Here is a 57,671-nt window from a genome sequence, read left to right as displayed (position 1 = left end):
TCGCTTTGCCAGTTCTGAAAGGACTGGAACCAGAACTGCGTGCGGCCGAGGAATTCCCATACTGAGACTTCCGCCGCGCCGTGCAGACGCTGCTCCTCATTGAAGGCCGCCGTTCCACCCAGGGCATGCGAAATGAAAGACACCAGGAACAGCGCAAGAAACGCCAGGCTCAGCGAATACTCATAGAGCCGAAGTCGCCAGCCGCCTGCTTTCACCGGGCCGGGTGCGTCCTTGCGGCGGCTGAGCCGTGGATCGCGATCCACTTCTTCGGGCTTGTCGGGCGACTTCGATTCGGCCGAACCGCGCTGGTAGAGAAATACTGTAAATAGTACGTAACCGAACATCTGCAGGAACTCGCTCTCCCAGTTTTCGGCGGTCGCCTCCACGAAACTGCCGCTGCTCAAATAGTCGACCAGGGTCGGCGGCGCTGCGCCATGATCCCGCTGCTCGTCGACCTCGGCACGCCAGCCCGTGAATGCCTGCGCCGCCCAAAAGAGCAGAAAAAGCGCGAACAACACCAGGGAGAGCCCGTTATCGCGCCAGAGCCGTTTCATCCGGATCCTCCATCGTCGCCTGCCTGTTGAATTCTCGTAGGCCGAGCCAGGATCCACGCAAGCGGAAAAAAGACAGGCGGGACGCGGACATAGCGGCCCGCGGGACAGGGTTTGCGGCTTCCCGAACCCCTCTATAAGATGCGCGGCCTCCATGGAACCCGTCGTCAACATCGCCGCCTACAAGTTCCTGCCGCTCGAGGGCTTGAAGGCCCTGCGCACGCGCCTGCAGGACCTATGCAAAGAGGCGGAGCTCAAAGGCAGCATTCTGCTCAGCCCCGAAGGCATCAACCTGTTCGTCGCGGGCGGCGGGCCACAGATCGAAAGGCTGCTGGCCGAGCTGCGCAGTTGGCCGGGGCTGGCGGATCTGCAGCCGAAATTCAGCCAGACCGATCACCAGCCGTTCAATCGGATGCTGGTGCGGATCAAGCAAGAGATCATCGCCTTCGGCGTGCCGGGCATCGATCCGGCGCGGCGCACGTCGCCGAAACTCGCCGCCACGCAGTTGAAGCAATGGCTGGACGAAGGCCGCCCGCTCACGCTGCTCGATACCCGCAACGATTATGAGATCAAGCTGGGCACGTTCAAGAACGCGCTGCCCATCGGCATCGATCACTTCCGAGATTTCCCCGAAGCCGTCGCCAGGCTGCCGGAGGAACTGAAAGAGCAAACGGTGGTGATGTTCTGCACCGGCGGCATCCGCTGCGAGAAGGCCGGACCGTATATGGAACAAGCCGGCTTCAAGCACATCCTGCAGCTCGACGGCGGCATCCTGAAGTATTTCGAGGAGGTCGGCGGCGACTATTACGACGGCGAATGTTTCGTGTTCGATCAGCGGGTCGGCCTCGATCCGAAACTGGGCGAAACGCATTCGACGCAATGTTTCCATTGCCAGTCGCCGCTGACGCCGGCCGAGCAGGCCCATCCGCACTATGTGCCGGGCAAGTCCTGCCAGTATTGCTACAAGACACCGGCCGAGCAGATGGCGCTGAACATCGAGCGGCGCCATGAAGTCATCCGCAAGCTCACTCATCCCCTGCCCGGCAGCCAGCCCTACGATCACTTCAAACCGGTGAATGTGCCGGTCGATTGCGATGGCCAGACCATCGTCGAGGCGCTGCACCGAGTCGTCAGGCACATTCCCATCGAAGTCTGGGAACGCAAGTGTGCGGACGGCCTGGTGCTCACGGCGGATCATGCGCCCGTCGCCGCCACGCATCGAGTGAAGTCGGGAGAACGTTATCTTCACCGGCTCCCCGCGGTCATCGAGCCTGCGGTGAATATGGATGTGCGCATCCTTCATGAGGACGAAGCGATCGTCGTCGTGAACAAGCCCGCGCCGCTGCCCGTTCACTCCGGCGGCCGCTTCTATCGCAATACGCTGCAATGGCTGCTCTTCGACGTCTACGCGCCGCAGAAGCTGCGGCCGGCGCATCGGCTCGACGCCAACACCACCGGCATCCAGGTGCTGACTCGCACTCGCCACTTCGCTGGGCGCGTGCAGGATCAGTTCGCGCAGATGCAGGTCGAGAAGGTTTATCTGGTTCGCGTCAACGGCCATCCCGAAGCGGATGAGTTCACTTGCGAAATGCCGATCAGCAGAGAACCGGGCAAGCTTGGGTCGCGCAGTGTCGACCCGGCCGCGGGCCTGCCGGCGCATACCGATTTCCGTGTCCTGCGCCGTTTCAGCGATGGCACTGCGCTGCTCGAGGCTCGTCCTCGCACCGGGCGCACCAATCAAATTCGAATTCACATCGCCCATCTCGGCTGGCCGGTCTGCGGCGATCCGGCTTATCTCGCCGGCAGCGAAGTCGGCGAAACGCAGACGCTCAGCATCGACGCGCCGCCGCTGTGTCTGCACGCATTCGAGCTCACGTTCCGACACCCCGTGACCCGTCAGCCCATGACGTTCAGGGCGCCCCCACCCGCTTGGGCCGAAGATCAATTCTTCTGTAACGTCGGGTAGAACTGAACGAACGTCATATCCACCGCAGCGTTCGCTTTGTGACAAGCGAAGCACCTCGATTCCGGCATCGGTGTAGCGGTTGCATCCATGCCGACGTCGAAATAGGCCCAGCGATTCTTGAAGCGGGCGGAGTCTTTCACAGACACTTCGATGCCGTGCAGATCCGTCTGAAGATACCCTCGATTATTGGGCGGCCGCTGCGTCTCACTGCCGCGCAATTCCAAGACGAACATCGTGCCTTCGGGCCACGCGCGGTCGCGTAGGAACGCGTCGTACGCCGCCGGCTGAACGAAAACATTGTCGAACATGACATGGCCGGTCAGAGCGGCCGCCTGGGCAGCCGGACCGTAACTCATCCCCAGACCGGCGCTCACAAAACGCCAGTTCCGATAATCCACCGGCCGCTGCAATTTGCCGTCGGCGGAAAACTTCGCGCCCGCCAGTTTTGTCTTGGCCGGTTGCGTCGGCGCCGCCCGCAAAGCCATCGCCACGGGAACGGCAGCGCCTATGGCTAAAATCGCCAGCAGGACATGCATCGATCTGCGCATCGGACTATCCTTTGGAATCCAGGGGATGGGGACCGATCCATGCTGCAACGAGACGCTGGACGCGTATTGAAAAAACACAACATCGGCGGGCCCGGCAGCCTGATGGCCGCCGGCACTTTCTTCGGCGCCACGCGCCTGCAGCTTCGCTCGGGCGAATTCACGGTCAGCGCGGTCACTCATATGAATGCGCGCACGGTGCCGATGCATGCTCATGCGCACGCCTTCTTCTCGATGCTGATCAGCGGTCACTATCGAGAATGGTTTGGACAGGAACATTGGGACGCGCGCCCCCTCTCAATGGTCTTGCGCCCGGCGCAGGCCGAGCATCGCGACGAGATTGGCCCTGACGGCTCGGTGTTTCTTTGCGTGGATATCGCGCCAGCTTATTGGGAGGCGTTGACTGATTCAGGGCTCCGGTTACAGCGACGGGCCTTTGACGATCGCCCCATGTCTCGCGTTGCTTTGCGGCTGCTCAAGGAACTGTGCGAGAAGCGCGCGGGTTGGCAGAGCGTCGCGGAGTCGTTGGTAAACGAACTGGTGGCGGAGTACGCCGACGAATCACACCGCGTCGGACGACGCGATCCTCCGTTGTGGTTGCGGCGTGCTATCGAGATGCTTCACGACGAACCTGCACACCCATCGCTGCGCGCGGTTGCCGCCGATCTGGATCTGCACCCGGTGCATGTGTCGCGAGCGTTCAAGCAATACAAGGGCCTGTCGGTGTCTCAGTATTTGCGAGAGCTGCGGCTACAGCGCACAGCCCGTGAATTACTCGAGAGCCGCGAGCCGTTGGCTACAATTGCCCAAGACAACGGCTTTGCCGATCAGAGCCACATGACGCGCGACTTCATTCGCGCGACCCACTGGTCGCCGGCCAAACTCCGCTGTGAGTGTGAGCGGCTGCGATGAGCTCCCGGCTTATCGAACGATCCGGGTCAGATCTCGAATCGAACGACTGACGGCTTTGTCGCCGACAGCGGAGAGCTGCCCTGCCTGGTCGTCCCACTTCAATCGGGTCGTCCGTCCGATGCCTTTCTCATAGTCGTATGACACACCATCGTCGTCATAGAGCGTGAACTCCGCGTCCTTGCCGGGATAGACACGAATCTCCTTGAGCGCCTGCGCCGTCGCCGTACTCGGAATATCGACGCCCATCGGTACGATGGAGCCGGCGCGAACGAACAGCGGAATCACATCGACCGGTGCAGCGACAGTCACCGTCTGCCCGCCCGGCAGCTTCTCGTTGGTCCAGTAGTTGTACCAATCGCTGCCCGCAGGCAAGTACACCTCGCGGCTCTGCTGGCCTTGCTCTGTGACGGGCGCAACCAGGAACGCGGGGCCGAACATATACTGATCGCCGATACTGAAGACCTTCGGATCGTTGGGGAAATCCATGAACAGTGCGCGCATGAACGGCGCGCCCGTGTCGTAGGTTCGCTTGCCCAGCGAATACAAGTACGGCATCAGTGTGTAGCGCAGCTTCAAATACCGACTGATGATGGCCTCGGCCTCCTTGCCATACGACCAGACCTCGGCTTCTTTGCGCAGACCGTGGGCGCGCATGGTGGGCAGGAATGTTCCGTACTGATACCAGCGGACAGCCAGCTCCGGATAGTCATCGTAGTTGCCAATGACATTGCGCGCGTCAGATGGGTCGACGAGCGGCTTGTGCTCGGAGCGGTGACGCGGCGTGTGCCACTGCCAGCCGCCGATATCGTTGCCCCAGTAGGCGAGCCCCGTCGCGGTGAAGTTCAACCCTGTCGTCACCTGCTGCTTCAACGCTTCCCAGGTCGGATGGATATCGGACGACCAGAACAGATTGCCGTAGCGTTGCGATCCGAGGTACGCCGCACGCGCCAGGATCAAGTTACGCATGTTCGGGCGATCTCGCCGCGAGCCTTCGGCGACGCCTTGCGTATGAACCAGCGGATACAGATTGCGATATCGATCCCCCGACCCGATGCTGTAGAAGTAGCCATCCGGCACCAGGTCGGGCTCGGTCTCGTCCAGCCAAAACCAATCGAATCCTTGCGAAGCGATGTTGTCCCGAATCTTGCTCCAGAACCACTCGCGCGCCTCGGGATTGGTGCTGTCGAGCAAGGCGCCCGCGCGATCGTTGCGCACCGGCAGGCCATCGACCGGCCGGCCGTCGGCGTGTTTCAGCAAATAGCCCTTCGACGCCAGCAAATCGAAGTAGCGCGACTCGAGCTCGAAGCGCGGCCAGACGCTGATCATCGAGCGCACGCCTTGTCCGTTGAGCGTCCGGTTCATCGCCGCCGGCGAGGGAAAGTCGACCGGATTGATGTCGAGCTGGCCCATGCGGGTCCAGTAGAACCAGTCGACTACCATGATGTCGAGCGGATAGCCACGCTTGCGATAGCCGGCGGCCACGTCGAGCACTTGTTGCTGATTCTCGTAACGCGCCTTGCTCTGGATATAACCGAACGCCGCTTTCGGCGGCAGCGGCGTGACGCCTGTGAGCTTGCGATAGCCGGCGTAGATCTCGTCCACCGTCTCGCCCGCGATCACGAAGTACGAGACGCGCTCGCCGACTCTGGACTGCCAGCTGGTGCGCCCCTGCAATCCAGCCGAGATCGCGGTGCTGGAAGGATTGTCCCAGAGAATGCCGTAGCCTTTGTTCGTCACCAGGAACGGCACACAGACCGTCTCGCCGGCCGGCGCATCGTAGTTGTGCTTGCAGTCGATCGTGCGACCGCGGTGGTCGAGAATGCCTTCCTGATTCTGACCCAAGCCATAGTAGTGCTCGTCGGGGGGCGCGACGAAGCTCGCACCGACGCGGAATGTTTTCTCGCCGTTCACTGTGTGCGGCGACAGTTCCCAGCCGCTCATCTCAACGACGGTCTCGCCGCTCGGCTTGCGCACTGTGAGCGACACTGGCGGCAGCGACGGCGCGAAGTAACGTTGCATCTGATTCGGCGGCCCGGGATGAGGTTGCGCCTTCACCTCGACGGACAGCGCCGCTGATGAATAGATGTCGCCCGACGCTGCGACGTCATGCTTCCATCCCTTGGCGTCGGGATTGGCAACGAATCCATAGCCCGGGGGTGCGACCACCCGCTCCTTCTCCAGACTCAGCGTGACCCGCACCACATTCGGCGCATACGGCTCGATCGCGACAAAACTGCCGTTGCGATCGAGCAGCCCCAGAGGCTCGGCCGTGACAACGCCGCTCGAACACATCAGCGCCAGCGCGGCCAGCGCCGCGCGATTCTTTGGAATCATGCGATTGATCTCTCGATAGTCAGTCGTGGACATCGACGTTGCAATTGGATCAAGCAGCCTTGCAGTTACTTTCAATGAACTGCCGATGGCTGGGCAGGCGTGCAACGGCGGCATGTAGTTTACTTCGCAGGCTGTCGGCTTTCTGTTGTAACCCGGCGAGCGGCATGATGTCGGCCAGCGGATCCCATCGTTGCGGCTGAACGCCCTGGCCCAGCATGACTGCGACCCAGCTGGCGTCCGCGAACAGTTGCCCGTCATGCCGGGCGACTTTGCCTCGCGAACGAAACAGCTCGAGCCGGTGCGCCAGCGAGTCCGGAATCGACATGCGCCGGCAGTCGCGCCAGAACGGCTCGTCGCGACGGTTGGCCACGTAGTGCAGGATGATGAAGTCCCGGACCTGCTCGTACTCCGCGATGCTGAGCCGATTGAACTCCTCTTCCGCCGCGGGATCGCCCGATGTCGACAGCGGCATCAACGAAAGGAAACGGAATATCGCGGACTGCACCAGGTGCAGACTGGTCGATTCGAGCGGCTCCATGAAACCGCCCGCCAGCCCCAACGCCAGACAGTTGCCATTCCAGAACTTCTTGCGTCGTCCGGTAGTGAAGCGCAACAGACGCGGCTCGGCGAGAAGCTTGGCATCCAGATTGGCGAGCAGGAGCCGCGCGGCTTCATCGTCGCCGATGTAGTTCGAGCAATAGACATGCCCGTTGCCGGTTCGATGCTGAAGTGGAATACGCCATTGCCAGCCAGCTCGATGCGCCGTCGAACGAGTGTACGGCGCGAAGTCCTCATTGTTTCTCTCGCAAGGCACGGCAAGCGCGCGATTGCATGGCAGCCAGTGCGACCAGTCTTCGAAACCGGTACCCAGCGTGCGCTCGATCAGCAGCCCCTGAAAGCCGGAACAATCGAGAAAGAAATCGCCCGTGACGGTGCGGTCGTCGTGCAGACGCAGCCCCTTGATAGAGCCACGCTCGCCGTCACGGTCGACATGCACGATGCGTCCTTCATGCCGTACGACGCCCCGCTGTTCCGCGTAGTTGCGCAGAAAGCGAGCATAGAGCCCGGCGTCGAAATGATAGGCATACGTCAGCTGTGGCAAATCGTCCGGCATGGTCGGGAACGGCGGCAAGAACCGACCTTGCGCCGCTGCCACGGCTGTTGGCGAATAGTCATGGAGCGGATGCGGATGTCCGTGGGCATTCAGCCGCAACCAGAACTGATGAAACGAAACCCCATCGAGGTTCGCGCCGATCTCGCCGAACTGATGAAAGTATCGATGGCCGGCGTGACCCCAGTTCCTGAACTGAATCCCCAGCTTGAAGCTGGCCTGCGTGGCGCGGACGAACTCGCGCTCGTTGATCCCCAAGACCTTGTTGAAGAATTGCAGCGGTGGAATGGTCGCCTCGCCGACGCCGACCGTGCCGATCTCCTCCGACTCGATCAGGCTGATCGGATGCGCGCCCTTGAGCGCCTGCGCGAGGGCGGCGGCGGCCATCCAACCGGCCGAGCCGCCGCCGACGATCACGAAATGCATGTCAGAAGCTGGCTCTTACGAACACGTTGTAGCGCCGGTCCGCGCTCACCCAGTTGTGATAGGTGAGACCGGTGTTATCGACGAAGTTGTCGACCAGAATGCGGTATGGCGCATCGGTCAGGTTGACCGCCTGCAGACCCACCTTGAGCTTCTGCGACACGTTCCAGGTCACCGAGCCGTCGAGCTGTCCGTAGTCATCGGCCCAGGCCGGAATATTCAGATTGGCAGCCGCCATCGTGAGCACATACCGCTCGCGCCAGTTGTATGCCAGCCGCGCCTCGAAGCGCTGCGTGCTGTAGTACAGCTCGGCGTTGTAACTGGTCTTGCTCAAGCCTTCGAGCGGATAGCCGTCCAGCGCCGAGTTGTCGCGCTGGTTCTCATCGTACGGATTCGCCGCTATGTTGCGCGTGCCGCCGCTCTCTACATACGTGAACGCCGCCCGCGCTCCGAAGTTCTTGCCGAACCCGGGCAGGAAATCGAAGAAGCTGTTGTAAGCGACTTCGAAGCCCTGCACGTAGCCGCTGCCTTGATTCTCCGGCCGCAGCACCCGGACCGAGCGCGTCTGGCCGTTGTTGGTGTAATCCACCGTCGAGTTCAAGGAGGTTTCCATGAACCCTTCGAGCTGCTTGTAGAAAATCGCGCCGGTCAGCGAGTTGGTGGGATTGATATACCACTCCGCCGACACGTCGTATTGCCACGAGCGCATCGGCTCGAGATCGGGATTGCCCGCAAAGCCGTTGTACTGGTACACGCAAGTGCCGATCTTGGCCCCTTCCGGCAATTCGTTGCAGACGCCATTCGACATCAAACCGAGCTTCGCGGTGACGTTGATCGCCGGCAACAACAGCGGGAAGTCGGGTCGCGACAGCGAACGCGCCACGGCGAATCGCAGGAATACGTCGTCCCTCACTTTGTAGCGCAGGTTCAGGCTGGGCAGCACGTCGGTGTAAGTGTTCTCGTCGGTCGCCTCGTACGAAGCGCCGTTGGCAAACGCAGACTCATCGGGCGATCCGACCACGTCCGCGCCGCTGAACGTGAGCAACCCGGTGCCGAGATTTTCGGTTCGCACCACACGCACACCGACATTGCCGTCGAACTTGTTCTTCCCGAAATGCGCGGCCACGTAACCGGCCCAGGACTTTTGATTCTGGGTATTGACGCCCAGGCCATCGTTGCCGGGCGTGGTATCGGCAAAGTCGCCGTTCCACGGCGTCCAGTCGCAGCAATTCGTTCCAAACGTCTCGACGCTGTGGATCGTGCTTTCGAACGCCGCCCGTCCGCTGTACGCCGAGGAGTGCGGGAACACATAAGCGCTCGGCGCCTGCCCGCCGTGGAACCAATCCGAGAATCCCTGCTGGATATACGGCACGCTGGCATCGCCAAACCTCGTGTCGCCGCCGCCCCAGTTCTGCGCGACCGTTCCCCAGCGATAGCCCGTTTCGCGCGTCGTCGAGCTGTAGTTCTCGTGCCGAATGCCGAAGCGGATCCGATCCATCCAATCGCTGTTGTCGAAGGTGTACTCGCCATCGGCCCGATACGCCCAGGCATCGGCATCGTTCTTTTCGTAATGATCCATCGCCCAGCCGTAATAATGCTGGTCGGGATCGGTCATCACGCTGTTGGGCGCCATCCCGATGCGCGGTTCGTTGCTGCCATTCAGACGCAGGTCGAATGCCAACGCATCCGGATTGCCCTGGTCCACCGTGGGCGATCCCAGCGTCAGATCCATGATGTCCGCGTCCGCGAACACGCGTTGCACGTCGAGGTCGAAGCGCCAGCGCTCGCCCGGATGCCAGGTCAGATGCAAGGCCGCATCGTGATTCGTGCTTTCGCGCTCGTTGTAGCGAGCCGAGCCGGCAAAAAAACTATTGGCGATCCGCCCTCCCACCAGATAGCCGTTGGCGACCTGCAGATTGCTGCCGGTCAAAGCGTTGCCTTGCTCGCTCCACGACGCGTTCTCGTTCTGCTCGAAGGTCGCGTCCGCCATGAAATATTGCAGCGACACGTCCACTGTATCGCTCGGCCGCCATTGCAATGCCAATGAGCCGCCGAGACGCTCGCGATCGACGGTCAGCTCGCGCCAACCGATGCCACCGGGCGCGAACACTGTCTGACCTTCGTAACCAGGCAGGTTGGTGCGCGCATAGTACCTGTCGATGTGCAGCGTATGGGTCTGCGTAGTGAGCTGCGAGGCGCTGCTCGAAATGAGAAAGCCCATCTCGCCAATGCCGGTGTTCCAGCGATCGCTGTACAGGAACGAGCCTGATGGGCGCTCCTTGTTCGCAAGGTCGCCGACCGCGTATTCCGCCGACGCGGCCAGCACTCGATCCGGGCTGTCGAACGGCAAGCGGGTGCGCAGGTCCACGACGCCTGCCATGCCGCCTTCGATCAGCGCCGCCGAGGGATTCTTGTAGACATCGACTGCCGCCATCAGCTCGGGCGGAATATCCTCGAAGCCCAAGGCGCGGCTCTCTTTCGCGGAGAACGCCGAACGTCCGTTCAGTTCGCTGCGCACCCAGCTCAAACCACGAACCGTCACACCCGCGCCTTCGACGGCGATGCGGTCGGCATCGCGCGCTTCTGGAACCCGGCCGATCGCGAGGCCGGGAATTCGCTGTAGAACCTCGGTGACGCTGCGATCGGGCAGCGCGCCAATGTCCGAAGCGGTGATGGAATCGAGCAGCTCTTCGGCGTCGGCCTTGCGCGCCTGCGACGATTTGAGTTGCTCGCGAAGGCCGGTAACGACGACCTCCTCGACTTGCGACGAGGAGCCCGATGCATTCTGCGACTGCGCCGGAGCCGCCGATAACGCCATCGCTATCGCCAGGGCCGGTACCGTCGAAATCGCGTTGCGAAGATGTAACGCCCGGCGTACGGCGCTGGCGACGGACGATCCGTGCCCCGCCCGATGTGAACTCACCTCAGCCATAACAACGTATCCCCCATTGCTTGACCTGTCGTGCCATTCGCCGAGGGATTGCCATGCGCGACGCCGCGCTTATTTCACGCGTTCGTCACCGTCCCCCACTCGTCGTCCGAACCATGGCCGCAGCCTGGATCGGCAATGAAATATTGTTCACTAATGATCATACGCTTTAACTCGGACATATGTCTATCGCTAGACAAAGAATTGTCGAACGAACGTTGGCCCTGTATTCCTGGCGTTGTAATTTCTAGAACGCCAATCCAATACGGCTCCATGTCGTTCGCTCGACATTCCCGCCCGCACGGCTACCAGGCGTAGATGCTCGCCCAGGGATACGTGCCGCCAGTCACCGAGAAGTAGTAATAACCATCGGCCGAGCGGGTCAGCGGCAGCTGGCCGCAGGTTCTCGCCTGCCCGCCCACCGTCAACGTGCGCCCGTCGAAATTGGAACAGCCCCAGCCATTGACGGTCTGGTTGGTTCGATAACAAACCGCGCCGGTGGTGTTGAAGTTACCGGTGTTGTTAGTGAACGAGACGGGATTGGAACAGGTGCCGCCCGTGCCGCTGGTGTTGAAGGTCGCCGTGACGTTGCGAGCGGCAGTCATCGAGACCGTGCAGGCGCCGGTCCCCGTGCACGCTCCACTCCAGCCGCCGAAAGTCGAACCGCTCGCCGCGGTCGCCGTTAATGTCACGGACGTGCCGCTCGCGTAGTTCGCGGTGCAGGTGCTGCCGCAGTTGATCCCAGAAGGCGCCGACGTCACGGTGCCGCTGCCCGTGCCCATCCTGGTCACGCCGAGTGAAAACGTTGTCGCGGTGCTGTTGAAAGTCGCGGTGACTGAACGAGCCGCCGTCATGGCTACCGTGCATGTGCCGGTGCCCGAACACGCTCCACTCCAGCCTGCGAAAGACGAGCCGCTGGCGGCCGTCGCCGTCAACGTCACGGACGTGCCGTTGGAATAGCTGGCACTGCAAGTTCCACCGCAGTTGATTCCTGAAGGCGACGACGCGACTGTGCCACTACCGGCGCCCGCCTTCGTGACAGTCAGCGTGTAGTTGGTCGGAGTTCCGATGCCGGCGCCGCGCTTGATCGCATCCAGCACGCCCTGATCGACGACGCCGCCGCTGTTGCGATCGAAGATCGCGAAGCCGTTCGTCTGGCTCGGCTGCACGCCGTTATCCCAATAGTAAGTCTTGAGGCCGTTCGCGGCCGCGGCTCGGTTGACATACTCGAGGTAGTACTGCCGCGCCGGCAAGCTGAGGTTCGCGCGGGTAGCCACGCCATACTCGCCGATGATCACCGGGATGTTCTGATTGACCCATTTGTTTCTAACCTGGGAAAACAGGTCGTCGTGATAGGCCTCTTGCGCCCACGTGCACGCGCTCTGCGACGGATACGGCGCGCCCCAATACAAACAACTGCCGCTGGGGTTCAGCGTGAAGTCGTAGGGATCGTAGTGATGGATCTCGACGATCAGCCGGTTCGCGATCGTGTCGGTCGGCATCGTGAAATAGTTCAGCCCGTGCCAGGCGTTGGTGTTGTAGGTCTGCACGACCAGCGTGCGCGACGCGTTATTGCCACCGGTAGCACGCACGGCGTTTACAAAAGTCTGGTTGTACGACTGCTGGACGGTGATGTGCTCGGTGGTCGGCGTGCCGTAGTCGGCATGCACTTCGTTGGTTCCAGCGAACAACAGGCGTTCGTTGTAGTCGCGGAACGCGGTCGCGATCTGCGTCCAGTAGGCGCTTTGTTTCTGATTGACCGCGGTCTGATACGAGTACAGCGGATGTTCTTCGAGCCAGCCGCCATCCCAGTGAATGTTCAGGATGACGTACATGCCCTGGCCGTGCGCATAGTCGACGACTTGTTTGACGCGCGCCATCCACGCCGCATCGATCGTCATCGTCGACTGATTGGCGTGACAATCCCACGCCGCTGGAATGCGTATGGAATTGAAGCCCGCAGCCTTCACCGAGTTGATGAACGCCTGAGTGACCGCGGGATTGCCCCACGCCGTCTCGCCGCATTGAGCTTCGAGTGTGTTGCCCAGATTCCAACCGAGTTGAATCTGTGCGGCGACCTGCGTTGCCGTCGGCAAGGTCTGCGACCAGGCCGCGATCGGTGCGAGTAACAGCGCTGCCCAGAGAACCACGTTCCGTCGCAGCGGAGACCACTTGAATCCGTTCATGTGTACCCCCTGATGATGATGTCGTCCGCCGCGCGTTGTTGACCGCGCTACGGCGAGCGACGTTGCTCGTTCCGTCGACGGGCGCCACCGTGAACCCCATTGGCCATCGTTGTCAACAGGGTTTTCTGCGCTCGCGCGCTGTCTCCTGAGCCATTCCAAAGCCGTCGCGGGGACAGCGCCGCCAAGAATCGTTGTGCTTTTCTGGCGTTAGCGGCGACGCTCGGGACATTTCTGATACCGCTACCAGCCGACTGGAAATGGTGCTACCTTTCGGCGCCGAACCGATCTCGATCAGGGGAACCCATGAATCGTCCGCCGCTGCGTCTTCTCGCATGCTCCGTGCTCGTCGTGCTCGCCGCATGCTCCTCCAAAGAGCCCCCCGCCGCCGCTGGCGCCAGTGCGGATCAACAGCCGCCGGCCAAGGCCACCCGTCAATATCTGTCGCAACCGCTGGTGTCCGAGATCTACACCGCCGATCCGTCGGCGCACATCTGGGACGGCAAGATTTATGTTTATCCCAGTCACGACATCGACGGCACGACGCCCGAAGACGATCTGGGCGCCCACTTCGAGATGCGCGACTATCGCATCCTGAGCATGGACGAGATCGGCGGACCGGTCACGCTGCATCCGGTCGCTCTCGACGTGAGCCAGGTGCCCTGGGCCGACAAGCAGATGTGGGCGCCGGACGCCGCGCGCAAGAACGACACTTACTTCCTCTACTTCCCCGCCAAGGATAAACAGGGTGCATTCCGTATCGGCGTCGCGACGTCCAAGTCGCCGACCGGCCCGTTCGAGCCGCGCCCCGAGCCGATCAAAGGCAGCTTCTCCATCGATCCGGCAGTGTTCACCGACGCCGACGGCCGCACTTATATGTACTTCGGCGGCATCTGGGGCGGTCAGCTGCAGCGGAACACCACCGGCACCTATGACCCGAACGGCTCCAAGACCGATCTTCAGGCGGACGATCAGCCGGCGCTGAGTGCGAAGGTCGCGATGCTGACCGGCGACATGCTCGAGTTCGCCGAGAAGCCGCGCGACGTGGTGATCCTCGACGAGAACGACAAGCCGCTGCTGGGCGGCGATCACGACCGTCGCTTCTTCGAAGCCTCGTGGATGCACAAGTACAACGGCAAGTACTACTTCAGCTACTCGACCGGCGACACGCACTACATCGTCTATGCGATCGGCGACTCGCCCTACGGCCCGTTCAAGTACGCCGGCCGCATTCTCGAGCCGGTCGAAGGCTGGACCACGCATCATTCGATCGTCGAATCGGATGGCCGCTGGTGGTTGTTCTATGCCGATTCGCAGCTGTCGGGACAGACTCGTCTGCGCAACGTGAAAGTCACCGAGCTGTTCTACAACCCCGACGGCACGATCAAGACCATCGATCCGTTCGTGCACGAGTAGGACAAGGAAACCGCTACGGGCCTTTCCCCTACCCCGTAGCGGTTTTCCCGATCAGGCGTGCCCTGAAATCCGTTGCAGTTCCTCATGTCTGCACTGCGTGCAGTCGAAACAGCGAGGGCAACACTCAGCAACGGAAAAAACACGTCATGAGAACGAGTAATAGGGTTACCGACGCGGAATATGTGCTGCCCGATGGCGAAGTCATCATCACGCACACGGACCCGTCGAGCTATATCACCTATGCCAATCCGGCATTCCTGACGAGCAGCGAGTACTCGCTCGAAGAGTGCCTGGGCAAGCCGCAGAACCTCGTTCGCCATCCCGACATGCCGAAGGAAGCGTTCGCCGATCTCTGGCGAACCATTCGCGCCGGCAAATCGTGGACCGGCCTGGTGAAGAACCGGCGTAAGAACGGTGGCTTCTATTGGGTGCGCGCCAACGTCACGCCGATGGTCGACGGTCGCGGCCAGATCGTTGGCTACATGTCTGTCCGCGTCAAACCGACACGCGACGAGATTCATGAAGCGGAACGCGCTTATGCCGCGATCCGCGAAGGCCGTGCGGGCAGTCTCTGCATCCGCGAAGGTCGCGTGTTCGACTGCTCCTGGTTGGGCGCCCTGAAGCGGGCATTGAATCCCTCGCTGCGCACCGGCACCTGGGTGGTCGTCGGCTTTCTGAGTGCGATGCTGCTCACGATGGGCGTCGTCGGCGCAGCCACCGTCGGTTTCGGATGGATGACCAACCTGAGCTTGCTCGGCGCGGCCATCGCCCTCGCCAACATGTTCTACATTCAATCGAATGTGGTTCAGCCGCTGCTCAAACTGCAGCGTGCCACCTTCGATCTGCTCAGCGGCGATACGCACACGCAAATTCCGGCGAACGGCGTGTCGTGCATCGTCGCGGTCGCGAGGACGCTCGAGCAAGTGCGAGTCAAATTGGACGGCGTGTTGAAAGACAACATGGCTGCGGCCTCGAGCGTCCAATCCGGCGTCGTGCAGGTCGTGGAGTCCAATACCGAGCTTTCCAATCGCACTGGCGAACATGCGGCCAGCCTCGAAGAGACCGCCGCGTCGCTCGAAGAGTTGACCGCGACTGTCACGCGCAATCGCGACAGCGCGCATGAAGCAGTCTCGCTGGCGACGCAGTCCTCCGAGGTGACCACTCGCGGACGAGACGTGGTTGGACAGTTGCTCTCGACGATGACTGAAATCTCCGGCTCCTCCACGCGCATCGGAGAAATCGTCGGCATCATCGATGGCATCGCTTTCCAGACCAATCTGCTCGCGCTCAACGCCGCCGTCGAAGCGGCCCGCGCGGGCGACCAGGGCCGCGGCTTCGCGGTCGTCGCTCAGGAAGTGCGCAGCCTCGCGCAGCGCTCTGCTTCTGCCGCCAAGGAAGTGAAGGATCTGATCCAGGCGTCGGTGCAGACAGTCGGTCGCGGCGCCGATCTCGCGAGCCAGGCCGAGCAGGCCATGTCCAAAGTCGTCGACTCCGTGCAGCACGTCACCGGCGTGATCAAGGAGATCGAAGCGGCTACGCGCGAGCAAGCCGCCGGCATCGAGCAGATCAACAAGGCTGTCACGCAGATGGACAACATCACTCAGCAGGACGCGCACATGGCGCAGCAGCTCATCGAGACGGCGCAGACGCTCCGTGAGCAATCGACGCAGATGCTGTCTGCAATCTCTGCCTTCTCGATGCAGCAGGCGCACGCCCATGCGTCCGCCCCCGCCCGAGCGTCGTCGACGCGCCGTGAACAGCACTTCGTCGATGAGAGACAAGTTCGACGCGTAGCGTAAGCGCGACGCCATGTAAAAAACATCAACGCCGCCGCCCTTCCCGGCGCGCGGCGCATTCGATATCGTGACGGCGTCATCCCCTTCCTTGGATGTCGCCCTCGGGCGACGAGCCCGACGCCGCTCACGATGGAGATACCGACGACGGTTTCAGAGACACAGCCCGGCGAAATCGAGTCCGCGCGCAGACTCACTCGCGTGGCGCGCTTTTTCGAGCGCGTGCCCTGGCTGATTCCCACGATCAGCTTCGTTTCGGGTGTGGTCGGCTTCGTGATGGTCAAGCGCGGTGCGGACCTGGCCCGCATCATCGCCATCGCCGCCCTGGCGGGCTGGGTGTGGCTGCTCATCGAGCCCCTGGTCCGGCGTTTTCTGGAACGACGCCGCTCGGGCATCGGCAAGTTTGTATCGAACTTCCTGACCCAGTCGTTGCAGCAGGAAGTGCTGTTCTTTTCGCTGCCGTTTCTATTCGGCTCGTTACAGCAGGACGTGGGCCAGATCGCCTTCCTCTCAATCGCCGGTGGCGCGGCGCTGCTCACAGCCATCGATCCGTTGTATGAGCGCTGGATCGCCGCCCGCGCCGCGACCCGTTTGCTGTTTCACGCCTATTGCAGCTTGATTGCGGCGGTCGTCGTTGTGCCGATGGTCGTGCATCTGTCGCTCGAAGAGGCGCTGCCGCTGTCGTTGGGCGCCGTCGGCGTGTGGTTGCTGTTGACGGCGCCGATGTCGCTGCGCTCCCTGCGCTCGACTCGCCACAAACTGATCTGGGTCGCGTGCTCCACCCTCGCGCCATTGCTGGTGTGGGTGTTGCGAGCCCATGTGCCGCCGGCTGGGCTGGCAGTAACCGAAGCAGTGATCACCCAATCCATCGTCGAGCGAACCCCCGGTCCGGCCGTCCGCACGCTGACGACAGCCGAGCTCAATGCCGGCGTGATCGCCTTCGCTGCCATCCGTGCACCGAGCGGTGTCGCTCAATCCATCATCTTCGAGTGGCGCCACGCCGGCGAAATCGAGCGCATCACCTCTGAAATCCAAGGCGGCAACGATAGCGGCTGGCGCACCTATTCCCGCAAAGAAATCTTCCCCGCCAATGCGCCCGGCCGCTGGATCGTCGACGTGCGAACGCCGCAGGGGCAACTGCTCAGGCGAATGCGGTTCACGGTGAAGGACTGATGCCCGATAACCCGCTACTGCGCGCTCGCCTGCCGTCCATAATTGAACGCAGCACCCCAGCTGGACGTCTCGGTGGAGTACGTCCTCGCACCGAGTACGAAGAAGCGGCCGCTCCACGACAGCGTGAGTGAATTCGCAAAGCCGCTGGCGACGGGAATTGCCGCCGGCGATTCGAAGACACCGGTTTGCTGCCACTTGTTCTCTCGCTGGTCGAACGCGACGACGTAAGGATGCCCATACGCGCCATCGTCACTGTCCGCGAATGCAACCAAAGATTTGCCGTGGGCACTCAGCGTCACGCGAGACCCAAACGAGCGACGATCGGGCAGCGCTGGCGTGAGCACGGTACCGGTGGGCAGCCACTGGTTCGCCGGTCGTCGATACATTCTGATGACACCAGTGGCGCCGTCCGATGCAGCGGCGAATGGCGAACCGATCGCGAGCGTGCGGCCGTCCGCGCTCAGGTCGAAAGCTTCGGTCTGCCCTTCGGATTCGTAAGCCGTGCCGCCGAAGTGCGGCTCGCTCGCCGAGCCTTCGAACTCGGAGGAAATATTCCAAGTGCCATCGTTCGCTCGACCGAAGACATAGAGGGTGTTGACGCGATTCGGCCAGCCACCGTTCTCCAAGTCTTCCGTGTCCGCATTCTGTTCGGCCGCGAGCACCGCCAGAGTCCGGCCGTCTTCGCTCAAACGCACGCCCCAGCCAAACCAATCGTTACTCTGCGGAGCAGGCGCAGTCACCGCTTGCTGCTCGGCCCAGGCGCCCTCCTGCTTCTTGAATACATAGACCGTGCCGGCAGCAGACTGGGCTGCGCCTTCTGCGTCGACAGATTCGTACGGCGCGCCAACGGCGATCACATCGCCCGCCGAGCTGACCTCGACAGTCCGTCCGAACGATGACGAATCCTGCGCACGACTGGCTCGCAACATGCTTTCTTGCGTCCAGACCCCACTGCGACGTTTGTAAACAAACGCCGAGCCCGGTCCCGCATCCTGGCTCGGCGCGTCGTAGCCTTCGTACTGAGCGCCGACGACGAGGACGTTGCCAGCATTGCTGAGCGCCACATCCGAACCGAAGAAATCGTAGCCGCGCGCCGCGGGTGGCTCGAGCTTGGCCTCCAGTTGCCAGCCCGCGCCGAGGCGTCGATACACGTAGACCGCGCCCGAACCATACCAAGGCCACTCGCTGCCGCCGAAGTACCAAACGTCGGCGACGGCAAGCGTCGAACCGTCGCCGCTCAATGCAACCTGTCCGCCGTACTGCTGATTCTTGGATTGGTTCGTGGGCTCGTGATACTCGTAGTCGGAAGTGATGATGTCCGGTGTCGGATTCCACGGTTGCGGGGCCGCCGAAGCCGCCCCCATCACCATTGTCAGCGCAACCAGGCCCGCCAGCCGGACAAGCATAATTCCCGTGAACACGATGAACCCACTCCCCATGGTCGACATTTCGGCCAGCACTCATGGCCGTAGCCTTTGTAATGTTTGACCATCGAGGTGAGTTCCTCGCCGACACTATCGATCGTGCAACGCCTGGAACGACACGGCGGGTGGATTCGGATTCTTATACTGTGCCGACGTCTGATCCGACACGTGAGTCACTCCCGGCACCTTCGCCCACGCCTGTGCATCCGCCCGGGTGTTTGCGATCACCAGCACGCGCCGATGACCCAGGTTACCGAAGGGTCGCGCGGCGTAGTTCACGTGCCAGGGCGACAGCGGCTTGGGATGCTCGAGCGCAACGCCATCGATATAGCGCTCGCCGTCGAGGGCCTTCATCGTGCCGGCTTCCCACACATTGTTTGCGACGATGATGAAGTCCGGCTTGATCGCGCGACGCCGTGCGTCGAGTCGGCGCACCAGATCGACGTTGCCGGCCGCGAACGCGTTCTTTTCGGATTGCGGCCACGAATTCCATTCGGCGAGGCTGGACCACGGCCGGATGCCGACGGCATCCAGAAACACACCGTCGACCTTTCCTTCCCGCATCAGACCTTCGACGTATCTGACGACCCAGTCGGACCAGTCCGAGCCGGCGCGAATATCGGTCATGCGAGTGTTCGGCCACGGGCTGCGCTGGCCATACGTCGGGTACGGCCACAATGGCACCTGGCCGATGTCGTTCATGTAGAACTTGGTGTCGAGCGCGCACACGAAATGATCCGGACGCGCGACGGGATTGATGTAGGCCAGCACTTCGGCGCCTTTCTGGCGAGCGGCTTGAAAGGCAGGGTCGTTTCGATTGCAGCGTCCGGCGATCAGCATGCCCGTCGGCTTGCCGTACAACGGTACGTTGGTGACGTATTTGAACGCGATGCCGAGCGGATTGGCCGCTTCGGTGCTGCCTGCGAAAGAAATGAGCAACAGCGATACCGCTGCAGCGAATGCATGCATCCGGAACATGGGTCTGCTCCCCTGATCAGATTGTTGGGCGTTGTTGATGCCGCTGAGACCGGATGACGCAAACTCTTTTCGGAATATGCGCGCGTGTCCGGCTAATCATTTGGCGCGGGGGAACCTACGCGCGATCTGTCGCAAGCCGCAAACTGTCGCCGTGCATACACGCTGAATTCTTTCTACGGCAGAATTTCAGAGCTCAACGCTCGTTGCGGGAACGTTCGCGGATCGCGTGGAATTCGGAGTCCGTCCGCCACTGCGGCCAGCGGCGTGAGTTGGCGAGATCGCTCGCCATGATGTGAACCAACTCGGCATCCTGAGCTGCGCCACGCAGATCCCAGTTTGCGTCCCATACATCGCAAGTCTGGTGATAGCAGCGCATGTAGTCCGTCAACCATTTCTCACCGGCGGCCCGCCCGCCCTCGCGCAGATCAGGCGCGCCGCTGAGCGCCATCAGCAGCAGCACCGGCACGCCCTGGCGCGCAAATGAGAAATGATCGGCGCGATAAAACAAGCCTCGCTCCGGCAACGTCTCCGGTGTGATCGTTCTGTCTTGTTTCTTGGCGGCTCGCGCGAGATCGTCTTCGAGATCGCTCTGTCCCGCGCCGACCAACAAGACATCGCGCGACAAACCTGCGGTCTGCAGCACATCGAGCGTCAGGTTCGCCACGGTCTTCGACAGTGGATACACCGGGTTCGATGCGTATGCCTGCGAGCCGATGAGCCCACGTTCTTCGGCGGTCCACGCCGCGAACACCAGCGTTCGCTTGGGACGAGGCCCGGCCTTGAACAGACGCGCGAGCTCGACCACGCCGGCGATGCCCAAAGCATCGTCATTGGCACCCGGCCGAACCTTTCGCCCCTGCGCATCCGGCGCGCCGAGACCGTACGCATCCCAATGCCCGGACATCATCACCGTCTCATCGGGATGCTCGCTGCCTGTGATCTTGGCGAGCACGTTGTGACTGGTGCTTACGACGGTGGCCACCGGCACGTCGGCCGTGAACGTTGCGCCCTTCAACGGCACGGGCTTGAAGTCTGCCCTTCTCGCCTGTCGTCGCAGCTCAGCCAGATCGAGACCCGCGCTACGAAACAAATCGGTGGCGGCGGCGCCTTCCAGCCAGCCCTGCAATTTCAAAGTCGGCGGAGTTTTCGAAGCATCGGCATGCACCAGCGCATAGTTCTCCCCGCCCGGCGCGATCACCGTCGACCAGCCGTAGCCCGCGCCGTCAGTATCGTGAACGATGAGCGCCGCAATCGCGCCTCGTCTGGCCGCTTCTTCGTACTTGTAGGACCAGCGGCCGTAATAGGTCATGCGTCGCGAACCGAACTTGCCAGCGACCGGCTCGCCGGGCTGCGCCGAGAAATCCGGATCGTTGACCAGATACACCCCGACCTTGCCGCGCAGATCGACGCCTTTGTAGTCATCCCATTGACGCTCGGGCGCAGTGACCCCGTAGCCGACGAACACCAGCGGCGCAGCTTCGATCAGGGCCTGCGACGAATTCCTCACCGTGCTGAAGTAGATGTCCTTCGACTGGACCAGCGGCCGCGCCTTACCGTCGACCGTCATCTGCAAGGTGCGCGGTGTTTCGACCTGAGTTCGCAGCAGCGGCACATCCTGAGTCCAGGAGCCGTTGGCGCCTCCCGGCTCCAAGCCCAGCCCGCTGAACGTATCGACCAGATACTTGATCGTCTTGGTCTCTCCTGCCGTCCCCGGAGCGCGGCCCTCGAACTCATCCGACGCGAGGACGCGAACGGTCTCGGACAGTCGTTTGGGATCGACGGAATCGGCAGTGGCGGCGCTGGATGAGGCGATGGCGATCAGTGCGGCGAGGCAAGCGAGTGTCTTCATGCGCCGTAGCCTAGCGCCATCGTCGCGCGGTTACGAGCGGACATGTTTGCGTACGAAATCGATGAAGGCCTTGAGCGTCGGCGGCGGCTGGCGACGCCCGGGATAGTACAGGTACATGCCCGGAAATCGCGGCGACCATGCCTCCAGCACGCGTTTCAATTTGCCCGCCGCGATGAACCGCTGGACCTGCAGATCGAACGTATAAGCGATGCCCACTCCGTCGACGGCAGCATGGACCGCGGTGGTCGAGTCGTTGACGATCAGCGGGCCGGCAACCGCCACCTCGAACTCGCGCCTGCCCTTCTGGAACTCCCATTTGTATATGGCGCCCGAGGTCGGCATGCGAACGTTGATGCAGCGATGCTGATGCAGATCGTTAGGGGTGGCTGGGATGCCATGCTCGGCGAGATATTCGGGCGTAGCCACGGCCATCAGCTCGAGCTCGCCGCCGAGCTTCACCGCGACCACGTCCTGCGCGAGCCGCTCGCCCAGTCGAATGCCGGCATCGAAGCGGCCGGCCACGATATCGGTCAAAGCGTCGTCGATGATGATGTCGAGCACGATCTCTGGATAGGCACGAGCAAACTCGCCTAGCAGCGGCGTAATGAAATACTCGCAAGCCAACCGAGGCAGGTTGATTCGCAGCAGCCCGGATTGAGCATTTCTGGTGCTCTTCACATCGTGAATCGATGCGTCCAGCTCGCTGAGCAGCGGCGCCAGGCGCTCCGCGAGTTTGGCTCCCGCTTGAGTGGGCGCAACGCTGCGAGTCGTGCGATTGATCAATCTCACGCCCAGGCGGCCTTCGAGCGCACGCAACGTCTGGCTAAGCGCCGAAGGCGTCACGCCGAGATGGGCCGCTGCCCGCGAAAAGCTGTGGTGCTCGACCACCGCGGCGAAAGCGGTCAGTTCGGCGAATTCACTGCCACGCATTGTGTAGTCCTGCTAAATAGTCCTAGTCGATTATGCAGGATTAATCCCGGCGGCCTGAAGCTCGATACTGGCGTCACCCGATTCAAGGAGCTCGCCATGTCACAGATCACACTCGATACTTATCGCCTGCTCGGCCGCTCTGGCCTGCGTGTTTCGCCGCTCGCGCTGGGCACCATGACCTTCGGCACCGACTGGGGCTGGGGCGCGGACATCGACGAGGCTCGTCGCATCTTGGACGCCTATGTGGAGCGCGGCGGCAACTTCATCGACACCGCCAATCAATACACCAACGGCTCGTCCGAGCGCTTCGTCGGCGAGCTGACTCGCGACCGTCGCGAGCAACTCGTCATTGCCACCAAGTACACGTTGACGATGCGGCCCGGCGATCCGAACTCCGGCGGCAATCATCGCAAGAGCATGGTGCGCTCGGTGGAGTCGAGCCTGCGGCGACTGCAGACCGATTACATCGACCTGCTCTATCTGCATGCCTGGGACTTCACGACGCCCATCGAAGAAGTCATGCGCGCCTTCGACGATCTCGTGCGGGCCGGAAAAATTCTCTACGCTGGCATTTCGGATGCGCCCGCATGGCAAGTCGCTCGCATGCAAACGCTGGCGGACCTGCGTGGCTGGTCGCCGTTCGTCGCCCTGCAGATCGAGTACAACCTGCTGCAGCGGGAAGTCGAACGTGAGCTCATCCCGATGGCGCGCGAGCTGGGACTCGGCGTGATCCCATGGTCGCCGCTCGCAAGCGGCGTGCTGACGGGCAAGTACACGCGAGCGGACCTGCCTCGCGGCGAAACCGTCGCCAGTGCATCCGGCACTCGCCGGGATGTCGCTGTCGGCAACGGTGCGTTGACCGAGCGCGGCCTCGACATCGCCGATGTGGTCAAGAGCGTCGCGGCCGATCTGGGTCGCTCGCCTTCGCAAGTTGCGATTGCCTGGACACTGCAGAACTCCGCAGTGACCGCGCCGCTGATCGGCGCTCGCACGTTGGCACAGCTGCAGGACAACCTCGGGGCGTTGGACGTGAGATTCGAAGACGCCCATCGCCGTCAGCTCGCCGCCGCCAGCGCGATCAAGCTGGGGTTCCCGCACGACTTCCTCGACCTGCCGCTCACCCGGTCTGTCGTGTTCGGCGACGTGAAGCTCGAGCCGAGACCGGCGGTTTGATTCCGGTCACGGCCGGTTACAAATAATGATCTGATGCCAAACGGGTATTTTTCCGGCGTGCGATGCATGGCTACCTTGGCGCCCCCCAATTGTTCAGGTGCCAAGGTCCATGCGTCGATTCACACCACTCTCCGCTGCGCTTGCGGCTGTTCTCGGCGGCGTGGTGAGCGGTGAAGCCGTCTCTCAAACACCAACCACGGCAGCGAACGACGAGCCCATCGCCACCATCGTCGTCACCGGCTCGAACATCAAACGCAGCGGCAGCGACGCACCGAACCCGGTGCAGATCCTGAGCCGCGAGGAGCTGGAGACCTCGAGCAAAGTCACGGTGGCCGATGTGCTGCGCTCCGTCTCCGCCAACACCGGCAACGCGACCAACGAAACCACCAACAACGGCTGGGCCTCCGGCGCGGCGGGCATCGGGCTGCGCGGCTTGTCGCAGAAGAACACGCTCGTGTTGCTCAATGGTCGACGCCTCGCCAACTACGGCTTCCCGTCGAATGGTCTCTCGGACACCTTCGTCAATCTCAATGCCTTGCCGATGGTGGCGGTCGAGCGCATCGACGTGTTGAAAGACGGCGCCTCGGCCGTCTACGGCTCCGATGCGGTCGCGGGCGTGGTCAACATCATCACTCGCGAGAACTATCAAGGGTTCGAAGCCGGCGGCAGCTTCAGCACGACCGATGAAGGCGGCCTCGATACCCAGCGTGCGCGCTTGCTCGGCGGCATCGGCGACAAGGACAGCGACGGCTACAACGTGCTCTTCAGCTTCGAAGCGTACGATCGCGACCGATTGGATCAGGACCAGCGCGATCTCACCCGCTCGGGCATCTACACCGACCTGCCGGGCGGCCGTTGGAATGGCTGGACCGCCAAGGGCGCGCGCTTCCTGGTGAACGGCGTCTCCGTGCCGCTGCTCGATTCCCAAGGCAACTGCCCCGACGGCATGCAGTTGACCGCCAGCGCGCCGATCGACGGCCTGCCTGGCAATACCTGCGCAATCAACCTCGCGCCCTACACCACATTGATTCCGTCGACCGAGCGCTATCAGGGCTACATCCACGGCACGCTGCGGATCAATGACAACATCGACGCCTTCGGCGAAGTGATCTACAGCCATATTCGCGGCGCTTCGCTCTTCGGCTCGAGTCCGTATTTCACTCTGGAAGGCGGACGGTTTGCGTTGAACGCCGACACGGGCCTTGCCGAGGCCGTGCCCGCCGTTTTGCCCGCGAGCAACCCGTACAACCCTTACGGCGTCAACACGCAGATCGAATACACGTTCTTCGATCTGGGCCAGTCGGTGAAGACGAACCGCTCGGATGCGTATCGAGTCGTCGCCGGCGTGCGCGGTCGCGGCGAGCGCTGGGACTGGGAGGCCTCCGCGTTTTCAGCTCGCAGTAAAGAAGAAGAAACAGTCTCCGGTGGCTTCGCAAACCGTTGGGGATTGTTTGCGGCGCTGGCCAACGGCAGCTACAACCTGCACGATCCGTCGAGCACGCCGCAATCGGTCATCGACTCGATCCGTCTGAGCACGGTGCGACCGGCGGACTCGCGCTTGAACGGCGCGGATTTCAAGATCACCGGCAACCTGTTCGACCTGCCCGCCGGACCGATTGGATTCGCCGCGGGCGTCGAGTGGCGTGAGGAAGAGCTGGTGTCACGCAACCCGTGGCAAATCGATGCTGGCTTGCAGATCCGTCCGGCGATTGCGGAAGTCGACGGCAAGCGCAATGTCACCGCCGCCTACGCCGAACTGAATGTTCCTGTGCTCTCCACGCTGGAACTGCAACTGGCCGGTCGCGGCGATCGTTACAGCGACTTCGGCAGCGCCTTCTCTCCGAAGGCGAGCTTGCGATGGCAGCCTTTGGATGTGCTGGCCGTGCGTGGCGCGGCTTCACGCGGCTTCCGGGCGCCTTCCCTGTCCGAGAACTCGGCCAGCACCAACATTTCTTATGGCTCCGTCGTCGATCCCTACGATCCGGACGTGCCAGGCTCGCGGCAGAATCCGACGTTCTTCACGGTCGGCAACTCCAATCTCGATCCGGAGCGCACCCACAGCTATAACTTCGGTGTCGTGCTGACGCCGTGGCGAGGCTCGAGCCTGAGCGTAGATTGGTATCGCATCGAGCTCGACAATCTGATCGGCACCGACAACAACGCCACCATCGTGCAGAACAATCGCCCCAGCGACGTTGTTCGTGACGCGCGCGGCAAGCTGGTCGCCGTTTACAACCGCTATCAGAACCTGAGCGAGCTGACGACGTCCGGCATCGATGTCGAGCTGCGTCATCGCTGGCAGACTCAAACCATCGGCGAGTTCGGCGTCACCGCTGTCTATACGCACGTGCAGGACTATCGCCGCCCGCAAACCACCGGCGGACGGTTGGTGGACTATGCCGGCAGCAACCTCGGCACATCGTTTTCCTTGCCGCAGAACAAGGCTACGACGACGGTCGATTGGAATATCGCCAGCGTCAGGACTGCGCTCACGTGGTATCACACCGGCGGCTACGATCAGAAAGCCAGCACGGCTGCGACCGCTGTGCAATCCCGCGTCGATGCTTACGAACAGTTCGATCTCTATACCGGGTGGTCATCGGGCTCGAACAATCTGACGGTGTACGCCAAGGTCGAAAACCTGTTCGACGAACAGCCGCCGTATGACGCTTCGTTTCCTGGCATTCGCGCTCCATACGACTTCACGCAGTACGACCTGCGCGGCCGTGCGTTTCTAATCGGGCTCGACTACCGGCTTTGAAGGGGGCGGAACGATGATTTTGTGAAGCGGTCGTCATCCCATCACGACATAAATCACCACAATCGCTGGCGGTGGGCAGGAGTGCCCACCGATTCTTCAGGCTCCGGAAAGCCAGCACATGACACCAGCGGCGCCCACCCAAGCGTTTCAGGTCACGCTCCTCGGCACGCGACTGAAAGAGATCAGCGACGCGGAGCTGATCGCCGAGCTGCGCGCGAAACTCAAACTCTCCCCGGAGCAAGCCGGATCTCTGCTCACCGGGCGACGCACGGTCAAGCGCGGCGTCGACATGGCTGCCGCTCAGCGCCTCGTCGGAATATTCACGCAGATCGGGCTGAAGGCAGTCGTCGAAAATATGCCTGCGCCCGCGCCGCGCGCCGCAGCGCCGGCAAAGCCTATCGTCAAAGAAGAAAGTCGGCCGCCCGCTCCTGAACAGCGCAATCCGCTCGTAACGTTACAAGCGCTTGCCAGTCAGAATCTGCCGAAGCCGCGCACCAGCCCAGGCTATGTACTCAGCTTGCTGGTTGTCACCTTGCTCTGTGTGGCGATGCCGGCAATCTACTTGTGCTTCACCGCCGGCATTGCGGCCGGCTGGGTCTGGTATCTCACCCATATTCATCTGCACCTGCCCCGAAGCATCCATCTCATCGTGCTCGCCTACGCTGTGCCTGGGCTGGCGGGCGCCGTGCTCCTGTTGTTCCTGCTGAGACCGATATTCGCTCGCCGCCCGCGCGAAGACGACGCCCTGACCATCGATGCAAGCAAGGAGCCCGGCCTCGTCGATGGCGTACGAGCGCTGTGTCGCGCGATCGGCGTCTCGGCGCCTCACGAAATTCACGTGACTTGGGATGCGAACGCCTCGGTGCACTTTCGCAACGGCTGGCGGGGCCTGCTCACAGGGCGCAAAGTGCTGACGATCGGGATGTCGCTGGTCGCCGGCCTCAATGCTCAGCAGTTCGTTGGCGTGCTGGCCCATGAGTTCGGTCATTTCGCCCAGCGCGTGGGCATGACCTGCTCCTTCATCGTCAACTCGGTGAACGCGTGGCTCGAGCGCTGCGCTCACGGTGAAGACCCCTGGGAGCAACGCTTGCGGCGCAGCTGGAGCGACGCGGCGGATGAAAATGAAGAGAGCACATTCTCGTGGCTGATCAGCTGGTGCGCCGGAGCGACGCTGATCGCGATTGCCGGGACGCGACGGCTGATGGCGGCACTGTTCCAGGTCAGTTTCCGACTGACCCAGCATATGTCGCGACAGATGGAATTCGACGCCGACCGCTACGAAGCACTGCTTGCCGGCAGTGACACATTCCGCGTGACCGCATGCAATCTGCGCGGACTGAATCGTGCGTTTGGCGAGATCAATCGCAAGAACATCGCCGCGTGGCGTGAGAAGCGCCTGTTACGCGATATTCCGAAAGCCGTCGCTGCGCATTTCGCCGCGTTCGACTCGAAGCGGCTCGCTGAAATCCAGGAAGAGTTGCAGGAAGAAACAACGACGCGCTACTGGGACTCGCATCCACCGGATAACGCGCGTATCGAGAATGCCGAACGGCAGCGCTCGCCCGGCTTATATCGTGAGGCAGCGCCCGCCGCGCTCATGTTCCGTGATTTCCGCGGGTGGTGCGAACGCGCGACCCGGCGCTTCTATCGCGAGCAAGAAGTCGAATTCGAAGAATCGATGCTACGGGGTGAAGAGGAAGTTCTCGGCCTCGTGCAAGGTCGCGACGGTCAGCGTGAGCAACTGGTTCGTTTCTTCAACGGGCAGTTCCAGCCGTGGCCGCTGCTGTGCCTGGTCGAACCCGCCGCCAGCCCGAAGCTACCGGCGGATTGGCAAGCGGCCATCGATGAGATTCGCAAACGCTCGCCGGATCTGACGCGAGCCTGGCAGAAAGCAAACATGGCCGAGGAAAGCCGACCTCTGCTGCGGATCGCGGCCACGCTGAACCTGAGCACCCAGGAAGTCGCGGTCGGTGGTCCGCCCCGCACGGCGCAAGAGCTGAGCCGCGAGCTCGAGCTCGTCGTCGGGCGACGCATGGAAAGCTATCACGTGCTGGCCGAAGGGTTCAGCCTGTACGCCTTGCGTATCAAACACGCGATTGCGTCGATGCCCGCCGCCGAGCGACAGAAGGCCGCGGCTGCGCGCGCCGTGCTGATCGAACTGTGTGCACTCGAACGCGAAATCGCAGGCATCGAAGAACTGACCGGCGCCATCACCATTCACCAGGATGCGCTCGAGGAAGGCGAGCAGGATCAACTGTCGGATGGATGGCTGCAGAGGATCGCCGAGCTCGCCGCGCATGTGCTGGCAAAGGTGGATCGGATCCCGCAGACCATCACTGTCGGCGACACCGTCGGCGGTTACATTCGCAGTCGCTGCCCGTCTCTTCCGCCGCCCGACCGCAAGTGGGACGCGAAGCGCGTTGCTGAAGGCGCCTGGCCGATGCCTGACGTGTTTCATCAGTTCTACATGCTGGCGCTCGGCGAGCTGTTGAGCCTGTGCGAAGCGGCAGAAAAGGCGCGGGGCATCAAGCCGATCCGGCTGGTGGCGTGAAGCTCACAGTCAGGGTTGGCGTCGCGCTTCGAGTTGTCACCGCACCGATCCTGGCGGCATGCTCAAAGCCGTGCTGCCGGAAGACCGCGAGCACCTGATCCACTGACGATGGTGCGCACGACACCAAGAGTCCACCGCTGGTTTGCGGATCGCTGAGCAGAGCTTTGTCTTCGGCTGCAAACGTCGCGGGCAAAGTCACGTCCACACCATAACTGGACCAATTGCGAGCCGACGCCCCCGTCACGAATCCTTGCGTCGCCAGCGCTCGCACGCCGTTTAGCAACGGCACGGCTGACCAGTCGATCTCTAAGTCACATCGCGCGCCACGCGCCAGCTCGAGCGCGTGACCGGCAAGACCAAAGCCGGTTACATCAGTCAGCGCATGTACGCCCGAGAGTGCGGCGAGCTCGGGACCCGGAGTGTTCAACTTCGTCGTGACCGCCATCATCTGCTCGTAGCCCGCCGCATCCAGTGCTCCCTTCTTGAGCGCAGCCGAGAGCACACCCACGCCGAGCGACTTGCCAAGCACCAGCACATCGCCCGGCTGCGCATCGGCGTTTCGTTTGATGCGGCTGGGATGAGCGAGCCCCATGACCACCAATCCATAGATCGGCTCGACGGAATCGATACTGTGCCCGCCTGCAATCGGAATACCGGCCGCGCGACAAACCGAAGCGCCGCCTTCGAGGATTCGTCCGATGGTCGCCGAGGACAGTACATTGATGGGCATGCCCACGATAGCGAGCGCCATGATCGGCTGCCCGCCCATCGCATAGACGTCGCTGATGGCATTGGTGGCGGCGATGCGGCCGAAGTCGTGGGGATCGTCGACGATGGGCATGAAGAAATCGGTGGTCGCGATCAGTGCCTGCTCGTCGTTGAGTCGATAGACGGCGGCATCGTCGGAGGTTTCGATGCCGACCATGAGCTGCGGCGGAATCGGCAGCGCCGACGTGCCTTTGAGAATCTGCGACAGCACGCCCGGTGCGATCTTGCAGCCACAGCCGCCACCGTGCGACAACGAGCTGAGTCGCGGCTCGGCAGATGTTTCGTGTGAATTCATGACGATCCCTTCGCGGCAAGCCGTTCCAGCTGAGCGATGAACGCGTGCTCGTCTTCCAGACAGCGTAGATCGAGCACCAGCGCGTCATTCGCGATGCGCCCGATCACAGGCACCGGCAATCGACGGAACTCTGTCGCCAGATGTTTCAGCGCCGAGCCCACTTTAGCGCTCGTGGGACGACACGTCAGCGCCATACTCGGAATGATCTCCACAGGCAACGAGCCGCTGCCGACCTGACTCGATACCGGCGTCACATTCACCTGCCATTGCGCACCGAGCGCGGCGGACACGAGCGGCAGCAATCGATCGGCCAGTGCTTCGATGTCCGAGAGCGGTCGCGTCAGCAGTCGCAGCGTCGGCAACTCTTGAAGCAGCAGATCGGGTGTGCGATACGCGAGCAATGTTCCTTCGAGGGCCGCAAGCACAGGCTTCGACACGCGCAGCGCCCGCTTCAGCGGATGACGTTTGATCCTGTCGATCAACGCCTTCTTGCCCACGATCAACCCCGCCTGTGGCCCGCCCAGCAATTTGTCGCCACTGAACGTGACAACGTCGGCGCCGCTCGCAATCGTTTCGCGCACCACGGGTTCCTTGGGCAAACCATACGCAGCAAGATCGATCAGACTGCCGGCGCCCAGGTCGACAATGAGCGGCAACTGATGCTCGTGTGCGATCCGAGCGACTCGGAGCTCCGACACATGAGCCACGAACCCGCTGATCTTGTAGTTGCTCATGTGCACCTTCATGAGCGCCGCGGTCTTCGGGCCGATCGCACGCTCATAATCAGCGGGGTGAGTACGATTCGTCGTGCCCACCTCGATCAATCGCGTGTTCGCGCTGCGCATGACGTCGGGAATACGGAAGGCGCCGCCGATCTCGACCAGCTCGCCACGGGACAGCACGACTTCGCGCTTGTGGGCCACTGTCGCCAATACGAGCAGCACCGCGGCCGCATTGTTGTTCACGACGGTGGCTGCTTCCGCACCGGTCAGCTCGATGAGAATGTCCTCGACCAGGCTGTCGCGCTCGCCTCGCCCGCCGGTGTCGAGATCGAACTCCAGATTGCACGCCTCGCGCATCGCCATGGAGGCATGCTCGATGGCTCGCGACGAGAGCTGCGTGCGGCCGAGATTCGTGTGCAGCACCGTGCCCGTGAGATTGAACACTCGACGCAGTCGCGGCGTCGCGCGTTGTTGCAGACGGTCGGCGATCTGAAGCGACAATTCATTATCACTTGGCGACAGATAGCCGGGCTCGCTCACGCGCTCGCGATGCGCGTCGAGCACGGCTCTGATCGCATCGATCACGGCGCTGCGGCCATATGTCTCGCACAGGCTTTCAACGGCCGCGAAATGCGCGATCCGATCGACGGAAGGGAAAGGACGGGTAGGCTGCGTTGCCATGGATGCGATTCCGCGATGCCTCACTGTAGCCTAGCACGCGGTCGCTATCATATCGTTGGCCTTAGGTAACGCCCACAACGCCCGTCATGCTCGTCGCCACCGCCGGTCACATAGATCACGGTAAAACCTCGCTGATCCGCGCGCTCACGGGCGTGGCGACCGATCGTCTGCCGGAGGAGCGCGCCCGCGGCATTTCCATCGACCTGGGCTTTGCCTATTGGCAGCCCGATGCAGGCCCGACCATCGGCTTCGTCGACGTGCCCGGTCACGAGCGCTACGTCCGTAACATGCTCGCCGGCGCTAGCGGCATTGATTTCGCACTCCTCGTGGTCGCGGCCGATGACGGAGTGATGCCGCAGACCGTCGAGCATGTGCAGATCCTGGATCTGCTGGCCGTCGCGCGCGGCACCGTCGCTATTACAAAATGCGACCGCAGCTCGCCAGAACGCATCGTTGAAGTCCGACAGCAAGTCGAAGCGCTGCTTTCAACCACCGCTCTCGCCAGCGCGCCCATGTTTGAAGTCTCAGCGACGACCGGCGCTGGCGTGCTCGCACTCGGCGCGGCCCTGTGCGAAGCCAATCGCGTAGAACACAAACGACTCATACACGAGCGGAATTTCCGACTTGCGATCGATCGGGCTTTCTCGGTGTCGGGGGCTGGCACGGTGGTCACCGGTACCGTTCGCGATGGCGCACTCGATGTGGGTGCTCGCCTCCTGCTCTCACCTCATAACCTCGAAGTGCGCGTCCGCGGCCTGCAAAGTGCGGGGCAGCCACGCACGCAAGTTCATGCAGGCGAACGGTGCGCGATCAACCTGACCGGCGTCGAAGTCGCGCAGATCCATCGCGGCGATTGGTTGATCGTCCCGTCGATGCATGCGCCGACGATGCGGCTCGAAGTGCGACTGAAGCTGCTCGATGTCCGCACGTTGAAACACAACGCGCCCGTGCATTTTCATCACGGTACGGCAGACATTTCCGCGCGAGTGCTCTTGCCAAAACAGGCTTCGATCAGTCCAGGCACCGAGGCCGCTATTCAGCTCGCGCTCGATCATCCGACCTGCGCCGTCGCCGGCGACCGCTTCGTCTTGCGCGATCACTCGGGTCGTTTACTGATGGGCGGCGGCACGATCATCGACCCACTCGCACCGACGGAGCGACGCAAGCAGAGCGACCGAGCCGCGGTGTCGGCGGCCTTGCAATCGATTCAACCGGCTGAGGCGCTAGCGGCGCTGCTCGCCGTACCCGGCCATGAGGTGGACACCGTCGACTTCGAACGCCGCTTCAATCTCACACCAGCTGCGGCCCAGGCGCTCTACAAGAAAACTGACGCTGTACTACTCAGCACAGCGACACCTCTCGCCGTGCCTGCGAGGCGCATCGCGGAGATCAGCAATAACATCGTCGACTCACTCGAAACCTTTCATCGCGAACACCCAGATGCTCGTGGCATGAGCGCGCGCGAGCTCAAGGCATCTCTAACGACGCCGATATCGACCGACGCTTTCCTGGCCCTGCAAGAGCAACTGACCGAAAAGCACGTAATCGCAACGAGCGGCAGCGTCATGAAACTGCCGGGCCACACCGTCGACTTTAGCGCGGCAGACGACGAGCGTTGGCGCAAGGTGCAGCGGCTCGTACAAAGCCGCGGCGCCCTGCTGTTCTCTCCAAGAGAGGTGACAGCGGAGGCAAAGATCAGCGAGCCCGTCGTCAAAGCCATGCTCTATCGCCGCCGAAGCAGCGGCGACGTCTGGCGCATCGACGACGAGCGCCTCATGTTGCGCGATCAGGTCGCCGCGCTGGCTGCGCGGGCCGCGGTTCTAGCCAGAGAAGTCGGCAGCAAAGGATTTACCGCTGCCCAATACCGAGATGCCACCGGCATCGGTAGAAATCAGGTGATCCGCATCCTCGAGTTCTTCGACAGCATCGGAGTGACCCGTCGCGACGGCGATCGGCGCAAGGTCCGTCCCGATTATTTTCTTATCGTCGGCACTGCCCCGCCGTATCGACGCCCGCTGGACAAGCCCGCTCGATCGACTGCACCATAGTCCCGGAAGAGAAACATCCCCGGCGGGGTGCCCGGACTTCAAACCCGGAGGAAGGTGCCATGCATCTTCGGTAGGTTCGACTCCTGCCTCTTCCGCCACTCAAGGCTCCGGCACCGAGCTGCGATCGCGCTCCGGATCGTCCATGCCCTCGAACAGATCGCCTCGGGCGGGCGGCCACGCCCGCGCTCAATCGAGCGTCGCAGCGTTTGCTGATTCTCGTTGCGTTAACACCGTCCTACCAGGCCACCAGCTCCACGCGCCGGTTTTTCGCACGACCGTCTTCGGCGCGATTGGATGCAACCGGCGCGGCATAGCCGACGCCCCAAGGCTTCAGACGCGTCCCGTCGACTCCATGACCAGATACAAGGGCCTGCACGACTGACTGAGCGCGCCGCCGTGAAAGATCGATGTTGTAATCGAACGCGCCTGCCGTATCGGTATGACCCACGACCAGCAACTTGAGTGCGGCATCCTGTTTCATCAGCTTGGCGATCTCGACCAGCGCGTCCTGCGATTCCGGTTTGACATCCGCCTTGCCGGAGTCGAAATAGATGCCATACAACGCAACGCGTCCGGAGGCGGCAATCTCGCGAGCCATCGCGTTGGCGTCGACCACCACCTGGCCAGTCTGCATCGGCTTCACTTCAACGACATCGAGCAGCGTGAAGACGCGATTCTTGTTGGCGCCGCCGACGCCATAGGCTGCTGTCGTGTAGACCGATACATACACATCGCCGGTCGGCCGGGACAGTCGGGCGGCAAGATACTTCTGATCCTTGCCACTGAAGTGCATGATGCTCGGCGGATTCAACGCATAGCTGAAGTCGTTGCCGCAGGCCTGGTTCTCGCATTGATACAACGATGTGAAGCCGCCGGCTTTCAACGACTGCTCGTAGTTTCGGAACACTTCCAAAGCGCTGCGACCCTCGGGCGCTCGATAGTGAATGCGAGTGATGCGGCCTTCGAGCGCCTGAGAAGAGGATGCGCCGCTGCGCCGGTCCCGGACCTGCCCGGTGGGCAGCGAGAAGCTGTCGAAATCCTTCGTCTCGTACTTGAGGATCTCGGAGCCCGAGTAGCGCGAGATTACCGGATGGTCTTTTGAACCCGGGACGTCGGCCGCACGCGCAGCGACAAAAAACATCACGGCGCCTGATGCCGCCAGGAGGATACGCAGCGTTCTCATAATCGATCCTGCAATGAGTCAGTTAACGACGAACAGCGGGTCCTGCTGGAGCGTCAAGACGAAACCCGCCTGCCCGGGCAGTCCGGTGGTGGAAGTCTCCCCGCTCAGCGAGCCGCCGAGACCACCGGCGCCGCCACTGCCACCACCGCCGCCGCCGCCGCCGCGCACATCCGGATTGATGATGGCCCTCGTGACACTCCCGCTGGCGCCAGGGGCAACGTCAGTGGTCCCTGTATTCTCGATCGAAGGTGCGGCGAGCACGACGATGCCGCCGCCACCACCACCACTGGAGGCGTTGACCAGATCGGTGCTCGAACCCTGCCCTCCTTGAACCGTGATCGTGCCGGCGTTTCGGATCGAAGCTCTGGAAGCCAGGATGACGATGCCGCCTCCACCGCCGCCGGCGCCCGTCGCACCGTTCGCGTCGATGCGACCGTTATTTACCAGCGCGCCTTTCGCAAGCACTCGGATCAGTCCGCCACCAATGCCCCCGGCGCTGCCGGCGGCCCCGCTGCCAGCGCCACCTCCCATATGCAACCGGGCCAGGTTGGAGAGAACATAGGTTTTCGACAACGCGGCGGAGCCCCGGCCACCGACCATCGTGCTGGTATAAACGCCATCGGTGTCGAACGAGGGCATCCCCGCCGCTTCGTTCATATCGCCCGGATGCGGCGGTGTGATGCCAGTGCCGACGACAGTCGCTCTTGGGAAGTTGATATAGCCGCCCTGCGCGCCCAGCAAGACAGTAATCGTGCCGTCGTTGGTAAACGTGCCGGCACAGCGCACCGTGGTTCCGGCCCTGACGACCAGCGTGGTTCCGCTCGGAATGGTGCAATTGTTGAAATTGAGATTGGCCGGCTCCTGGCTGCCAAGCCACTGCGTGCTACCGGCCACCACCAGATCGCCAGCGCTGCCATCGCCGTACATCCAGCGTCCCAGCGCGGCATCCGCGCTCTCCAACGCCGTGACGCGGCCATCGAGGCCGGAGACGCCGCTCTGAAGTGTTCCGATGCGAGCGTGATTGTCATCAACCGCCGCCTTCACCGCCGCGAAGTTGCCGTTGACCTCCGCCGCCCGCGCCGGCGTGCCGGGCATGAAAGTCACCAAGTTCGCTACTTCACCCGCCGTTGCGGATTGAAGGGCCAGCAAGCACGAAACAAACGATCCGAGAGCAGTCGCGCGCTTCATCGTTAGCTCCATTTGTCCGTGTCCCACAGCGCCGCATCCCAGTTGGTTCTGACAACCGGCGGCGTCGGCGGAGGATCGGCAGGCGGGTTGTTCGGAGGAGAACCGGAGCCGCCTCCTCCCCCTCCGCATGCGGCCAGGCCAGTCATCACGGCCGTGATGAGAACGGCGCGAACAAGCACGAGCCAACGCATGCAGGCACTCCAATCGCCAGGGGACGATGGCCCGGAAGACTAAGATCGCCGTGCTTACCGATGACTTACAGATCGGCTTTTGCCAGCGCGCACGACCGCCGATTCGTGACGTCGTTCTCGTCGGAACGGTTATGCGGATGCGACGCCGGCGGCGGAACGCAACCGTTCCTGGAGCTCACGACTCTGCCGAGACGGTTTGACACCCAGCTGCGAGCTCAGTGCGGCACGCAGTCGCTCGTAGGTGGCCAGCCCTTCCCCGTGTCGATTGAGCTGCTCGTAGCAGAGCATGAGCAGGCAATAGAGCGCTTCCGCGAGCGGATCCGCTTCGGTGCCACGGCGATAACATTCGAGCGCGTCGTGCGTCCGGCCGTTGGCTTCATGGATGCGGCCAAGCCGTTCGACGGCGCGCAGGAACATGGATCGCAATCGTTCTCGCATCGGCGACATCCAGGCCGCCGACTCCCGGCTCAGGAAAGCCCCCGGATACAGCGAGATCGTCCGCTCGAGCGAAGACGGATCGGCCGGTTCCGCCCGCTCGACCTCGCGCTCGAAGGCCCATGCATCCACCCATACCAGTTGCGGATTGAGAGTGATGCGCCCGCCTTCGACGACCACGGCTTGATCCGACCCAAGCAGCTTGCGAAGCCGATGCAGCGTCGTATCGAACACGCGATGAGCCGCGTCGCCATCGCTCTCCGGCCAGAGCTGCTCGGTGAGCTGTTCCTCGAGCACCTCCCGTCCACCGAACGCGATCAGAGCGCGCAACAATTCGAGCGGCTTCTTCTGCGTCTTGGGACCGAAACGCACCGGCTCGTCGCGCACCCGAAGGTCGAACGAACCCAGCGTTCGGATCCTGACCGGCCAGGGCCACGCTTCCAGCGCGCCTTGGTCAGATGGCGGCGCCAATCGCCCGGCGCGAATCATCTCGTGAACCGTCGAGACAGAGAGCTTGTTCTCCAGCGCGATTGAGCACAGCTCCGACAGCAAGCGCGGATCCACCGCCACAAACGCCTTGAATCCGTGCCGCTGTGCCAATGCAAGCGCGCGACGCAGATGTTTCAGGCACGCGTCAGTGTCGCCTTCGCGCCTGGCTAACAACGCATAGCTCAGCGCACATTCGCACTCGAACAGGTGACTACGAATCGCGCGAGCCAACGGCAACGTCTCGTCGAGCAATGCCCGCGCATCGTCGTAGCGTTCCGATTGAATCAGGACTCGCACCAGGCTCAGGCTGCAGACCGCAATCGCGAACGGGACTTTGCACTCTCGTGCGAGCTGCACAGCGTGGCGACCGCGCGCCTCCGCGTCGTGCAGGTTGCCGCTCAGGAGCGCGACGAAGCTCGCCAGGTAAGACCACAGCGCTTCTTCGAGGCGCATCCCGGGGGCAATCAAGCCACGGTATTTCTCGAGGGCCGCTCTGGCACCGTCGATATCATTGGAGTGCGCGCACGCATACACCAAACCCGCACAGATCGCGCGATCCAAGACGCGAACGCCGCTCGACTCTGCAAATGCGGCCGCCTCTTCAGCGACAGCGCGCGCAACATTTGCCTCGCCATATAACAAAGAGCTGCGCGACTGCATGCTCAGAACATTGAGGCGGGCGAACGGCGACGCCGTCTCACTGCGAGCAAGGACGGCCGCCGCCTGCATCAACGTCTCGAATCGCTGCAACTGTCCGACCCACGGATAGTAAAGAGCGAGCGAGGCGACCGTCATGATGCGCAGACTCGGATCCTCACCTTGGCGCGCCAGGCGCTCGGCGCGCGCCACCCACTTGCCAATGGAATCCCATTCGGGCGCTGCGAATACGTGCGCCGTGAAGATTGCATAGACGGCGCGTTCTTCGACTGCGCGCGATGGAAACTTCGGAAAGTCGCGCCTCAACGCATCGAACTCATCGATCCACTGCCGCATCGGAGTGAAATCGCCCCAGAGAAAGACAAACGAGTCGACGATGCCCGCCCAGGCGAGATAACTCCCCTGTGCGTCGCCGCCGCCACGGAACGAACGAAAGGCGGATTCGAAACAAGTCCGTGCGGCCAACAGATCGGTGGCGAGATGACAAACACCCTGCCAGTACTGCAGCCAGGGCTCGCGAACCCGCGCCGCATCGGAAAGCTGCGCGATTACGTTGTCCAACACACCGGTTCGACCCGCGGCGGCAAGCGCCGGCGCTCGCATCAGAATGATTCGAGTGGCTGCCTCGATATCGGTGGCTTCCAGATACAGCGCCTGCGCGTGCTCCAGTTGGCCGCCATCTTCGAGGATCGCCGCCGCTGCGCGCAGGTGCGTGGCCCTGCCCGCTTCGCCCCAGGTCTGCAACGCCTGCTCACGCAGGAAGTCACGAAACAAAGGATGATATTGATAGGTCGGCTGCGGCTCGCTGTGGCGCTCGGTGAAGTGATGCTGGCTGACCATCTCTTCGAGCAGCCCACGAACGCGCGACTGCCCCGTCAAACGCTCGGCCATGACTGGCGTGAAGGCAGGAAACATCGCGGTCAGCAGCAGAAACTCCCGCACCGCTTCGGGTCGGTGAGCAAAGATCTCGGCCGCGAAATAATCGAAGAGCGGCTGCGCGCTGCCTGCGCTGGCCTTCCCTCTCTTGCCGCCCCGCCCGGCGTTTTCGAGCAGCAGAATCAATCCGGCGACCCAACCATCGCACTCTCGATGCAAACGAGCGCTGTGAGCGACGCTGCGAAGCTCGGTATCGCTCGTCATCAGCCGCACCAGCGCCCGGGACTCCTCTTCACGCAGCTTGAGAGCTTGCCAATCGAGGTAAGCCAGGCGTCCGTTCATCCGCAGTCGAGCTAGCGCATCCGGAGGGTCGCTGCGGCTGATGAATATCACCGGCGTCAGACCGCCCAGCTCCTCCAGACAGATGCGCAGCACTCGATGCAACGGCTGCGCCGCGCCCGCATCGTGAACATCGTCGAAAACCAGCGCCGTGGACGCCGGCAGGCGCCCACCCAGGTCACGAAAGAAGTTGCGAGCGAACGTGTCGACGTCGGCGAAATACTCCGGCGTGAGCTGCGGCAACGGCCGACGCCGACGAGGCGCCACCCGACGCATGGCCAGCGAGAGATGATGGAAAAAAGCTCGGCAGATCGGCGTCGCCCGCATCCACCTGATACCACAGGCAGCGCAGCCGGCGCTGTTTCAAATAACTGGCGATGAGGGTCGTTTTGCCAGCCCCGCCCGGCGCCGCCAGCCACACTGCCCCCTGACGACGCAGCCGGTCGAGCTCCTTGAGGAGCCGCCGCCGTGGGTAGACGCCATCCGAGGCCGGGGGCGTGAGTTTGATCATTCTTGGTAGGCCGCTCTGCCGTGAGCTGAACTGACCGGATGATAACGCGGTCCGTAATCGGATAATCTATCGCGTCATGCAGAGCGAGCCCAAGCCGATCAACGACAAGAACGCAGCGCTGGACGCGCTCGACCATCAGTTGCTGGGGCTATTGCGCGTGAACGCCAGGACGCCGACGGCAACGTTGGCGAGGAAGCTGGGCGTCTCCCGCGGCACCATTGCAAACCGCATCGCCCGGCTGGAAGCCAACGGCGTCATCGCCGGGTATTCAGTGCAGATCCACGCCCACTCCCAGCCGAGCGGCATCCGCGCCTGGATCAGTATCGCGGTGGAAGGTGACAAGACCCGAGAGGTGGTGAAAAGGCTGCTGGGCGAGCCTTCGGTGAGCTCGCTTCACGACACCAACGGTCGCTGGGATTTGCTGGCCGAGGTGCATGCCGCATCGATCGCCGAGCTCTCCGAAGTGCTGGAGCGCATCCGGAAGATCAAAGGCATCGGCAACACCGAGACCAGCATCCATCTGCAAACATTCAGGACCTAGGCGACCCGTCGCATCCGACCGCGCTTGCTCGAGCCCAGCGTGCCGCCGAACAAATCCTTCGGATCTTCCAGGTCGGGCACCAGGTCGATCTGACGGCAGAACTCCGGACGCTCACGCGTCAGGTCGTGCAGGAACTTGAGCGCCGAGTAGTCTTCGAGCGCAAAGCCCACCGAATCGAACACCGTGATCTCGCCGTCACTGCCCCGCCCACGCTGCACGCCATTGACCACATCGGCGAACTCGATGACGGAAAAATCCGCCGGCATCTGTTGAATCTCACCTTCGATGCGCGACTGAGGCTCGTACTCGACGATGACCCGTGCATCCGGCCGACGCAGAATGTCCGCGTGCAACTCGGTCTTGCCCGGGCAGTCGCCACCGACCGCATTCAAGTGCATTCCGGGCGCGACCATGGAGGGCGTCACGATCACGGCGTTGCGCTTGTCGGCGGTAACGGTCGTGATGATGTCGGCGCCGAGTGCGGCTTCCGCAGCGGACGTCGCATGCACCAATGAAATGCCTCGCAGCTCCGGCATGGCGCGAAGATTCTGAGCCAGCTTCGCGGTCGCGCGCGGATCGACGTCATACAGCCGCAGCTCGTTGATGCCGAGCATGCGATGGAACGCGATGGCCTGAAATTCGCTCTGCGCGCCATTGCCGATCAGCGCCATCGTTTTGCTATCCGGTCGGGCCATCCACTTCGCCGCGAGCGCCGACATCGCGGCGGTCCGAAGCGCCGTCGTTACGGTGAGCTCCGAGAGCAGCACTGGATAACCGGTGGACACTTCCGCCAGCACGCCGAACGCGGTGACGGTGAGCAGGCCCAGGCTGGTGTTCTTGGGATGACCGTTCACATATTTGAACGAGTACAGATCGCCATCGCTGATCGGCATCAACTCGATCACGCCGACCTCGGAATGGCTCGCGAGCCGCGCCGATTTCTCGAACTGGCCCCAGCGCCGATAGTCCGCCTCGATCTGGGCGGCGAGCCGCGCCATGAACTCGCCCGGCCCGATCTGGTTCACCAGGTGCTGAATGTCTGCGATGCCGACGTAGTCGACCATGGTCCTACCCTCGTCCAAATGCTTGTCAAGCAAGCACTTATGGTAGGAAGGCCCGGCGTCACGCAGAAGCAGGCAAGCTGCCCGGCAACCCCCCGTTTATTGACGAAATGACAGCGCTTTTTGCCGTTCCGGCAATGGCGGGCGCCGATGACAAAGGTCGTTCACCGCCTCGGCGACCTGCGTCTCGAGGCCGTCGGTGACGCAGACCGTCATCATCGATGCGCGCAATTCGCCATCCCAGTAGGGATCCAGCGCCTCTTCCTCCAAGTCCCTGCGCAACACGATCACCGGCGTGAGGCGCGTGCGCGGATCGATTCGCATACGAGCAATGACGCCCGCCGCCGGAATCAGCGGCAGCTCCTCCGCCAACAACACCAGATCGGGCACCGGCGGCTCTGCGGTCAGCAAGCCGCGATGAAACAGAAATCGCAGCGCCTGCTCGCCATCTTTTACGCGCAGCATCGACGCCTCGGGCAATTGTCGTCTGATGCCCTTCGCGATCGCGGTCCAGTCACTACCGCTGGGTTCGGCAACGAGTACATTGATATTCATCATGGCGGCTCATCGATATCTCACATATTGAATACACGAGCGGCTGCGCAAAGTGGTTGCACAGCAATGATCGCTGTAGAATCTGCGCATCATGAGCGAATCGAATCAAAGCCAAGTCGCTGTGAATCTGACCGACAGCCTCATCGTCGCACGCGTCCGGGGTTGCCCCACCGAAGCGGTATTGCAGAAATGCCAAGCCGAGGTGTTGTCGCTCGTCCGTGAGAGCGGCATCAGGAAAGTTCTATACGACGCGCTCGAGATGGAGCCGCCGCCGGTGAGCATTCCCTGGGCGCAGCGGGCGCTGGACGAGCAACTGATCGATGTGAAACTCCGCCGCGCCATCGTTGTTCCAAACACCAAGCTGGCATTTCTTGCGCGCCTGGCGTTCGGCGATGGCGACTACCGGGTGTTTTACGAAGACAAGCTCGCCGCCATGGGCTGGCTCGCCGAAGAAAACGTTTGATCCGCGAGTCCGGACTGAACTCACGCGCGTAGCGGCTGCACGTTGGCGTTCAAACGGAACAAGTTCGACGGATCGTACTTGGTCTTCAACGCCGCCAGCTTTTTGTAGTTGCCGCGATAGTTGGCGTTGATGTCCTTTGCGGTCGCCTCGCGCGGCATGTCATTGACGTAGAAGCCACGCGTGAACTTCTCCACCGTCGACCAATGGCGGCGCGCCGCTTCGATGTGATCCGTCGGATCGTCGCCGTGCCGCCAGCCGCTCATGATCATCATGTTGGCCATCGCGTACCTGTTCGCGAAAGCCGTCGCATCCTCGGGCACACGGCCGCAAGCACCGCCGCAATGCTGGAAGAACACGGCCGTGGTCCGGCGCGGATCGCCCTTGAATCCGTCGATCAACGCTGCAATCAAGTCTGCCGGCATCGCAGAGATGAACCCGCCCTTGATGTAAGTGCCCAGCATGCGCGCATCGGCCCAATCGCCGGACCGTTGCACCTCGACATAGTCCATGGCCTTGATCGTGTCGCTCATGGGGGTTCCGACCTTTCGAAGCGGCGCCAACGCGCGATCGGCATCCTTCGCCGCCCCGCTGTAGCAAACATCGAGTTGCGCGACGCCCGGCGCACCGCCCGGCGGCAGCACGAGCATGGGATCGAAATACAAATCGTCGGGCGCTGCTCGTGCATAGTCCGCGTACATCGAGAGCACGTCGCGCGCCTTCTCGATGGGGAACGTCACTTTGCCGGCAATAACCTGACGCTGCATCGGATGAAGATTGAACTCGAAATTCGTGACGACGCCGAAGTTGCCGCTGCCGCCGCGCAGGCCCCAGAACAAATCCGGGTTCTCGCGCGAGCTCGCGTGACGCAATTGACCGTCGGCGGTCACCACATCCATCGAGTTGAGATTGTCGATCGCCATTCCATAGCGACGCGCGATCCGTCCGAACCCGCCACCGAGCGTCAGCCCTCCCACACCGGTGTGCGAGACGGTGCCGAGCGGTGTCACCAGGCCTTGAGCCATCGACTCACGGTCGACCAATCCCAATAAGCTTCCGCCCTTCACCGACACACGCTTGGCCGTTGCATCGACCGTCGCGCCGCGAAAGCTCTTGAGATCGATCTGCATGCCGCGCTCGCAGGTCGACTGACCGGAATGACTGTGACCGCCGCATTTCACTGCCAGCAGCAAATTGAGCTCGCGCGCGAAGTTCACGGCCTTCTGAATATCGCCCGCGTCCGCCGGCTGTACGATGAGCGCGGGATGCTTGTCGAAAGAAGGATTCAACAACAGACGAGCTTCGTCGTATCCAGCATCGCCCCGCAGGAGCAACTGGCCGTTCAGCGATTCCGCAAACTCACGAACCTCGGCGCTGCTGAGCGTGACGGGTCGGCCGTCGGCAGTGACTGCGGAAATGTCGGCAATGGGCCCGGAGCGGGCCAACGCCGGCACGAATCTCAAGGTCGGTAGCGTGGCAGCGGCCAGGATGGCGGAACTGACGAACTCGCGGCGTTTCATGGCACCCCCGGTTGATGCGCAGCACATTCGTTCTTGTTACTCGGCCTGCCCGAGTAGATGCGCCTGCGCTCGAGAATGCAACTCGCGTTGCTACTACTGTCTTTGGTCAGGGGGCGCGATCGAGGGACCGATCACGATGAGCTTGTCTTCGGCTTGAATGCGCAGGTCGTCTTCCCAGAATCCGTAGCTGTGCCGATCACGCACCACTCGCAAGACCAGCGCCCGGTTCTCGAACGGACGGCGACCGATTTCGTCCGGATGCGGAGCACGCTCGACCAGCGTTACCTGGCCGCCGGCGCTGATGAGGTCCATCACATAGGTCGCCAGGTGCGAGGATTCGATGGAATCGGCCATCAGAATGCCACCGACTCGCGAGGGCAGCACCGTCGCGCTCGCACCGCTCTGTCGCAACAACTTGTCGTTCTCGGCCTCCTCGACCCGCGAGACGATGCGAACGTTCGGGGCGAGATTTCGTGCAGTCAAGGTGATCAGTACATTGGTGTCATCCCGGTCCGTGCAAACCAGCAAGGCGCGCGCCTGCTGCAGCATCGTTTCGCTCAACGTGTGCTCGCGACTGGCGTCGCCGAGGATGCCGATGTAACCCAGCTCCGCCGCTTCTTCGATTCGCGACTGATCGAGATCGACGATCAAAATATGCTGCTTGTCGAAGCCGCGCGCGACCAACTCGGCTGCGGCACATCGGCCCGCGTGCCCGAAGCCGCACAACACCACATGCCCTTGCAAACGCGCCTGCAGTCGTCGCATACGAAAGTCCTCGATCAGACGCTGTAACACCAGCTGATACGCCGTGCCGACAAAGATCAACCAAATGAACAGACGGATGGGCGTGACGAACAAAGCATCGACCAGCCGTGCCTGGCGGGTCACCGGCACGATGTCGCCGTAACCGACCGTCGTCACGCTGACCATCGTGAAGTAAACGACGTCCGCGAACGAGATCGCGCCGTCGTGATTGTCTCGCAGCCCATCGCGATCGAACCAGAACACGGCGATGACCAGCGCGAACATGATCAGCACCGCGGCGGTACGAACCACGAGCGTCTTGCGCACACTGCGCTCGCCGCCGACAAACAGCCGGCGTCCGGGGATTTGTAGCCGGCGGCTCAGCGCATCGCCCGCCGCATCGGCGGCCTTGTCGGAACGTCCTGCGGTAACGGCCATGCCGCTATGGTACTGACTTGGGCCGCTCCTTTAAAAGCAGCCGCTCGGCGTTGCCCCAGCGGATTTTCCGCTTCTCTTCTTCGGTCAATCCCAGCCGGTCCAACGCGTCGGCGCCCTTTTTCAACGACAGCTGCGGAAAGTCCGAGCCGAGCAGCAGGTTGTCGATGCCGACGTTGCGCATGGTCCAGACGAACTCCTCCTCCAGCGGCGAGTCGGCGGCCAGCACGACGGTGCCCGCGATGTCGAAGTGGATGTTGTCCTCCATCAACCCCTTGGCGGTGCGTGCCAGCGGCAGAATGTTCCAGAAGCGGAATTCGAGCGCGCCGAGGTGAGTAAATATGAAATGCGTCTGCGGCGTCGCCAATGCAAGGTTGAACAGCTTCTGGTTGTCGCCGGGCAGGATGTTCGCGTTGTCCATCAGCACCACGAGCCCAAGCTCGCCGGCGCGTTTGCAGACGGCGAGGACGCGCTCGTCCGCCGCATCGAACTTTTGAGTATGGGGATGTAATTTGATCGCGCGCACACCCAGGGCAGCCAGACGTTCCAGCTCGGCAAAGGCCGCATCGCCGTCGTAAGGATGCACGGAGGCGATGGGAATCATGGGATAACGCTTCGAGAGCGCGACCAGTTCGTCGTTCTTCGATCGGGTCTCGGCGACCTTGCCCAGCACCGCCATGTGAATGCCGCCGAAGCGGGTCACTTGCTGGCCATCGGCAGCCACTTGGGCGAGATATTCCTTCACGGACTTCTCGCCTTCCCAGATATGCACGTGCACGTCGAACACCGGCGTCGGATCGGCCGCCCGGACCAGGCCCGAGAGGCATAGCAATAGCGACGCCAGCAGCAATCTGTTCAATTTTTCTCCCCTCTGAGGTGTCCGTACTTCGGCGGGAGTGTGCGCGACCGCTATCTCGCAGGCAAGGGAACCCGCGTGACCTCGAGATTCGGATCCGCGAGGATGTCCCGCTCGCTGAACAGGATGGGCTTCGATTTCTTTTCCGAGTACAGCCTCACCTGATCGAGGTAGTACGGCGAGCTCGGGTTGTCGGACTGCGAATAAGTCATGATCGAGCGCCCCTTCGGCCCTTGCTCGGTGAACTGCATCCACAGGATCAAGGTCGAACCGAGATACATCTCCGGCCAGCCCTTGCCCGGCACCCAGCCGGTCTTGTTGTGCATGAAATTGTATTGACCGGCGTCGGCCAGGCCGCCGTGCATGGGAATGCGAGTGTCACCGCGCGTCTCATATTGATAGCCGCGATAGGCCGCATCGAGCGGCACACCGGAGTCCAGGAGGTCCGAAATCGCTGCGTTCAAGGCCTTCGCGACGCGCGGGTCTTCGGTGTGCAAGCCACTCGGTGTGTTCATGGGATCCGCAGGATCGAACGGCACGGCGAAAACTTCCTTCTGTGCCTTGTAGTCGAGATTCTCGAAGAATCGACGCCACAGCACGGCGCCCGAGCTGTCCAGATTCTCGGTCTGATCCCACTTCGCGAGCACATCGCACGCCGCCGGTAGCCCGGCCCTCGCGGGCAGCTTCCGGCACAGCGACACGAGCGGATCGCGCCACAACTCGGCCGCGAGCACGCGATTGTCCATCGTGATCGCTTCGAGCTGATCGAGCGTGAAGCGCTTCCCTGGATGACCGTCGACGCCCTTGAGCCGGCGCTCGATCTTCAACAGGCCGTTGCGGGTTCGCAGCGAGCGCGTTGTGCGCTCATCGCCGACGATCAACGGGTAGCCTTCCAGCAGCTGGTGCGGATTGTTGGTCCAGTAGCTGTCGTTCGAGTTCGTGACATAGTCGGTGCGCATCAGCTTCGGCAGCGCGGCCACTCCGAAGGTCCCCGGCACGATCGAATCGGCATCCCTGCCCCACTCGCACTCCGAGCGGGAACCGTCGAGAACCATTTGCCGGCGCTCGAGCATGCGGCGTCCGAGGTCCGAGTTCACGCACTTGTCGAGCTGCGCGTTCGTAACATGCGGCACGCCCGTGCGATCCGCGTAGTACGTGTTGCCAGCAGAGTCGGCTGCCATGGTGTTGAGCCAGCCGATGCCGAGATACTTGCGCCCCGCTTCATCCAGCTGCTCGACCGACTGTGCGCGATTCATTTCCAGCTGCTGATTCAACCAGCGAAAGTTCATCGCCACGTCTCGCACCGCGTACGCCGTGTCGTCAGTCCAGCCGAACTCGGCACTCTGCAGCACGGTGCCATAGTGCGTTCCCCAAAACGTGTGGCTGCGGTTCTGGAGCTTGCCGTCGGCGCCGCGAACCTCAACGGTCACGGTTCGCGGGGTCATGGCTCTGGGCTTGCCGTCATAGAGATATGAGGTGGTGGAACCCGGCGCCAGACGAAGCTGATAAACAGTGAAGCGTCGTGGCGTCGCCAGCGTGTGACTCCAGGCCACCTTCTCATTGTGACCGAACAGCACCACGGGCACGCCGAGCACGCCGCCGCCATAAACATTCAACTTGCCGGGCACGGTCAACTGCGCCTCGAACCAGCGCTCCGGTCCATGCCACACCCAGTGCGGATTGGCGAACAGCATGCCCCGGCCATTGTCGGTGGCCTCCTTGCCCAAGGCGATCATGTTGCTGCCGGGCCCTTGAGGCTGCGAAGTAATGCTGGATTCGAGGTCGTTGGATCCAGACGTCGGCTGCACACTCTTACTCTTGGCACCCGCGGTGGGCGGCGCCGCTCTGACATAGTCCTGCATGAGCGCCCCCGAGCTGAGGAACGAGCTCCAATGCAGCGCGCGCAAATAAACATCCTGCTCGGCGATGGGTCGAACCCACTCAGCGCCGCGACAGCGTGCATCTGGAATGTTGTCGACGCCCGTTTTCGCCAGGTAATGGTTGTAGCCCGCCGCGTAGCCACGCACGAGCTCCCTCACTTCGGTCGTCGGCCCGAGCGGCGGCTTCGATCGCAACTCCTGGCCGACGAGGTCGCGGTCCAGCACGCTCTTCCAGAAGAAATCGCTTTGGACATTCGTGAAGGGCTCCGGCCCCGACGGGTAAGCATCCGTACTCGGCTCGTCGGGACCGAAGTATCGCGATCGCATGGCATTCACGGTGACCCAGCGCGCGGCGATATCGCAGATACCGGTTTGCGCGAAGGCATACCCCAGACCAAAGCCGACGCCTTCGAAGTCATCGGCCAGCACGTGAGGCACACCATAGGAGGTCGTGCGGATCTCCGCTCTCGGCGCCGCCAATGCAAAACCAGCGAACGACAGACCGAGGGAGGCCAGAGCCAGGATCGAAATCTTGTGACGGTTCATTCTTCTTGGAAACTCATCGATTCGTCGAACGCAGCTCGAAGCGGATGCCTCGCATTCTCGACGCACTCAGCTCGAAACCTGTGACCTTGCCCGACGCGTCGCGAGCGAAGCGCAACAGCCCCGCCTCGCCGCTGAAGGCATCCTGCATCGCCGGTGCGAGCGGCTGAATCTTCGTTTCGAACTTCCGGTGCTCGTCACGTACTGCAAGCTTTCCCTGGTCGATCACCAGCGGCCAGGTCACATCCAGCTCCGGGCTGTAGAACGTGCCGACATAACTCTGCAGCGCTTCGGCGCTGGGCGTGGCAGCCGTGAAGCGCGTCGCCGCCATGGCATCGTCGTCGCCGATGCGGAGCTTCAGCTCGTTCGCCAGCTGCTTGCCGGTGACCGAGAAGTCGGCCTTCACTGGAAAACCCTGCACCTCGAAACTCGCCGGCCCGGTGGCGACGAGCGGCAACGGCATCGCGCCGATCTTCAATATCAGCGCTCCCTGCTGTTCGATCACTTCGAGAATGGTCTCGGTGTTCGCATCGAAGTAGCTGCCGAGCAACCGTTGCAGCGGCACAGGCTTGACCGCCGTCTTCTTGCCGGGGGATGCTTTCTGAGCGCCGCCCGCATCGGCGCCCTTCAGCACATCGGCCAGAACGATATCGGCAACCTTCTCCGACAACTCCGACGCTTCCGCGCCTTCGAAATTGCAAAGGACGGCCACCGAGGTGTGTTGCTCCGGGAATCGCGCGAGCATCGCGTTGTAACCGACCCAATTGCCTGCGTGATGCACACGAGGCACGCCGCGGTACTCATCGACGAACAGCCCGCGCGCATAAGCGATCTTTTCTCCGTTATCCAGTTGGCCGCGCTGAGTCAGACGGTCGATCAGCGGCTGCCCGCCGACCCGTGGCTGATAGAAGTTCTCATCCCATTTAGCGAGGTCTTCGATGGCCAGATGCAGCGCGCCGTCCCCGGTCTGCTCCCAGTTCGACAGCGCATTCCTGAAACGCACCGTTCCCTGTGGCGCTTCGGCATCGACTGCATATCCGAGCGCGCGACCCGGAATGACCTCGGCATGCTTATCGCGAAACTGCGCGCTCTTCATGCCCAGCGGCTGAAAGATGCGCTCGCGAGCAAACTGCCCAAGCGGCTGGCCACTCACCCGTTCGACGATGACCGCCAGCAGAAAGAAACCGCTGTTCGAATATTCGTAGCGCGTGCCCGTGGGAAAATTGAGCGCACGTTGGCGCGCGATGACGGCAAGCGCCTGTTCATCCGTCCCCACCTGTTCGACTTCCAGCCCCGACAGCGACAACAACGCCGTGTAGTCGCGCAGCCCGCTGGTGTGCCTGAGCAAATGATCGATGGTGATGACCCGGCCGTAATCCGGCAGCTCCGGCACGTATTTGCGCACATCGTCCGAGAGCGACAGCTTCCCATCCAGCTCCAGCAAGATCACAGCGGCCGCGGCGAACTGCTTCGACGTCGAGCCGATATCGAACACGGACGCGGACGTAATAGGCACGGCCCGCTCCACATCCGCAAGACCATAGCCCTTCGCGACAGCCACGTGACCGTTGCGCATCACACCGACTGCGCAACCGGGTCTCGCTGTATCCGCATACTGCGCGAACAGCGCATCGATCTGCTGTCGCTGAGTCACGCTAACGCCTTCGGACGTCGATGCCGAAGCCATTCCAACGGTCAGCACGGCCGCCGCCAACGTCGGCAGTGCACGAATCGACGATGTCTTCACAGGTTCACCCGCGTAAGCATTCGGTTACCAGTTCATCGAAGCGAGCCCCCCCGCGAATCGGGTCGGCACACGGCATCCCCAGTTCGATGCTGTGCTGTTCGAGCAGCGCATTCGCCGCTTCGACCGATAACGTCACGGTGTTGAGACTCACACCGGCGCAACGAACACCGGGATTGGTGCGTCGGGCGAGCGTCAGCGTCACATCGATGGCTTCCCTGAGGCCGGGCAGATCGAAGTCGGGCAAGCCGTGCACCGATTTCCGGCCGGCCTCGTGACACATCACGATCACGTCTGGCTGCGTCCCGTGCAGCAGCCCGAGCGATACGCCGGAGTACGCCGGATGAAACAGGGAGCCCTGCCCTTCGACCACATCCCAGTGATCGGCCGCTGCGTCCGGGGTGAGCGCTTCGGCGGCGCCCGCGATGAAGTCCGCGACGACCGAATCGATCACGACCCCCGAGCCGGAGATCATGACGCCGGTCTGCCCCGTCGCGCGAAACGTTGCGGATACGCCGCGTTGCTCGAACGCACGGACCAAACCCAGCGCGGTGTATTTCTTTCCGAGCGCGCAGTCAGTCCCCACGGTAAGCAAACGTCGGCCGCTGCGTCGACGCCCTGTACCCACGGGAAACGTTTGTCGAGGCTTGCGCACATCGATGAGGCGCCGACCGAGCTCCAGAGCAGCCGAGCGCAGTACTGGCACATCGTCGAGCCTCGTGTGCATGCCGCTGACCAGATCCAGTCCTGCCCTGAGCGCATCGAGCAGCGCCGGAATCCAGCTCGGCTGCACGATACCGCCCGCCGGCGCTACGCCGATGACGAGTGCTTGAGCGCCTCGGGCACGCGCCGCTGCCGGCGTCAGTCGAGGAAGCCCGGTTGTAACGGTGACGCCCGGCAATGCGAATTCGCCGACGCACCGGTCGCCGGCCCAATCTCGAAGCCCCATCGCCGTCTTGGCATCGCGCTCGTCGACGGCGTCGCCCAGGAACAGCAGGTAGGGTTGCGGCAGGCTCAGGATGCTCATGCCGGCAATATGCCGGCCGGCCGGCGCCAGTATTGTTCGTTTTAGGGAAGCGGCGCGGACGATTCTTCGGTTCTGGCCTAGCCGGGGCTCGGTTCTTCGCGGGTCAGCCGGCCGACGATCTGCTTCAGGTCGCTGTGACTGTGCGATTTGATCGCCTTGGAGATCGGGAAGGTCACGAAGTCGAACTCGTTCTCGCTCTGGTTGCGCAGCTCGGCAATGACTTCCTGATAGCGCTCCACGGTCGCGGCGACGACCGTCATGACGTAATCCACGTGCCCGAGCACGCCATGACAGGAGACGATCTCTGGAATTTTCAGCAGCGTCTTTTCGAATTGCCTGGCGCGCGCGCTGGTGTAGTTCAACAGCTTGATCTGCACCTGGAACTGCAGGCAACTGGCGAGGCGCGCGATGTCGATATCGGCGTGATAGCCGCGAATGATCTCCGCTTGCTCCAGGCGCCGCATCCGCTCGTAGCAGCGACTGGCGGACAGCCCGACGGCCTCGCTCATCTGCACCTTGCTGATGCGCGCCTCGCTGAATAGTGCTGTCAGGATGCTCAAGTCGATGCGATCGATGCGGCTGGGCCGCGATGAGTTCTGTGCCATTCGCCACTCCCCGATAGTGGAACGCAGTATGCCAGCAAACGATTCCTCCGCCCTCCTTTGCAAAAACGAACGCAACTCACGCGCGATGGGCTGCATATTCACGGGGTCGAACCTCGAACACTAGAAGAACTGGCAAGAGGATGATGCGCATGAACGGCTTGTCGCGAGCGGCCCTGTCCGCGGCCTTTTTACAGACCTGCGTCTTTGCAGCGCCGGCTAGCGCTGCGGATACTCCACGCGACGCACAGGTTTTGCAGGAGATCATCGTCACTGCAACCAAGCGCGAGGAGAAACTGCAGGACGTTCCGGTGGCCATCTCCGCGATCACGACCGAAGACATCCAGACACGCGGCTTCACGAATTACGCCGATTATCTCAACACCGTGCCCGGCGTGTTCTTCGAGGACGGCGGCCCCGGCGTCTCGCAGATTCGTATTCGTGGCATCAGCGGCAGCGAAGGCGGCTTGCCCTCCACCACCGCGACATATTTCGGCGAGACAGTGACCAGCGTGCTGACCAACTTCGGCGGCAAGCCGAATCTGCGACTGGTCGACATCGATCGCGTCGAAGTCTTGCGCGGCCCGCAAGGCACGCTGTTCGGCGCCAGCGCGCTGGCCGGCGTGGTCCGGATCCTTCCCGCGGCGCCCGACGCTTCGGGTTTCGAAGCCCACGTCGGCGCGCGAGGTTTCACGACGGCGCATTCGAGCGACGCGAGCTATCACGTCGAAGGCACGGTCAACATTCCGTTGATCACGGACCGACTGGCGCTGCGGGTCGTCGGCTATCAAGACGAGATCGCCGGCTACATCGACAACAAGTTCGCAGGCCAACCGTCCGTCGACTACGGCGCCGCGTTGGGCCTGCCTGACGGCTTGCTCGTCACGCCGGCCGTCCCAGCGTTCACCCGCAAAGACATCAATTCGGAAGACACCTGGGGCGTTCGCGCCGCGCTCGGCTGGCAAGTCACCGACGCTCTCAAGATCGACCTGACGCACGCCACGCAGGACGTCACCCTCAACAGCGAGCCGTTCACCATGCCGGAGTTCGGTGAGTATGAGCAGAGCCGTGCGCTGGATTACTTCGAGGAAGGCGGCGCGGGCGAGCGACTCGAAATCAATACCATTGTCGCCAAGTACGACTGGGACGCCGTGTCGCTGACCTCGGCCAGCAACTGGTCGAAGATGACGCGCTTCACCAACCAGGACATCACCTATCTCGCCGAAGGCAGCTTCGGCGCGCCCATCCCCTGGCCGCTGCGAGATCGCAGCGTGGGCAAGCTGTTCACTCAAGAGCTGCGGTTGCAGTCGCTCGGCGACGGTCCGTTTCAATGGCTCGCCGGATTGTTCTATTTGAAGCAGACCGCCGACTTCTCGCAGTTCGTGCCTGACTACTCGTGCCCCACCTGTTTGCCGGAGGTGCTGGCCGGTCAGGACTTCGCCGCCGACGCGCCCATGGCACGCTTCTCCGAAGAAGAGCAGCGCGCCGCGTTCGCTCAAGTCAGCTATACATTCGCGTCGCAGTGGACCGTCGGCGTCGGCGCGCGTTATCTCGAAGACGATCTGACCAGTCTCACTCCCGCCTCGGATGGCTTTCTGATCGGCGGAGCGCAACCGGGCGCGCCCGATCAAGAAGGCTCATCGAGTGAGTTCAATCCTTCGGCCTATCTGCGTTACGAGCCTGCCGAGGACCTGACATTGTATTTGCAGGCCGGTCGCGGCTTTCGCAGCGGTGTGGTGAATCAGCGCCTGCCCGACGCCTGTCAGGCGGCGGCCGCAGCCGTCGGCGCCGGTGCGTTCACCGATCCCGATACGTTGTGGAATTACGAGCTGGGCGTGAAATCGCAGTTCGCGGACGGTCGCCTTGGCCTCAATGCAGCGGTGTATCGACAGGACTGGGAAGGCGTGCAGCTCGGCGTGGCGCTTCCCTGCGGCTTCAGCGTGCTGGCGAATGCCGGCGACGTGACCAACGACGGTGTGGAACTGGAGATGGTGGCGCAAGCCGGCGATGCGTGGCGCTTCAACTTTGCGGCCTCCTACACCCAGGCGGAGTTCGAGCGCGTCGAGCCCGGCACGATCTACTCCAAAGGCGAACGCCTGCCGGACGCACCGGAAAAGAACGGAAGCGTCGGCGCACAGTACAGCTTCGTCATGGGGCCGGAGTGGTCCGGCTATGTGCGTGCGGATTACGTTTACGTCGGCGAGCTGCGCTTGAAGTTTGGCGTGGACGAGGTGCTCAGCCAGGAATCGTTCAATACCGCCAACCTGCGCATCGCCTTTCAGCGAGAGGATCTGTCCATCGAGCTGTTCGGCCGCAACCTCGCTGACGAGCGCGGCGTCATCGATACCGGTCAACCGTCGCTCGGCGCGAAGGAAACATTGATTCGTCCGCGCGAGGTTGGCGTCGAGCTGCGGTACGGCTTCCAATGAGCCAAGCGCGAGTGACAGTCAGTGGCTGTCACTCGCTTTCAACGCGAGCACCGACTTGACGGCCGCGACGACCCGCTCCGGCACGAACTCGAAGTGCCGCATCAAGTCTTTGGCGGGCGCCGACTCGCCGAATCGATCGATGCCGACCACGACGCCGCGGCGACCGACATATTTGCGCCAGATATCCGGCACGCCGGCTTCGACGGCGACACACGGCAATTCGACCGGCAACACTTGCTCGCGATAGCCAGCATCCTGCCGATCGAACAGGGTGGTCGAAGGCATCGACACGACTCGAACCGGGACGCCCTCGCCTTCGAGCACCCGCTGCGCCTCGATGGCGAGCGCAACTTCGGAGCCGGTCGCAATGATGACGGCGCGCGGCTCGACTTCAGGCTCCGCCAGCACGTAGCCGCCACGACGGATATTTGCCATCGCGTCCGGATCTCGATTCTGATACGGAACGTTCTGTCGACTGAGCACCAGACAGGTTGGCCCGCTTTCCCGATCGATGGCCGCCGCCCACGCGACCGCTGTCTCCAAGGTGTCGCACGGCCGCCAGACCTCCATGTTCGGGATCAATCTGAGCGTCGCGACGTGTTCGATGGGCTGATGCGTCGGGCCGTCCTCGCCCAGGCCGATCGAATCGTGCGTGAACACAAAGATCGAACGGATTTGCATCAACGCAGCCATGCGAAGCGCGTTACGGCAGTAATCCGAGAACGTCAGGAAGGTGCCGCCATACGGTATGAATCCGCCATGCAAGGCAAGTCCGTTCATGATCGCGGCCATGCCGAACTCGCGCACGCCGTAATAAATATAGTTGCCGCCGCTCGTGCTGGTGACAGCGCGCGACCCGGACCACAACGTGAGATTCGAGCTCGCTAGATCGGCCGAGCCGCCAATCAGCTCCGGCAAGAACGGCGCGATGCCTTCGATCGCTTCTTGCGACGCCTTGCGTGTCGCCACCGTTGCCGCCTTCGCATGCGTACGAGCCATCAGCCTGCGAATGTTCTCCGCAAGCTCTTCCGGCAGCGCACCGCTCATGCGACGCTCGAGTTCCTGGCTTAGCTGCGGGTGGGCTGTGGCATACGAGGCAAGCTTCTCCATCCAGGCGTCCTCGTAGATCGACCCGGCCTGCCGCGCATCCCACATCTCATATATATGAGTAGGGATCTCGAACGGCGCGTAAGCCCAGCCCAGTGTCTCGCGAGCCGCCGCGATCTCTTGCTCGCCGAGTGGCGCACCATGCGCGTCATGAGTGCCCGCCTTGTTCGGCGATCCCTTGGCGATGACGGTCTTGCAACAGATCAGCGACGGCTTGTCGGCCACCGACTTCGCGGCTCGAATGGCGTTGTCGACGGCGTCGCTATCGTGACCGTCGACATTCGGCACGACATGCCAGCCGTAGCTGGCGAACCTGCGCGGCGTGTCGTCGGTGAACCAACCCGAAACGTGACCATCGATCGAGATGCCGTTGTCGTCATAGAACGCGATGAGCTTGCCGAGCCCCAGCGTGCCCGCCAGCGAACAAGCTTCGTGCGAGATGCCTTCCATCAAGCAGCCATCGCCGAGAAACACATAGGTGTGATGATCGATGACCTCGAAGCCCGGACGGTTAAACTGCGCGGCAAGCACCTTCTCAGCAATCGCCATACCCACGGCATTGCTGATGCCCTGCCCGAGCGGTCCGGTCGTTGTTTCGACGCCCGGCGTGATGCCGTACTCGGGATGCCCCGGCGTTCGCGAGTGGAGCTGACGGAATCGCTGCAGCTGTTCCAGCGGCAGGTCGTAGCCCGTCAGATGCAATAGCGAATACAACAGCATCGAGCCATGCCCGTTCGAGAGCACGAACCGATCGCGGTTGAACCATTGCGGGTTGGCGGGGTTGTGACGCAGATGACGTTGCCATAGCACCTCGGCAATCTCGGCCATGCCCATCGGCATCCCGGGATGGCCGGAGTTGGCTTTCTGCACGGCATCCATCGCCAGCGCTCGAAGCACATTGATGCCGTCCTGACGCGGCCCCACGCTCCGAGATCTCGGCCTTTGCATGTTCAACTCGGCGCTCATGGGATGGCCCTCAAGGCACGAGTCCCGCTGCGGGGACGCACACTCAGTTCCATGATCTCTTTGAGGTTGCTCACGATCGCGTCCGGCCGCAGTTCCTCCAGGGGCTGACCGCGGTGATACCCATAGTCCACGGCGACGACACGACAGCCCGCCGCGTGAGCCGCCTCGATGTCGGCACGCGAATCTCCGACCAACAGCATGTCCAACGGCTCGATCTCCGCTTGACGACAAGCGGCGTACAACAGCGATGGACTGGGCTTCCGGTCCTCGGGCCGCTCGGGGCACAACACTGACGCGAAAAATCCGCTGATACCGGCAATCTCCAGCAATGGCTGCGCGAACTTGCGCTCCTTGTTCGTCACGCAACACAGCGTGAGCCCGGCCGCGCGCAGCGTATGCAGTGTCATCATGACACCGGGATAGATACGGCTGAGCCGAAACACGCGTTGCCCGTAGAGATCTCGAAACAAGGTCGCCGACGTTTCCTGCAAACGCGCATCGGGTGTCACACCGCTTTGAGCCAGCACCCGTTTTACGAACTCATCGATGCCCGCTCCGACCAGAGCCGGGATGCGATCGTCCGGCAGTGGACGGCCGCCCAGCATGACCAGCATCATGTTGGCCGCCGCGCCCAGATCCGGGGCGGTGTCGATGATCGTGCCATCCAGATCGAATGACACGGCTGCGACGCAATCGATGAGCTTCGGCATGGTTACCTCATCTCGTAAGGGCTGGCTCCAATAGAACGTGACTCGAGCGTTGCGACCTGCGCGCCAGCGATTCCTTGCGACGCTCGATCAGCCGCATGATCATCGGCGTGAAGATGAGCTGCATGGCCAGGTCCATCTTGCCGCCCGGACACACGATGGTGTTCGCGCGCGTCATGAACGAGTCGTGCAGCATCGTCAGCAGATAGGGAAAGTCGATGCCCTGCGGATTCGCGAAGCGGATCACCAGGAACGACTCCTCCGGCGTCGGAATGAAACGCGCGATGAATGGATCGGACGTATCGACCATGGGGACGCGCTGGAAATTGATGTGCGTCCGTGAGAACTGCGGGCAGATGTAGTGAACGTAGTCATGCATCCGCCGCAGGATCGTGTCGGCCACTGCCTCCGTCGAATAGCCTCGCGTGGAGCGGTCACGATGCAACTTCTGAATCCATTCCAGATTGATGACCGGCACGACGCCAATCAGCAGATCCACATGTTTCCAGATCTGAATCTCTTCGTGAGCGGCCGCACCGTGCAGCCCCTCGTAGAACAACAGGTCGGTCGAACCGGGCAAGTCCTCCCATTCGGTGAACGTACCCGGCTTCTGTCCATACGGCGCGGCCTCGTGGTCGTCATGCAGATACTTGCGTCGACGCCCCTGCCCGCAGTCGCCATAGCCTTTGAACAAGCCATCGAGCTCGGCGAATAGATTCGCGTCGGGACCGAAGTGACTGAAGTACTGATCGCCGCGAGCGATGGCATCGGCCATCTGCTGCTTCATGCCGGCTCGGTCGTAGCGATGAAAGCTGTCGCCTTCGATGAACGCCGCCGTGAGCGCTTCGCGCCGGAAGATTTGCTCGAACGTCCGCGAAACGGACGTTGTGCCGGCCCCAGAAGAACCCGTGACTGCGATGATGGGATGGGTGGCTGACATGGCTGCTCCCTAGGCGGGACTTCTGAGCACGCTGCGAGTGCCGAACAACGGCGCCTTGAACTCGAAATCGTTGCATTCGCGGTGATAGCGCTCGATGCGCTCGACCTCCGCGCGCGCACCGAAGATGAAACCGATGCGTTGATGCAGGCCTTCGGGTTGGACGGTGAGC

Annotated in this window: 40 protein-coding genes and 1 tRNA gene (2 of these 41 cut by a window edge); 13 read left to right on the top strand and 28 right to left on the bottom strand. The window is 62.5% G+C overall.

All coding sequences use genetic code 11. The features are described 5' to 3' along the window. Positions 1–554, bottom strand: the 5' portion of a protein-coding gene (locus GYH35_RS12915; protein WP_161812233.1) for a DUF6766 family protein. It extends 106 nt beyond the left edge of the window; 554 of the gene's 660 nt are visible here — the first part of the coding sequence; its start codon is at positions 552–554; the stop codon falls past the left edge of the window. A gap of 151 nt (positions 555–705) precedes the next feature. Between GYH35_RS12915 and GYH35_RS12910 the strand changes: the two genes are divergently transcribed. Beyond that, on the top strand, positions 706–2,517 hold the full coding sequence (locus tag GYH35_RS12910) for a sulfurtransferase (protein WP_161828607.1): 1,812 nt from the start codon (positions 706–708) through the stop codon (positions 2,515–2,517). Here GYH35_RS12910 and GYH35_RS12905 read toward each other — a convergent pair. Next, positions 2,493–3,065 (bottom strand): cytochrome P460 family protein, encoded by a 573-nt coding sequence (locus tag GYH35_RS12905; RefSeq protein WP_161828606.1) that lies wholly within the window; start codon positions 3,063–3,065, stop codon positions 2,493–2,495. The genes GYH35_RS12910 and GYH35_RS12905 overlap by 25 nt on opposite strands. Before the next feature lie 39 nt (positions 3,066–3,104). On the opposite strand from GYH35_RS12905, the gene GYH35_RS12900 reads away from it, so the two are divergent. Beyond that, on the top strand, positions 3,105–3,974 hold the full coding sequence (locus GYH35_RS12900) for a helix-turn-helix transcriptional regulator (RefSeq protein WP_161828605.1): 870 nt from the start codon (positions 3,105–3,107) through the stop codon (positions 3,972–3,974). A 9-nt stretch (positions 3,975–3,983) separates the two neighbouring features. Here GYH35_RS12900 and GYH35_RS12895 read toward each other — a convergent pair whose 3' ends face one another. The 4 genes from GYH35_RS12895 to GYH35_RS12880 form a co-directional block, all read right to left on the bottom strand. Then, on the bottom strand, positions 3,984–6,308 hold the full coding sequence (locus GYH35_RS12895; protein ID WP_161828842.1) for a glycoside hydrolase family 31 protein: 2,325 nt from the start codon (positions 6,306–6,308) through the stop codon (positions 3,984–3,986). A gap of 49 nt (positions 6,309–6,357) precedes the next feature. After that, entirely contained in the window at positions 6,358–7,845 is a 1,488-nt protein-coding gene (locus tag GYH35_RS12890) for a tryptophan halogenase family protein (protein ID WP_161812229.1), read from the bottom strand. Position 7,846: 1 nt separating this feature from the next. After that, positions 7,847–10,660, bottom strand: coding sequence for a TonB-dependent receptor (locus tag GYH35_RS12885; RefSeq protein ID WP_161828604.1), 2,814 nt, complete (start codon positions 10,658–10,660; stop codon positions 7,847–7,849). A gap of 416 nt (positions 10,661–11,076) precedes the next feature. Then, positions 11,077–12,957 (bottom strand): cellulase family glycosylhydrolase, encoded by a 1,881-nt coding sequence (locus GYH35_RS12880; protein ID WP_161828603.1) that lies wholly within the window; start codon positions 12,955–12,957, stop codon positions 11,077–11,079. 303 nt (positions 12,958–13,260) lie between these two features. On the opposite strand from GYH35_RS12880, the gene GYH35_RS12875 reads away from it, so the two are divergent. The 3 genes from GYH35_RS12875 to GYH35_RS12865 all read left to right on the top strand — a co-directional run bounded on the left by GYH35_RS12875 (position 13,261) and on the right by GYH35_RS12865 (position 17,336). Further along, positions 13,261–14,370 (top strand): glycoside hydrolase family 43 protein, encoded by a 1,110-nt coding sequence (locus GYH35_RS12875; protein ID WP_161812226.1) that lies wholly within the window; start codon positions 13,261–13,263, stop codon positions 14,368–14,370. A 146-nt stretch (positions 14,371–14,516) separates the two neighbouring features. Next, entirely contained in the window at positions 14,517–16,169 is a 1,653-nt protein-coding gene (locus GYH35_RS12870) for a methyl-accepting chemotaxis protein (protein WP_161812225.1), read from the top strand. 126 nt (positions 16,170–16,295) lie between these two features. Further along, on the top strand, positions 16,296–17,336 hold the full coding sequence (locus GYH35_RS12865) for a DUF5924 family protein (protein WP_161812224.1): 1,041 nt from the start codon (positions 16,296–16,298) through the stop codon (positions 17,334–17,336). Positions 17,337–17,350: 14 nt separating this feature from the next. Here GYH35_RS12865 and GYH35_RS12860 read toward each other — a convergent pair whose 3' ends face one another. From GYH35_RS12860 to GYH35_RS12845, 4 genes are all read right to left on the bottom strand, one after another. Beyond that, on the bottom strand, positions 17,351–18,757 hold the full coding sequence (locus GYH35_RS12860; RefSeq protein ID WP_161828602.1) for an FG-GAP repeat protein: 1,407 nt from the start codon (positions 18,755–18,757) through the stop codon (positions 17,351–17,353). 93 nt (positions 18,758–18,850) lie between these two features. Next, on the bottom strand, positions 18,851–19,738 hold the full coding sequence (locus GYH35_RS12855) for a hypothetical protein (protein WP_161812222.1): 888 nt from the start codon (positions 19,736–19,738) through the stop codon (positions 18,851–18,853). Positions 19,739–19,931: 193 nt separating this feature from the next. Next, on the bottom strand, positions 19,932–21,587 hold the full coding sequence (locus tag GYH35_RS12850) for a M28 family metallopeptidase (RefSeq protein ID WP_161828601.1): 1,656 nt from the start codon (positions 21,585–21,587) through the stop codon (positions 19,932–19,934). A 30-nt stretch (positions 21,588–21,617) separates the two neighbouring features. Beyond that, on the bottom strand, positions 21,618–22,517 hold the full coding sequence (locus tag GYH35_RS12845; RefSeq protein WP_161812220.1) for a LysR family transcriptional regulator: 900 nt from the start codon (positions 22,515–22,517) through the stop codon (positions 21,618–21,620). 96 nt (positions 22,518–22,613) lie between these two features. Here GYH35_RS12845 and GYH35_RS12840 point away from each other — a divergent pair, with 96 nt between their 5' ends. The 3 genes from GYH35_RS12840 (at position 22,614) to GYH35_RS12830 (ending at position 29,002) form a co-directional block, all read left to right on the top strand. Further along, complete coding sequence (locus tag GYH35_RS12840; protein ID WP_161828600.1) at positions 22,614–23,690, top strand: aldo/keto reductase; 1,077 nt, start codon at positions 22,614–22,616, stop codon at positions 23,688–23,690. 109 nt (positions 23,691–23,799) lie between these two features. Beyond that, on the top strand, positions 23,800–26,451 hold the full coding sequence (locus tag GYH35_RS12835; protein ID WP_161828599.1) for a TonB-dependent receptor plug domain-containing protein: 2,652 nt from the start codon (positions 23,800–23,802) through the stop codon (positions 26,449–26,451). A gap of 118 nt (positions 26,452–26,569) precedes the next feature. After that, positions 26,570–29,002, top strand: coding sequence for a M48 family metallopeptidase (locus GYH35_RS12830; RefSeq protein ID WP_161828598.1), 2,433 nt, complete (start codon positions 26,570–26,572; stop codon positions 29,000–29,002). On the opposite strand, the gene selD is transcribed toward GYH35_RS12830, so the two are convergent. Both selD and selA read right to left on the bottom strand, forming a co-directional pair. After that, positions 28,977–30,065 carry a selenide, water dikinase SelD gene (gene selD, locus GYH35_RS12825; RefSeq protein WP_161828597.1) on the bottom strand — a complete coding sequence of 363 codons (1,089 nt, stop codon included), beginning with the start codon at positions 30,063–30,065 and terminating at the stop codon, positions 28,977–28,979. The two genes, GYH35_RS12830 and selD, sit on opposite strands and share 26 nt — an antisense overlap. Beyond that, positions 30,062–31,468: an L-seryl-tRNA(Sec) selenium transferase gene (gene selA, locus GYH35_RS12820; protein WP_161812215.1), complete on the bottom strand. Its 1,407-nt coding sequence runs from the start codon at positions 31,466–31,468 to the stop codon at positions 30,062–30,064. The genes selD and selA overlap by 4 nt, the downstream gene beginning before the upstream one ends. Positions 31,469–31,554: 86 nt before the next feature. Between selA and selB the strand changes: the two genes are divergently transcribed. Both selB and GYH35_RS12810 read left to right on the top strand, forming a co-directional pair. Next, on the top strand, positions 31,555–33,516 hold the full coding sequence (gene selB / locus GYH35_RS12815; RefSeq protein ID WP_161828596.1) for a selenocysteine-specific translation elongation factor: 1,962 nt from the start codon (positions 31,555–31,557) through the stop codon (positions 33,514–33,516). Between the two features lie 4 nt (positions 33,517–33,520). Next, positions 33,521–33,614: transfer RNA gene (locus GYH35_RS12810), tRNA-Sec, on the top strand. 137 nt (positions 33,615–33,751) lie between these two features. Here GYH35_RS12810 and GYH35_RS12805 read toward each other — a convergent pair. The 3 genes from GYH35_RS12805 to GYH35_RS12795 all read right to left on the bottom strand — a co-directional run bounded on the left by GYH35_RS12805 (position 33,752) and on the right by GYH35_RS12795 (position 39,141). Beyond that, positions 33,752–34,699, bottom strand: a complete 948-nt coding sequence (locus GYH35_RS12805) for an OmpA family protein (protein ID WP_161812212.1) — start codon at positions 34,697–34,699, stop codon at positions 33,752–33,754. Between the two features lie 18 nt (positions 34,700–34,717). Further along, on the bottom strand, positions 34,718–35,887 hold the full coding sequence (locus GYH35_RS12800; RefSeq protein WP_161812211.1) for a hypothetical protein: 1,170 nt from the start codon (positions 35,885–35,887) through the stop codon (positions 34,718–34,720). Between the two features lie 320 nt (positions 35,888–36,207). After that, positions 36,208–39,141 (bottom strand): BTAD domain-containing putative transcriptional regulator, encoded by a 2,934-nt coding sequence (locus GYH35_RS12795; protein WP_161828595.1) that lies wholly within the window; start codon positions 39,139–39,141, stop codon positions 36,208–36,210. 362 nt (positions 39,142–39,503) lie between these two features. On the opposite strand from GYH35_RS12795, the gene GYH35_RS12790 reads away from it, so the two are divergent. After that, positions 39,504–39,926 (top strand): Lrp/AsnC family transcriptional regulator, encoded by a 423-nt coding sequence (locus GYH35_RS12790; protein ID WP_161812568.1) that lies wholly within the window; start codon positions 39,504–39,506, stop codon positions 39,924–39,926. Here the strand turns inward: GYH35_RS12790 and GYH35_RS12785 are convergent. Further along, positions 39,923–40,990, bottom strand: a complete 1,068-nt coding sequence (locus GYH35_RS12785) for an ornithine cyclodeaminase (RefSeq protein ID WP_161812209.1) — start codon at positions 40,988–40,990, stop codon at positions 39,923–39,925. The two genes, GYH35_RS12790 and GYH35_RS12785, sit on opposite strands and share 4 nt — an antisense overlap. A 96-nt stretch (positions 40,991–41,086) precedes the next feature. Next, positions 41,087–41,545, bottom strand: a complete 459-nt coding sequence (locus tag GYH35_RS12780; protein ID WP_161828594.1) for a response regulator — start codon at positions 41,543–41,545, stop codon at positions 41,087–41,089. Positions 41,546–41,633: 88 nt separating this feature from the next. Here GYH35_RS12780 and GYH35_RS12775 point away from each other — a divergent pair, with 88 nt between their 5' ends. Next, the gene (locus GYH35_RS12775; RefSeq protein ID WP_161812207.1) at positions 41,634–42,005 is read left to right on the top strand and encodes a hypothetical protein; all 372 of its coding nucleotides are present in this window, start codon (positions 41,634–41,636) and stop codon (positions 42,003–42,005) included. 20 nt (positions 42,006–42,025) lie between these two features. Here GYH35_RS12775 and GYH35_RS12770 read toward each other — a convergent pair whose 3' ends face one another. From GYH35_RS12770 to GYH35_RS12740, 7 genes are all read right to left on the bottom strand, one after another. Beyond that, positions 42,026–43,522, bottom strand: a complete 1,497-nt coding sequence (locus GYH35_RS12770) for an FAD-binding oxidoreductase (RefSeq protein WP_161828593.1) — start codon at positions 43,520–43,522, stop codon at positions 42,026–42,028. A 93-nt stretch (positions 43,523–43,615) separates the two neighbouring features. Continuing rightward, on the bottom strand, positions 43,616–44,704 hold the full coding sequence (locus GYH35_RS12765; RefSeq protein WP_161828592.1) for a potassium channel family protein: 1,089 nt from the start codon (positions 44,702–44,704) through the stop codon (positions 43,616–43,618). A gap of 4 nt (positions 44,705–44,708) precedes the next feature. Further along, positions 44,709–45,560 carry an amidohydrolase family protein gene (locus GYH35_RS12760; RefSeq protein WP_202624280.1) on the bottom strand — a complete coding sequence of 284 codons (852 nt, stop codon included), beginning with the start codon at positions 45,558–45,560 and terminating at the stop codon, positions 44,709–44,711. A 50-nt stretch (positions 45,561–45,610) separates the two neighbouring features. After that, entirely contained in the window at positions 45,611–47,983 is a 2,373-nt protein-coding gene (locus tag GYH35_RS12755; RefSeq protein ID WP_161828591.1) for a penicillin acylase family protein, read from the bottom strand. A 13-nt stretch (positions 47,984–47,996) separates the two neighbouring features. Continuing rightward, positions 47,997–49,727, bottom strand: coding sequence for a serine hydrolase domain-containing protein (locus tag GYH35_RS12750; RefSeq protein ID WP_161828590.1), 1,731 nt, complete (start codon positions 49,725–49,727; stop codon positions 47,997–47,999). Positions 49,728–49,731: 4 nt separating this feature from the next. After that, the gene (locus tag GYH35_RS12745) at positions 49,732–50,751 is read right to left on the bottom strand and encodes a DUF1611 domain-containing protein (RefSeq protein ID WP_161828589.1); all 1,020 of its coding nucleotides are present in this window, start codon (positions 50,749–50,751) and stop codon (positions 49,732–49,734) included. Positions 50,752–50,828: 77 nt separating this feature from the next. Beyond that, positions 50,829–51,356, bottom strand: coding sequence for an Lrp/AsnC family transcriptional regulator (locus GYH35_RS12740; RefSeq protein ID WP_161828588.1), 528 nt, complete (start codon positions 51,354–51,356; stop codon positions 50,829–50,831). A gap of 149 nt (positions 51,357–51,505) precedes the next feature. Here GYH35_RS12740 and GYH35_RS12735 point away from each other — a divergent pair, with 149 nt between their 5' ends. After that, positions 51,506–53,782, top strand: a complete 2,277-nt coding sequence (locus GYH35_RS12735) for a TonB-dependent receptor (protein WP_161828587.1) — start codon at positions 51,506–51,508, stop codon at positions 53,780–53,782. A gap of 18 nt (positions 53,783–53,800) precedes the next feature. Here GYH35_RS12735 and tkt read toward each other — a convergent pair whose 3' ends face one another. The 4 genes in view from tkt to GYH35_RS12715 are tightly spaced (at most 14 nt apart) and all read right to left on the bottom strand, a layout consistent with a single transcriptional unit that may run on beyond the window. Beyond that, the gene (gene tkt / locus GYH35_RS12730; protein ID WP_161828841.1) at positions 53,801–55,837 is read right to left on the bottom strand and encodes a transketolase; all 2,037 of its coding nucleotides are present in this window, start codon (positions 55,835–55,837) and stop codon (positions 53,801–53,803) included. 14 nt (positions 55,838–55,851) lie between these two features. Further along, on the bottom strand, positions 55,852–56,565 hold the full coding sequence (gph, locus tag GYH35_RS12725; RefSeq protein ID WP_161828586.1) for a phosphoglycolate phosphatase: 714 nt from the start codon (positions 56,563–56,565) through the stop codon (positions 55,852–55,854). A gap of 7 nt (positions 56,566–56,572) precedes the next feature. Continuing rightward, on the bottom strand, positions 56,573–57,502 hold the full coding sequence (locus GYH35_RS12720; protein ID WP_161812198.1) for a phosphoribulokinase: 930 nt from the start codon (positions 57,500–57,502) through the stop codon (positions 56,573–56,575). Between the two features lie 9 nt (positions 57,503–57,511). Continuing rightward, a protein-coding gene (locus tag GYH35_RS12715) for a class 1 fructose-bisphosphatase (protein WP_161828585.1) crosses the window boundary here: on the bottom strand, positions 57,512–57,671 show its 3' portion. It continues 914 nt past the right edge of the window; 160 of the gene's 1,074 nt are visible here — the last part of the coding sequence; the start codon falls outside the window, past its right edge — the gene reads right to left on this strand; it ends in the stop codon at positions 57,512–57,514.

The sequence above is a fragment of the Steroidobacter agaridevorans genome (genome assembly GCF_009932555.1).
Taxonomy (GTDB): Bacteria; Pseudomonadota; Gammaproteobacteria; order Steroidobacterales; family Steroidobacteraceae; genus Steroidobacter; species Steroidobacter agaridevorans.
This window is presented reverse-complemented; position numbering and strand designations above follow the sequence as displayed.

What these genes read in the sequence shown, in the direction of transcription:
- GYH35_RS12840 (WP_161828600.1), top strand. Translation starts at nt 22,614, where the DNA reads ATGTCACAGATCACACTCGATACTTATCGCCTGCTCGGCCGCTCTGGC.
- GYH35_RS12900 (WP_161828605.1), top strand. Translation starts at nt 3,105, where the DNA reads ATGCTGCAACGAGACGCTGGACGCGTATTGAAAAAACACAACATCGGC.
- GYH35_RS12845 (WP_161812220.1), bottom strand. Translation starts at nt 22,517, where the DNA reads ATGCGTGGCAGTGAATTCGCCGAACTGACCGCTTTCGCCGCGGTGGTC.
- GYH35_RS12735 (WP_161828587.1), top strand. Translation starts at nt 51,506, where the DNA reads ATGAACGGCTTGTCGCGAGCGGCCCTGTCCGCGGCCTTTTTACAGACC.
- GYH35_RS12870 (WP_161812225.1), top strand. Translation starts at nt 14,517, where the DNA reads ATGAGAACGAGTAATAGGGTTACCGACGCGGAATATGTGCTGCCCGAT.
- selA (WP_161812215.1), bottom strand. Translation starts at nt 31,468, where the DNA reads ATGGCAACGCAGCCTACCCGTCCTTTCCCTTCCGTCGATCGGATCGCG.
- GYH35_RS12835 (WP_161828599.1), top strand. Translation starts at nt 23,800, where the DNA reads ATGCGTCGATTCACACCACTCTCCGCTGCGCTTGCGGCTGTTCTCGGC.
- tkt (WP_161828841.1), bottom strand. Translation starts at nt 55,837, where the DNA reads ATGCAAAGGCCGAGATCTCGGAGCGTGGGGCCGCGTCAGGACGGCATC.
- GYH35_RS12720 (WP_161812198.1), bottom strand. Translation starts at nt 57,502, where the DNA reads ATGTCAGCCACCCATCCCATCATCGCAGTCACGGGTTCTTCTGGGGCC.
- GYH35_RS12895 (WP_161828842.1), bottom strand. Translation starts at nt 6,308, where the DNA reads ATGATTCCAAAGAATCGCGCGGCGCTGGCCGCGCTGGCGCTGATGTGT.
- GYH35_RS12770 (WP_161828593.1), bottom strand. Translation starts at nt 43,522, where the DNA reads ATGAAACGCCGCGAGTTCGTCAGTTCCGCCATCCTGGCCGCTGCCACG.
- GYH35_RS12755 (WP_161828591.1), bottom strand. Translation starts at nt 47,983, where the DNA reads ATGAACCGTCACAAGATTTCGATCCTGGCTCTGGCCTCCCTCGGTCTG.
- GYH35_RS12865 (WP_161812224.1), top strand. Translation starts at nt 16,296, where the DNA reads ATGGAGATACCGACGACGGTTTCAGAGACACAGCCCGGCGAAATCGAG.
- GYH35_RS12885 (WP_161828604.1), bottom strand. Translation starts at nt 10,660, where the DNA reads ATGGCGTTATCGGCGGCTCCGGCGCAGTCGCAGAATGCATCGGGCTCC.
- GYH35_RS12855 (WP_161812222.1), bottom strand. Translation starts at nt 19,738, where the DNA reads ATGTTCCGGATGCATGCATTCGCTGCAGCGGTATCGCTGTTGCTCATT.
- GYH35_RS12910 (WP_161828607.1), top strand. Translation starts at nt 706, where the DNA reads ATGGAACCCGTCGTCAACATCGCCGCCTACAAGTTCCTGCCGCTCGAG.
- GYH35_RS12850 (WP_161828601.1), bottom strand. Translation starts at nt 21,587, where the DNA reads ATGAAGACACTCGCTTGCCTCGCCGCACTGATCGCCATCGCCTCATCC.
- GYH35_RS12745 (WP_161828589.1), bottom strand. Translation starts at nt 50,751, where the DNA reads ATGAGCATCCTGAGCCTGCCGCAACCCTACCTGCTGTTCCTGGGCGAC.
- gph (WP_161828586.1), bottom strand. Translation starts at nt 56,565, where the DNA reads ATGCCGAAGCTCATCGATTGCGTCGCAGCCGTGTCATTCGATCTGGAT.
- GYH35_RS12890 (WP_161812229.1), bottom strand. Translation starts at nt 7,845, where the DNA reads ATGCATTTCGTGATCGTCGGCGGCGGCTCGGCCGGTTGGATGGCCGCC.
- GYH35_RS12765 (WP_161828592.1), bottom strand. Translation starts at nt 44,704, where the DNA reads ATGGCCGTTACCGCAGGACGTTCCGACAAGGCCGCCGATGCGGCGGGC.
- GYH35_RS12740 (WP_161828588.1), bottom strand. Translation starts at nt 51,356, where the DNA reads ATGGCACAGAACTCATCGCGGCCCAGCCGCATCGATCGCATCGACTTG.
- GYH35_RS12775 (WP_161812207.1), top strand. Translation starts at nt 41,634, where the DNA reads ATGAGCGAATCGAATCAAAGCCAAGTCGCTGTGAATCTGACCGACAGC.
- GYH35_RS12800 (WP_161812211.1), bottom strand. Translation starts at nt 35,887, where the DNA reads ATGAAGCGCGCGACTGCTCTCGGATCGTTTGTTTCGTGCTTGCTGGCC.
- GYH35_RS12875 (WP_161812226.1), top strand. Translation starts at nt 13,261, where the DNA reads ATGAATCGTCCGCCGCTGCGTCTTCTCGCATGCTCCGTGCTCGTCGTG.
- GYH35_RS12785 (WP_161812209.1), bottom strand. Translation starts at nt 40,990, where the DNA reads ATGGTCGACTACGTCGGCATCGCAGACATTCAGCACCTGGTGAACCAG.
- selD (WP_161828597.1), bottom strand. Translation starts at nt 30,065, where the DNA reads ATGAATTCACACGAAACATCTGCCGAGCCGCGACTCAGCTCGTTGTCG.
- GYH35_RS12780 (WP_161828594.1), bottom strand. Translation starts at nt 41,545, where the DNA reads ATGATGAATATCAATGTACTCGTTGCCGAACCCAGCGGTAGTGACTGG.
- GYH35_RS12805 (WP_161812212.1), bottom strand. Translation starts at nt 34,699, where the DNA reads ATGAGAACGCTGCGTATCCTCCTGGCGGCATCAGGCGCCGTGATGTTT.
- GYH35_RS12880 (WP_161828603.1), bottom strand. Translation starts at nt 12,957, where the DNA reads ATGAACGGATTCAAGTGGTCTCCGCTGCGACGGAACGTGGTTCTCTGG.
- GYH35_RS12830 (WP_161828598.1), top strand. Translation starts at nt 26,570, where the DNA reads ATGACACCAGCGGCGCCCACCCAAGCGTTTCAGGTCACGCTCCTCGGC.
- selB (WP_161828596.1), top strand. Translation starts at nt 31,555, where the DNA reads ATGCTCGTCGCCACCGCCGGTCACATAGATCACGGTAAAACCTCGCTG.
- GYH35_RS12905 (WP_161828606.1), bottom strand. Translation starts at nt 3,065, where the DNA reads ATGCGCAGATCGATGCATGTCCTGCTGGCGATTTTAGCCATAGGCGCT.